Raw genomic sequence first — 46,736 nt, forward strand, 5'->3', positions numbered from 1 at the left:
ACAGTGGTTGCGGAGGCCTTAAACAAACATCAAAAGATTGACCACCCATCACTTGAACAAATCTTACAATTAGATCAAGAGGTTAGACGAGATATTCTAGCAAAATATGAATAATAGAGGGTGAATAAATGTTAGGAATTTTAAGTTTTATTATCGCACTAGGTGTTATTATTTTAGTTCATGAACTTGGGCATTTTATTGTAGCTAAGAAGGTCGGAATTTTATGTCATGAGTTTTCAATTGGTATGGGACCAGCCGTATGGAGCAAGAAAAAGGGAGAAACGACTTATTCAATTCGTGCTATTCCACTCGGTGGTTATGTGGCTATGGCTGGGGAAGAAGCCGAAAAAGAAATGGTCAAAGTGGGACAAAAAGTTGGATTATTACTTGGAAAAAATGCTTGTGTTGAAAAAATTTATCTAAATCCGGAATTAAGAACCGATTTAGTAGTTGGAACGATTACAGAGATTGATTTGTATAAAGCCTTAACGATTAGCATTGAAACAGAACAACAACACGTTTATCATTATCAAGTTGATCATGATGCTTTTTACGTATTTGATAAGGGATCCCAGCAAATTGCTCCATACGATCGTTGTTTAGAGTCAAAATCTAAATGGGCTCGTTTTGCGACAATGGCAGCGGGAGCAACAATGAACTTTATTTTAGCGATTGTTTTATTATTTATGGTAGGACTCGTCAATGGAGAAACGATTTATTCTAATAGGTTAGGAACGATAGTAGATGACTCCCCGGCACAAGTGGCAGGATTACAAGTAGGCGATCAAATTATTGAGTATAATGGACAAAAAGTTGAGTCATGGGACGACTTAATTAATGCCATTGATTCGACAACAGAGGAAACAACCGTTGTGATTGAACGAAATAATCAAACAAAACAATTAGTGATTACTCCTAATCTTGTAGATGGAACACCAAAAATTGGAATTGGGGTTGATTATGAACATCCACTTCGCAGTGAACATTCACTTGGTTATGCAATTAAATATTCTGCGCTACAAACGAAAAATGCTTTTATGCAAATCTTTGAAACGTTTAAAATGTTATTCGTGACAAAAGAAGCAGGGGTTAGTGATTTAGCAGGGCCCATTGGAATTTATACGATGACGTCTCAAGTGGTCACATATGGATTAACCTCATTTGTTATTTGGATTAGTTTCCTAAGTGTTAACATTGGGATTATGAATTTACTGCCATTACCTGCGCTTGATGGTGGACGTATTTTATTTGTTTTAATCGAAGCCGTTATTGGACGTCCGGTTGATCGTAAGGTAGAAGGATATATTCATGCAGCTGGATTAATTTTATTCTTAGGATTATTTGTTTTTGTTAGTTTTAATGATGTTCTTCGTTTATTTAAGTAAGAACTCGAAAAACTAACTTGAAATGAAGGGTAAAAGATGCGATAATGAAACATTGAAAGTATATGTATGTCGAATTTTACTATTAATTATGGTAAATGTCGCATTCTTTAGGAGGACAAACAATGAAACAATCGATGATGTTTATTCCAACATTACGTGAAGTTCCTAGTGATGCAGAAATTCGTTCTCATCAATTTTTACTTCGCGCTGGATTTATTAAACAAGTAGCAGCGGGAGTATATACTTATTTACCACTTGCAAAGCGTGTTTTAAATAATGTTGAAGGAATCGTTCGTGACGAATTAGATGCCATTGGCGGAAATGAATTATTAATGCCAGCGTTACAACCAAAAGAATTATGGGATGAATCAGGACGCTGGGATGTCTATGGTTCAGAGTTAATGCGATTAACAGATCGTAATAATCGTGAATTTGCATTAGGTCCAACACATGAAGAAGTTATTACTCATGTAGTTCGAGATTTCTTAAATTCATATAAAAAATTACCATTAACAGTTTATCAAATTCAAACGAAGTTTCGTGATGAACGTCGTCCTCGTTTTGGATTAATGCGTGGTCGCGAGTTTATTATGAAGGATGCCTACTCTTTCCATGCCACACAAGAATCTCTAGATGAAGCTTATAACAACTTTGTTAAAGCTTATACAAATATTTTTACTCGTTGTGGATTAAACTTCCGTATGGTAGAAGCTGATAGTGGACAAATTGGCGGATCTCAATCTGCTGAGTTCATGGCATTAGCTGAAGTTGGTGAAGATACTATTGTTTATTCAACAACAGGTTCGTTTGCAGCTAATATTGAAGTTGCTGATTTAGAGGTGGGAGCTCCATCTCCTGATGGTGTAGGCGTTGTGGCACATGCTAAAGGAATTGAAGTTGGACATGTGTTCAAATTAGGAACAAAATACTCAGAACCAATGAATGCGGTATTCTTAGATGAAAATCAAAAGAAACAACCAATTATCATGGGATGCTATGGAATTGGAGTTAGCCGTGTGATGATGGCGGTTATTGAACAAAACAATGATGAAAATGGAATGATCTGGCCAAAAGGAATTGCTCCATTTGATATTCATGTTGTTCCAGTTGATGTGAAAAAAGCGGATCAATTAGAAGCAGCAGAAAATATCTATGCTGAATTAAAAGCAGCTGGATTTGAGGTTTTATTAGACGATCGTAAAGAGCGTGCAGGGGTTAAATTCTCCGATGCTGATTTAATTGGGTTACCAATTCGTATTACGGTTGGCCGTGGAATCGCTGATGGAATTGTTGAAGTTAAAGTCCGTCAAACAGGTGAAGTTGCTGAAGTAGCAGTGGCTGACTTAATGACATTCGTTAAAGAAAAATATGAAACATTAGCTTAGTTAGAAACCCTCTCAAAAGAATTTGAGAGGGCTTTTTATATTCTTAGGTATAATAATGAAGTAATGGCAGAAATTATAGGAGTTAGTAAGCGGTTAAGGCCATTCGACATAACGATTTTTTTAGTGAAAATAGTTAGAAAAAATGATAAAATGAATAAGTTGCAATTTATAAGATAAATTGAAAGTAATGATTTAAAAGGGGGGAAACCCATGCAAAAACAAATGGAAATTTTGCTAGAACAAATTCAATATCCTGATCATCAGCTTTTTTTATTTGAGCAAAAGATGATTGAAAAGGTGGATGCCCTACGAAAAAACCAAGAACTGATTTTTCACTTAGTATTTGATACACCCTTAGTTCCAGCAGCTTTTTATGAATTTTATTCCCGTTTTGATCAAACGTTTAGTAAAATTCAAACGATAAATCAAGCTTCTTTTTTAATTAGATATTTAAGTCAGCCGACTGAAGAACAAATATTAGAATATTGGCCACTTATGATTGAATATTTAAGTCGTCAAGATTTATTAATTCGTTGTTTAGAAAGCTTTTCAGTTAAGGTTCAGACAAATGAGTTACACATTGAAGTGAAAGATGAGCATTATTATAACGAAATTGAACAAAAGTATGCCAATAACATTTTAAAGGCGTATGAGCGTTTTGGATTTGGATTACAGACAGTAAAACCTGTTTACTCTGCTAATGCCAAGTCAGACGCTGATATATTAGCAGAACGAGAAACGACGATGCCACAAATTGTTGAAGTACCTAAACCAGTGGAAGCCCCACCAGTGGAACAGCCTAAACCAAGCTATCGAAGTGAAAGCTATAGTGGAAGCCGTGGAGGTTATAGTCGTAAGGAACCTGAAGTGACAGATACTTCAATCGGTGGTCCAATTAATGGAAATCCGATGAGTTGTAAAGAAATTGACGATGAAATGAGTCGCTGTATTTTAGAAGGTTATATTTTTGATGCAGAATCACGCGACATTCGAAATGGTGAAATGTTACTCGTGACGGCGAAGTTTACGGATTATACCGATTCCATTTATATTAAAATGTTTGCCAAGTCAGCTGAAACAAAGAAAATGGTACCTAAACTTTTAGCAAAAGGTAACTGGGTTCGTGTCAGTGGGAAAATTCAATTTGATACGTTCTCAAAAGAGTTATCAATGATGGTAAATGCGGTGAATGTCATTGATGCCAAAACAGAGCCGAGAAAAGATTTGGCGCCGGAGGGTGAAAAGCGTGTTGAATTACACGTTCACTCTAAGATGAGTGCCATGGACGGCGTAACAGATATTGGTGATTATATTAAACAAGCTGCGAAATGGGGTCATAAAGCGATTGCCTTAACGGATCATGGAGTCGTTCAAGCCATTCCAGATGCCTATCATGCCGCGAAAAAAAATGATATTAAAATTATCTATGGAGTGGAAGGATATTTAGTTGAAGATGAACCCTTATTAGCTTGGAATGAGAAATCGATTCCGTTAAATGATGCCACGTATGTTGTTTATGATGTCGAAACGACTGGGTTCTCAACGAACTATGATGTGATTATCGAAATTGCAGCTGTCAAAATTAAAAACGGAACGATTATTGATGAGTTTTCTGACTTTGCTAATCCACATCGAAAATTATCTTTAAAAACGATCGAATTAACGCATATATTACAAAGTGATGTTGATAATGCTCCGGAGCTTGAGGATGTCATGAAACGCTTTAAAGAATGGTCGGAAGATTGTGTTTTAGTCGCTCATAATGCGGCATTCGACATGGGACATTTAGAGCAAACATATAAACGTTTTAATTTAGGAGTTTGTGACAATCCTGTTCTGGATACCTTAGCTTTAGCGCGTGTCCTTTATCACCATCAATATGGAGTGTATTGGAACTATGCAACAGATGCGACCATTGATGAAAAATTTAAACGTAAGATGAAGCGATTTAACTTAAAAGCTTTATCAAAATTCTTTAAAGTTGATTTAACCCAACATCACCGTGCCATTTACGATGCGCGTGCAACGGGTCAGGCATTTATTCTAATGCTTCGTGATATTTTAAAATTAGACATTAAAACGCATGATGAAGTCAATCAGTTAGTCGATAAAGAAACCTCGTTTAAACTTGATCGAACAACACATGTGACGATTTTGGCGCAAAACCAAGTTGGATTTAAAAATTTATTCAAAGTTGTGTCGCAATCGATGACGTGCGATTTATATGGACAGCCACGTATTCGAAGAAGTTATTTACAAGCTCATCGAGAAGGATTGTTAATTGGTAGTAGTTGTGTAAATGGTGAGGTCTGGGAAAGTGCATTAAATAAGCCATATGAAGACTTACAAGAAAAGGCGAAATTTTATGATTATTTAGAAGTACAGCCACCCGAAGTTTATTCACATCTCATTGATCAAAACTCAAAAGAGATGGCTCAGTCCATTATCGAGACGATTAAAACGATTATAAAAGTGGGTGAAGAGTTAAATATTCCAGTGTGCGCAACCGGAGATGTTCACCATTTAAATCGTGAAGATAAACTTTATCGTCAAATTTATACGCGCACACCAATGATTGGAGGAGGACGCCATCCTCTAAATCATCCAGATATTAAAGAAATTCCAAGTATGCATTTTAGAACAACAGATGAAATGTACCATGATTTTAGTTTTTTAGATGAGGCGAAACAAAAAGAAATCATTGTCACTAATCCAAATGCAATTGCTGATTCTTGTGAAATGATAAAAGCGATTAAAGATGAATTGTTCACGCCTGCTGATGATTTCTTAAAAGATAAAGGGATTCCAAGTATCAAGGACCGTTTAACTGAAATGTGTTATGAAAGAGCACATGAGTGGTATGGGGAAGAATTACCTCAATATGTGCTTGATCGTTTAATTAAAGAGTTAAATAGTATTATCGGAAATGGATTTGCCGTTATTTATTATATCTCGCACATGCTTGTAAAAAAATCATTGGATGATGGTTATCTAGTAGGATCACGTGGTTCGGTTGGATCGTCTTTTGTTGCAACTTTGACAGATATCACAGAGGTTAATCCGCTATCACCGCATTACCGTTGTCCAAACTGTTTATTTGCGGCTTTTAAAATGAACGAAGAGGAGAAACAACGCTATGGAATCCGACCAGAGGAAGAAGCATTCCAAGACATTTTAGCAAATGCTGAATCTGGTTTTGATTTACCAGATGCAACTTGTCCACATTGTGGCACTAAGATGCGAAAAGATGGACATGATATCCCGTTTGAAACCTTCCTTGGATTTAAAGGAGATAAAGTACCTGATATCGATTTAAATTTCTCTGGTGAATATCAGCCAGTTGCCCATTTATATTGTCGTGAAGTGTTTGGTGATGACTTTGCGTTCCGTGCTGGAACGATTGGTACCGTTGCTGAAAAAACAGCCTTTGGTTATGTTAAAGGGTTCCTTGAAGATACCAATCGTGAAATGCGAACGGCTGAAATTGAACGAATGGCTAAAGGATGTGAAGGGGTTCGTCGTACATCAGGACAGCATCCGGGTGGGATTATTGTTGTTCCTAACTATATGGATATCTATGATGTGACACCGATTCAATATCCAGCTGATGATCCAACAGCAGAATGGAGAACCACACATTTCGACTTCCACTCAATTCATGATAATTTATTAAAACTCGATATTCTAGGGCACGATGATCCGACGGTTATTCGTTATTTACAAGATATCTCAGGTATTGATCCAAAAGATATTCCAACGGATGATCCTGAAGTTTATAAATTATTCTATTCAACAGAATCATTAGGGGTAACGCCAGAACAAATTCGTTCGACAACGGGTTCTTATGGGGTTCCTGAATTTGGGACACCGTTTGTTCGTAATATGTTAGAAGATACCAAACCGAAGACATTTGCCGAATTAGTTAAAATTTCAGGGCTATCACATGGAACTGACGTTTGGTTAAATAATGCGGCAGATTTAGTTTCCGGAAAATATGATAAGTTTGGAAAAGTTGAATTCAAAAATGTTATCGGATGTCGTGATGATATCATGGTTTACTTAATGTATGGTGGACTTGAACCTGCCTTAGCGTTTAAAATCATGGAGTTTGTTCGTAAAGGATTAGCGAGTAAAAATCCAGATGGATGGAAAGAATTTGAAGAAGAGATGCGTAAGCATAAGATTCCAGAATGGTATATTTGGTCATGTGGTCAAATTAAGTACATGTTCCCAAAAGCCCACGCGACAGCTTACGTTTTAATGGCCATTCGTATCGCGTGGTTTAAAGTTCATCATCCTATTTATTATTACTGTGCTTATTTCTCAAAACGTGCAGATGTTTTTGAAATGGAAACCATGATTAAAGGACCTGATGCCATTCGTAAACGTTTAGATGAAATTGAAGAAAAAGGGTTTGACGCAACACCAAAAGAGAAAAACTTAGTGACCATTTCAGAGATTGCATTGGAGATGACAGAGCGTGGTTTCTACTTCCAAAACTTCAATATCGAAGAATCAAATGCCGTAGATTTTAAAATTTCTGAGGATGGAAAATCACTCATTCCGCCATTTACGGCATTAGATGGTTTAGGAGAAAACGTGGCAAGACAAATTGTGGCTGCAAGGGAAGAAGCGCCGTTTGTAACCATAAAAGAAGTCCAACAACGTGGAAAAGTTTCTAAAGCCTTAATTGAAAAATTACAATTAATGAATGTTTTTGGAGATATGGAGCTTGGAAATGATAAACCAGCTAAAGCAGCAACGCAACCGCCAAGCAATCAATTAACTTTATTTTAAATGCAAAAGAGACTAGATATTAAATCTAGTCTCTTTTTTAAAGAAAAATATATTGTAAATATATTCATCCTTGCTCATAAATTCCCGATTCTAACTCATACTAACCGTATAAATGATGAAAGGAGAAGATTTGGATGTTTATGGATACGATGACTCCTCCAGCTATTGAGGCGTATATAGAAGTACAGACCCCCTATATCTTCGATATGAAGCTTGGAGATGTAACAGGTGATCAAGTTGATGATTTTATTTATTTAGCAGGAAGTAAATCAAGTCCAGATGCGATTTATCAAGAGGATTTGACACTTTTTATTGTAGATGGGATTACGAATGAAACAATCACACAAGTTTTACCATTAAAAGGAGGATATGGGGGAATGCTTTTTGTCGGGGATTTTAATCAAGATTTTATTGAGGATGTCTATGTATCGGTTAGTTCTGGTGGAAGTGGCAATATTAACTATTATTATTTATATAGTTTTAGAGAAAAAACGCCTATTCAATTGTTTGATTATGAAAAATTTAATGAAGAAACTCAATGGCAAGTGACGTTCCAAGACGGATTTAAAATCGAATTAACCAATGGGTTTAATCAAACGTTTAGATTGGATGTATCTAAAAAAGATTTACAATTATTATCTAAGTACTACAATCCGGATGGAAGCGTTAAGGGAACGATTAAAGGCGAGGTATTACCGCTCGGGGGATTGGCACCGATCATTACTCCACTAGGGAATGGAACTTACGATTTAGTGGCTTCGCAACGCATAATTGGAATTGCAACAGTTGATGATTTTGGTGTGATTGAAACCTATTTAACGTTTAAAGGACAACGTTTTAATCCATATGAAATTGTGGTGGGAGATCATCAATTTTTTAAATAAAGTGTATGAAAAGGGTATAAAACAATTGATTCATCTATTATGAACGTCTTAAGTAGTTGGAATACGTCAAGAAATATGGTACAGTATAGATATGAAAGATGAAAGGGGCCACATTTCTTGAAAGTTCAAATGGTAGATGGTCAGGATATAGAACTCTATATTTATGAACCACATGCAGATATTCGAACACGTGGAGTGATTCAACTCGTACATGGCTCATGCGAACACGCCGGTCGTTATGAAGCATTTATTAATTATTTAACAGATAAAGGATACATCGTTTATGCGAATGATCATCGAGGTCATGGTAAATCTGTTTCATCACCAGAGGACTATGGTTACTTTGGAGAGGAAGATGGATGGCAGATGATGGTGGATGACTTAAAGAGTATTAACGATTTAATTCATGCTCACAATCCAGAATTGCCAATTGTCATGCTTGGACATAGTATGGGATCTTTTCTCGCAAGACATTATGCGATTGATTATGGTGAAACGATTAATGGATTGATTTTATCTGGGACGGCACATAATCCGAAATTTTTGCTTAAGATAGGCCAATTTGTATCACGCCTAGCAAAACGATACCAAGGATCTAAACATCGAAATAAATTAATTAATCAGTTATCTTATGGAACATTTAATCGTAATCTTCCCAATGCTAAAACGGCTAGTGACTGGATTTGTTATGATGAAGAAGTCGTACGTGAATTCGTCGCCGATTCGAGTTGCGGATTTATTTTTACCAATGCCGGATTTTATGATTTATTTACGGGATTATTGTATATAACAGATGATAAAAACATTGAAAAAATGCCACATGATTTACCTGTTTTATTTATCTCGGGTGAGGATGATCCTGTAGGTGAAGAAGGTAAAATGGTAAAAAAAGCATTTCATGCAATGCAAAAAGCACAGCTAATCAATGTTCAGATAAAATTATATCCACAGATGCTTCATGAAATCTTAAATGAAAAAAATAAGTTAGAAGTTTATGAAGATATCTATAACTGGTTAGAAACAAATATATAAAAAAAGTCGTCTAATTCTAGACGACTTTTTTATGTTTGAATTTTAAGAAGAGACTTAGTTTTCCCCCTTTTTTATAACCGATAAAACTCGTTAAGATCCCCATTAAGGAAATAATAAAAAAGATATTAAAACTTAATTTAAATTGTTCAGCGCTATAATGACGAATATTATTAACGATACTTCCATTAAAGTTAAAGTCTAGTGTGAACCCAATAAATTGTGTCACAAGGGAACTAGCAATAAATTCACCAGCATTGATGACGCTACTGGCTAAACCACTATGTTTTGAATCGCAATAAGAGGTAATATCGGTAAAGGATAAGATGTGAGAGGTCGCCAAAAATCCCATTGAAAAAAATAAAAAAGGAAGAATCCAAAGAGGCGGGTTACCATTTACCCAAAATAAAAAATAAAACCAAATGAGCGAGATTCCCAGACAACAGAAACGTTGACAAACTGGGATATTTCCTTTAAATAATATTAACAATTTAGAAATAAAAAGAGAGCCTATGATCAGACCTAGTAAAATAAAGGAAATATAAAAGGAAGCGTGAGTTGAATTAATGTGATAGACGGTTGTTAAATAATTAATTCCCCAAACACCACTTAAAGCAGTGGTACATCCAACCAGTGTAAATAATGAGAAAAAGTTACGCCAAATCGCTTTATTTTTAAAAGTTGATAAAATCGCCTCCTTAAGTTCCAGTTTGGTTTGTCCTGGCTGTGAACCTAGTGGTGCATATCCGTAATTGGTTGGGGAATTAGAAACAAAGAAGTAGATTAGAATGGAAATCATGAGGCATAAAATTCCTGTCCCAATCATAGAAAATCGCCATCCTATCAAACCAATTAATATCGAAAGCGGAAAGGTAGCGGATAATCCACCAGCATTGCCAATGAAAGAAAGGAATCCTGATACTTTGACAAAGTCGTTTTTTGAAAACCAAATGGATTGTGCTTTTAAAACAGAGATAAAAATAACAGAGGTTCCAAGTCCGATTAGTAGGCGACCTAAAAAGGCTAAGGATAAATAAGGCGTCAATCCTAATAAGATGGATCCTATTCCTGTTATGAAGATTCCGATGCCGCTTACTTTACGATAACCGTAGTAATCCAGTAACAGGCCAGCAGGAATTTGCATGAGGGCATAAGTGTAGAACGTAACCGATGCGATTTGGCTAATTTCCGATGCGGTTGCATTTAGATCATAGCTTAAATAAGGTGAGATAACCCCCATTGCACCTCGATGAAACAGAGATAGAACAAAAGAAAAGGCTAAAATAATCCAAATTCTCCACTTGTAAAACTCATAACTTCTCATTAGAATTCTCCTTTTAAAACTAAATCAAATAACCCATTCATTATCAGTCATTGAGGTTTAAAAATCAAGTAGTCTATTCCAAAAATTAACAAATTAAAAGGCCCTATAAAAAATAGGGCTTCGGCTTAATTATAATAGAGTGGGATATTTCTTTTTGGCAAGCTCTTTAAATGTTTGAATGTCATCTGTAATAAGTTTTAAAGAGGTTTGCCAAAATTCTTTTTTCGTTAAATCGATGTCTACGGTTCTGGCAATCTCTTCGGCTGAATTTTTACCAGTAATAGATAAAAGCTGTTCATAAGATTTTACAAACTCACTTCCAACTTCTTGATATTTAGCGTATAAACCTTTAGCAAATAGTAAACCAAACGCATAAGGGAAATTATAGAAATTCGCTGAAGCATCATAATAATGAGGTTTGCATGCCCACATATAAGGATGAAGAGATTCAAAATCGAGGCCATTTCCATAGGCTTCTTTTTGTGCTTTAATCATCATGTCTTGTAATTCTTTTGAACTAATAGAACCTTGTGCTCGTTCTTTAAATAATTCAGTTTCAAATAAATATCGACTATAGATATCGACAATAATTTGAGTTGAGTCCGTTAATTCAGTTTCTAAAATTCTAAAAATTTCATCATCTGTTCCATTTTTAATCGCAGCTTTTTTGATAATGGTTTCACAGAACGTTGAAGCTGTTTCAGCCACAGGCATAGGGTAACTTGAATTTAAGCTACTTTCTTTTGTTAAGCATTCGCCGTGAAATCCATGTCCAAGTTCGTGAGCAAGCGTCACAACGTCACTAAATTGATCTCCATAATTTAATAAGAAACGACTTTGCTTAATCCAATGAAGATTTGAACAAAAAGCACCGCCAACTTTTCCTTGTTTTGGATAAACATCAATCCAGGCTTCATCAATCGCTTTTTTGGCATAATTGGCTAATGTATCAGAGAACGTGCTAAATTGTTTTAATACAAATTCAGTTCCTCTTTCGTAGTCAAAGGTTTGAGGTTGGTCACAAACGGGAGCGAATAAATCGTAAAAAGGTAATCCACCTTTATGTCCAAGTAAAGAGGCCTTGAGGCGAAGAAATTCTCGGAATTTAGGTAAACTTTCCTCGATGGCTTCAAGCATGGCATCTAGTGTTTGGCGAGTCATTCTTGATTTTATTAACGTCTCATCAAGAGGGGATTCATATCCTCGTAAGGTAGCAGTTGTAATGACTTCTCCTTTAATGTTACTCAGACAAGCCGCTAATGAATCTTCTACTTTTTCATAGGCTTTTAACTCGCATTCATAAGCACTTTTTCGGACTTCGGCACTAGGGTCATGAGCCAGATTTCTTGCCATGGCTAATGGCATTGATTTGACTTCGCCATTTAATTCAACCTCAACTATGAGCTGCGAGGTAATGGTATCTTTTAGCTTAGCCCACGCAATTGATCCTGTATTTTGCATTTTCGCAATAATAGATTCTTCGTTATCACTTAATAAATAGTGACTGAAGCGTTGTAATTCTTTAAAGAAAAAGGTGTGGGCTTCAAGATTAGCATCGGTTTTAAGTAAAGTATCAAGATCTTTTAAATTGCCAATCCAATGATTAAGAACCGTATCACTTTTCGCAAGGGAGCTTGATTTTTCATTGAGCACATCAGAATATTTTAAAGCTGATTTATTCGTTGTATCAGTACTTAAAGTGAGCGAGCAATAAGAAAAAAGACGGCCAAATAAGTCGTTAAGCTCCTGTTGAAAATTTAAATATTGAAGTAGTAACGTTTTAGTCTCTTGTGTTGAATTTGAAATTTGATTGGCAAAATGATTATAGGATTGGGTTAATTCATCAACTTTTTTGAGGTCATTTAAAAAATTCTCACTTTCAAATGACTCGTATAGTGCGGTTAAATCCCATGTTGTTTTCAAAACTAGTCCTCCTTTTTTGATGAAGATGAATCCTCAATACTTTTAGTCTAGTCTGAATTTGATAAAATATAATTGAAAAGTTACGAATTTAGTGTAAAAGGCGATGAGTTTTTGACGGTTTTAGTGTAAAATAAGAGAAGTGAAAATGCAGAAGGAGGAATGAATCAATGGCTACATTAGTATTCGGACATAAAAACCCAGATACAGATTCAATTACATCTACTTTAGTCATGACAGACTTACAAACAAAATTAGGACATGACGTAATGGCTTGTCGTTTAGGTGACGTGAACAAGGAAACTCAATATATTTTAAATCACTTCCAAATTGAAGCACCAAAATTAATTGATGCTGTAACTGAAAATGACGAAGTCATTTTAGTGGACCATAATGAATTTAATCAAAGTGCAGATGGAATCGAAAAAGCTCGCATTAAAATGGTAGTGGATCATCACCGTTTAGCAAACTTCCAAACATCTGAACCTTTATTCTATCGTGCGGAACCTGTTGGATGTACGGGAACAATTCTTTATAAAATGTATAAAGAAAATGGAATTGAAATTGAACCAACAATGGCTGGATTAATGGCAAGTGCGATTATCTCAGATTCATTATTATTCAAATCACCAACATGTACTCCAGAAGATGAAAAAGCATGCCGTGAGTTAGCAGAAATTGCAGGACTTGATGTTGAAGTTTATGGACTTGAAATGTTAAAAGCTGGAACAGATTTATCTGATTACTCTGCTGAACAATTATTAGGAATCGACTCAAAAGTCTTCCCAATGGGAACATCTACTGTTGAGATTGCTCAAATTAACACAGTTAGTATCGAGGATATGATGACTCGTAAAGCAGAGTTAGAAGAACAAATGAAAGCAATTATTGCACAAAAAGGATTAAATCTATTTGTGGCAGTTATCACGGATATCTTAAATAGTAACTCACAAGTTATCACATTAGGAGATCGTACAGATATCGTTGAAAAAGCATTTAATGTTGAATTAGTCGATAACACAGCTTTATTAGCAGGTGTTGTTTCACGTAAAAAACAAATTGTTCCTTTCATGGATCGTAATGCTTAATTTTCAAATAAAAAAATCTCTATTCAAAGAATAGAGATTTTTTTATTTGAAAACAGTATTTTCTTTTAATATGGAAATTTTGAGATATAATAGTTAAGAATGACAAGATTTTGGAGGTTAAGACATGCACGATTATTTAGATTTGTTTTGGACTTTTTGTCGAATTGGAGGATTAACCTTTGGTGGTGGGTACGCGATGTTACCCATGTTACAAAAAGAGGTTGTCGAAACAAAAAAATGGGCAACCGAAGAGGAAGTCATGGATTACTATGCAGTAGGGCAATGTACTCCAGGCGTTATTGCGGTTAATACAGCCACTTTTATCGGTTATAAACATCATGGAGTTTTAGGTGCAATTGTTGCGACAGCAGGCGTTGTTTTTCCATCATTAGTGATTATTATGATTTTGGCCGCGTTTTTACAGTCTTTCGCTGAGTTTGAAATCGTACAGCATGCATTTAATGGAATACGTGTAACGGTTTGCGTTCTGGTATTAAATGCTGTAATCAAGTTATGGAAAGGTTCTGTGATTGATAAAGTTTGTTTAAGTATTGTGATAATCACGATTTTAATCGGAGTTTTAGGTTCTTTAGGTCTTATCATCAACATTTCTCCGGTATTTATTGTGATTTTAGCTGCTATTGTAGGATTAGTTGTTAAAGGTGGAAGAGGTGAAAAAGCATAATGACATATGTTATTTTATTTTTTGAATTTTTTAAGATTGGGTTATTTGCTGTTGGTGGAGGGTTAGCCACTTTACCCTTTTTATATGAATTAGCGGGAAAATACACATGGTTTGATGAAGCAATGCTTGGAAATATGATTGCGGTCTCTCAATCAACACCTGGACCTATTGGAATTAATATGGCAACTTATGCAGGGTTTAATGCCGCTGGAATATTAGGTGGTATCCTTGCAACAGTAGGGTTGGTTACACCATCGGTTATTATTATTATCATTGTGGCACATGTTTTAAATAAATTTAAAGAGAGTCAGGCTGTTCAGGCTGTCTTTTATGCCTTAAGACCGGCTGTTACAGGTTTAATTGCGGTTGCTGGATTTGCTGTTTTTAAAATTTCAGTTTTATCACTTGATACCTTTAATCAGACTAAATCTATTTTTAATTTGTTTAATCTAAAGGCACTTATTTTATTTATAGTCTTATATGTTGTGACGAATAAAATCAATAAACATCCAATTATTTTTATTGTAGCGGGAGCTTTAGTCGGAATTTTAATTGGATTATAACAAGAGGAGCTAACATTTAAAAGTTAGCTCTTTTATTTAATAATTCATTTTAAACTCATAAATTTTTTGAGATTTGATGCAAAAAAATGTGCAAAAATGTCGAATTTTATATAACATCATATAGGAAAATTTGATAAAATAAGGTATAGTTGTAAGGAATGGCCCGAAAGTTTGAGGTGTTAAAGTTGTTAAGCGAAGTAGATAAATGGAGTCAAAAATATATGCTATATCGAAAAGGAGCTGCATTATTTATTGGCTTATTAGTTCTTAGTGTTGTTATTTTCTTTTTTAATTTACCATCGGTTAAAATAAGTACCACATGTTTAGTTTTCTGTTTTATTGCTGTGATTGGAATTCGTTGGTGTCTAGCTAAAATGGATGAATTTAAATCTCTATATGTTAATACGGTTCCCATGATAGATCCTGAAAGAGATTTCTCAGAAGAAAAAGGTTTTCATGATCTAGATGACAGTATTCAAGAGAGTGTCTCTTCAGTTGAAGAGGTAATGGATAGTTTCGTTTCAGATGAAGAATCGATTGAAGCAATAGCTCCTGAAGATTTCTCAGAGTTAGCAAAAGATGAAGTTGAGGCAACAGAGGAAATCACTGACTTAACAGAAGTTGAGGCAACAGAGGAAATCACTGACTTAACAGAAGTTGAGGTAACAGAAGAAATCACTGACTTAACAGAAGTTGAGGTAAGCGAAGAAATCACTGACTTAACAGAAGTTGAGGTAAGCGAAGAAGGGTCACCGCTTGAACACGAAAATGAGGTTGTGTCGGGTTCTGTAGAGCCGATTTCTATTGAAGATGAAATTTTATTGACTGTCACTCAGATGATTAAAACGGAGTATGATTTAATGGACGAGTTAACAGTTAAAATGGTGGGAAATTATTTTACAATTTATACGAATAAAAAGGTGTTGCTTCGATGCAAATTAACGGGGCGTAAGCAGTATATTTTAACTCACTTATCACAAGAAGAGGTAGAAGGACTCGGACTTGATTTTGAAGCACCATCAAAAAGTGAGTCTTATACAAGCCGTGTGACCTTTAAGAGTTTAGCTGTCTTAAAGGAATTGGATTCATATATTTTAGAGACTTATAAACAAATTCATAAGTTATAATGAGAAAACACTCCAAAGCGGAGTGTTTTTTGATTCTTCAAAAATAAAACGTAAACATTTTAATGAGTGTATTTTTTTCGACAAAAGGTGTGTGACTGTGCGAAGGTAACGTGCTATATTACCTTGGTTAATCACTAAATTAGGGGAATATTAAAAATGGAGATGAGGTTATGTTGTCTTATAATTATTTGTTTGATATTGCGTTAATTCTATTAAGTACGAAAGGATTAGGATTAGTGACGAAGAAGTTTTCCATGCCTCAGGTTGTAGGAGCCTTGTTAGCGGGATTGGTTCTTGGACCAGCCATGTTAAATGTATTGCATGAGACAGACTTTATTAAACAAATTGCTGAACTTGGCGTGATTGTCTTAATGTTTACGGCAGGCCTTGAGACTGATTTACAAGAATTGAAAAAAACAGGGAAAGCTTCATTTGTGATTGCAGTTTTTGGGGTGTTAGTTCCATTGTTATTTGGATTTATCACCGCTTCATTTTTCAATCAGACATCAACAGCAGAGGGTGTTAGTCATACTTTACAAAATATTTTTATCGGTATTATTTTAACGGCTACATCCGTGAGTATTACAGTTGAAACGTTGAAGGAGTTAGGAAAGTTAAATACACGAGCTGGGAATGCGATACTAGGAGCCGCAATCATCGATGATATTTTAGGAATTGTAGCACTAACCCTTATTACAAGTTGCGCAGATTCTTCTGTTAATATTGTGTTAGTTCTTGGAAAAGTCATCTTATTTTTTGTATTTGCCATTTTAGCTGGAATGCTTTTCTATAAATTTTTCATTTATTGGGTTCAACGATACAACCGAGATATGAGACGATTTGTCGTCATTTCATTTGTTTTTTGTTTAATTCTTGCCTTTTTAGCGGAAGAGTGGTTTGGGGTCGCTGATATTACGGGAGCCTTTATTGCAGGCTTAATTTTATCAAATACGTCATGTGTTCATTATATTACGTCAAGATTTGAAACAATTTCTTATATGTTGCTTTCACCCATCTTCTTTGCAAGTATCGGAATCCAAGTAGATTTGAGTGGGATGAACCAGACTTTGCTTTTATTTACCGTTGTTTTGGTGGTGATTGCGATTATTTCAAAAATAATTGGCTGTGGGCTTGGAGCTAAACTGTGTCATTATTCAACGAAAGAATCTCTTCAAGTTGGCGTTGGAATGGTTTCCCGTGGAGAGGTTGCTTTAATTGTGGCTAGTAAGGGGGCAGCACTTGGATTAATGAGTGCCGTGAATTTTGGACCGATTGTCGTGGTAGTGGTTATCACAACGATTGTGACACCGATTTTGTTAAAAATAGTCTTTAGTTCTAAAAAAGATTCAAGGAATTTAACCAAAACCAATTCTAAATTAATCAAATCATAGTCAAAAGGATGCCTCAATAACGAGGCATCCTTTTTAATGTAATTTAAGGCTATAGTCTGTTTCATACAACACTAAAGCGTCATTTGATTTTAAATAGAATGACAAACGATAAGTTCCTTTTTCAAGATTAGAAAGATCCGTACGATCAATAAACTGAACTAGTGTCTGCTTCTTTACAGCTTTTTTAAGACGATTTTGAAGACCGGTTGGAAGTTCGTCAATAGTTTTGACAGCATAGCAATCCGCACTGTGAATTGAATAGGTAAAAGATTCATGAGATTCATTAGTTAAGACGAGCGCAAATGAATCGGTGATTTGAGCTTTTTCGATGTAGCCATCTAAATATAAAACATCATCGACTAACTCAATCGTCGATAAAAATGAAGAATCATAAGATTTTGTTTGAGTGGGATTATCTAGATTAAGAGGTTCTTTAAAGGACATTAAATTTTCTTTAGCAAGTGACGTTGCATTAGAATTCGTGAAAGAATAATTTAAATTTAATTCATCAAAGGTTAAGGTGTCAATGGCGTAAATGTGATTGATACCTTCTTTGTTGAAGGTCATCTCCATGAGAATATCATTCGAATCCGTGGCACTGACTTCAAATAACTTTCCACCCATTGATTGATTAAGTTGAATGAAGCCATATAACACAAGCATCGACTTCGTCTTTGGCAAGTAATCGACTTCACTAATGATGGTTGAGGTTAGGGCTGGAGATAAATTTTCTCCAAACGACCAAATTTGTTCGACAGTCATCTCGCGTTCATTAATTCGATAGTGAACTGCTCGACTGTATTGATTCAAATCTGGGTAAGATTCCCTTGGAAATACGCCAATATCGACATGATTATCAAACAAAATTAAATCTACTGTATCTGGATTTTGATCAAGATCTTCTAGAACTTTTGAAGAGTGTTGGGCGAAAAACCAGGTGAAGTTTTCACCAATTGGGGTTAATAAATACGGTTTAAGTTGTTCATTAACCTCATCAGGTGCACCTAATATCCATTTTAGTTGTTTAGTGGTTGGATCAAGTTTTACAACCATACTTTGAGAACGTCCAGAAGCGATGACTGTTTCGTCACTCTCATCTATCATCGCATAATTTAAATGAAACCAGTCATCTAAGTCACCTTTAACGGATTCAGGTAGTGTGTCTTTAAAGCGATTAATATCAAGATAGTCTCTTAAATTGATGGTTTGAAGGGGAATTCCAGTTTGAGCATCGAGGATATAAAGATGGTCTTCTGTATATCGTTCATCTGTTTTATCGCTTGAGTTAATAATGTAATTGCCATCTGGGGTCAAGGTTAGAGAATGATGTCCAGAACCGGGAATATATAGTTGTTTTTGAACTTGTCCTAAATAAGAAATTTCTTCTAGTTGTTGTTGATAGTAAAAATAATAAGGCCCGTGATAAGTTAATAAATTTCCATTTGGGAGCGAAGTAATAGAACCCGATGTAGAATTTTGAATGAAACGGATATCTCCATACTCGTCGATGAGATATTTATATGTATCATCGGTTGCTAAAAATAATCGAGTTGTATGCGTCAAGGGAGTTGACTGATTAAGTGTCACCTGTAGGCTATCACTTGGAAGTGGCGGAGTTTGAATTTGCATCTCATGTGAAATCGTTTGTCCCGCTTCATTGGTCGCACTCAATAAAATGGTGTTTGATTCATTTGGATATAATCCGATTAACGTTAACTGGTGTGTCGTTTCATAACTGTTGGTTTCATAACTTAAGGTTGCTTGTTCGGTATGTCCAAGGACTTGATATTTAATCATTGAGGGTTCTTCTGTTTCAAACATGACGAGATAAGAAAGGGGAGAATTTTGGTAGGGGTCATGGACGAGATAGGGAGAATCAATTGAATAGGTAGTTTCGTTAAATTCTTGTTTCATTGTTTCTTCTAAATTGGCTTGCGTTTTGAAAATGGATAGAGTTGAATCAATAGTAAGTGTTTGTTTAGCTTGGCATCCAGTGAGCCATAATAGTGCAAGTAATAATAATCTAATCATTTAAAAAGTGTGCCTCCTTGATGTATTCTAATATTTATTTTACTATACATTGTGAACTTGAGATAGATGATGTTGAAAAATGTCATTTTTTCAATTATAATGAAGACTAGTGTTTTTTGTAATGAAACTAAAATAGAAGAGGACGACGAAATCATGATCGAACAGTTACCGATTAAAGGTTATTTATATGTCATTAATTACGCTGAAGGTGAAGAAAGCCTTTGTCGACTTGAAATGAAGATTTTATTAAATCAATCGTTTGAAGACAAATGGATTTTATCTGATATTGAGATTGATCCATCACGTAGTGTTTTTATTAAGGAACGACTGACGATTTATTACCAAGCTGATTCCTTTGAATCATTACATGAAATGGTTTTAAAGCAACCGATGAGTTTTGAAACATTTAAATTATTATTTATGCGATTTAAAGATCAATCACTTGAATATAAAGAGCGATTAAAACGTCTTTATGCGATTGGTTCATTAATTGGTGGCGAAGCTGATATGTATGAACCGAAACAATTGCTAGGATTGACGGAGTTAAATGGCAAATGGTATTTTGGCACACTTGAACCCAATTGTAATGAGTGGGTGAAGCATGAGAATAAGCCTCATTCTTACTCCTTTTCATTAAGTGTTCGTGTTTCACGCTCTGTTGCTAACTTAGCGGTGGGTCATCAATTTGATAAAAAAATAATTGATCCATGTTGTGGTGCCGGAACTGTTGTCCTTGAGGTACTCACAGTAGGAGGAAATATCATTGGAAATGAGTTAAATCCTAAAGTAGCTTGGAAAGCAGAAGAAAATTTAAAACACTACGGATATGAGAATGTGATTCAAATTGGAGATATTCAAGAGATAAAAACTCATTATGATACGGCGATTATTGACCTTCCATATGGACATTTTAATCCGATTTCGCCAGAGATTCAGCAAATGATTATTGAGAATGCACGTCGTATTGCTGATGAACTTATTATTGTGACACAAGTTAAAATGGATGAGCAATTAAAAGCTGCTGGGTTTGAAGTCATTGAACAATGTGAAGCGGTTAAAGGGAAGTTTGTTCGGTATATTACCATGTGTCGTTAATGGAGAAAACAGCTAGAATTATAGACATCAAGGAGGATATTAATGAAGAGTAAACAATTTAAAGATGCATTAGTGATTGGGTTTGCCTTGTTTGCCATGTTCTTTGGCGCAGGGAATTTAATATTCCCACCCTTTTTAGGAAACACAGTTGGAGATCAAGTGATTCCAGCTTTACTAGGGTTTTTAATTACCGGAATTGGGTTACCTTTACTTGGAATTTTAGCGTGTTCACGCGCAGGAGGATCATTTGAAGTGATGGCTTCTCGCGTTTCTAAACCGTTCGCTACCGTTGCGACGATTATTTTAATTTTAGCGATTGGACCGATTATTGCAATTCCTCGTACTGCCTCAACGACGTTTGAATTAGGGATTGTGACGTTATTACCTAATGCAACACAGTGGTTAACAACGATTATTTATTTTGCTATTGCGTTATTCTTTGTCTTAAAACCCACACGAATTGTAGATGCGATTGGGAAAGTCTTAACTCCTATTCTATTATTTGTCTTAATTGCGATCATTACAAAGGGGATGTTATTTCCAATTGGTGAAGTAGCAACACTGGATGTTTCACAAGTTTTCACAACGTCTTTTAAAGAAGGTTATCAAACGATGGATGCTATTGCGGCTGTTATTTTTGCAACGATTATTATTTCATCTGTCCATGATAAAGGCTATAAAGACCATAAGAGTGTTTCTAAAATTATTTTAATGTCAGGTTTAATTGCAATTGGTGGATTGGCGATTATTTATGGTGGGTTAATGATGTTAGGAGCCCAAACTTCTTCGCTTGTTGATGTAAGTTTTACTCGTACACAACTTGTTATGTATATTGCCAAAGCGGTCTTTGGTTCGCTTGGGACGATTTTTTTAAGTATTTGTACAACAGTCGCTTGTTTAACAACGGCGATTGCCTTACTAACGGCAAGTGCAGAGTTTTTCACCAAATTATTTAAGGGAAAAATTCCATACGCAGTGAATGCCATTATTTTAACTGTGATTAGTCTTTTTATGGCAACCAATGATGTTGATCAAATTGTAGCTTTAGCAGGGCCAGCTTTAGATATTATTTATCCGATTGTCATTGTTTTAATTATTTTAACGTTACTAGGAAAAATGGTTAAACATGACTTTGCTGTAGCCATGACGGTTTATGTGACGTTAGCAATTAGTTTATTAACAACGATTGGTTCTTTCATGAATTTAACAGCCGTAACGTCTGCGTTGAATTATTTACCCCTTCAATCTTCAGGATTTGGATGGTTGCTACCAGCCGTTATAACATTTATTATCGTCAACTATTTTGTGAAACATAAAGCTTAAAATTAAACTCTCTGTCTCTAACTTGACAGAGGGTTTTTTTCTGCGTATGCTAATAGTAGTTTAAAGAGGTGGAGGAAATGGAATGACTCAACAGATACGATTTGGTATTATTGGAACGAATACGATTACAGAACAATTCTTAAAAGCAGCGATGAGCCTTGAATCTTTTAAGTTGAATGCCATTTATTCTAGAACAGAAGAGCGAGGTCTTGAATTTGCATCGAAGTATGGTGTCGAGCATATTTATACTAACCTTGAACAGCTTTTAAAAGATGATGTCGTCGATGCGATGTATATTGCCTCACCGAATGCCTATCATGCTAAGCAAGCTATCTTATGTTTAAATCATCAAAAACATGTGTTATGTGAAAAACCCTTGGCTTCTAACTTAAAAGAAGTTGAAGCCATGTGCGAAGCAGCGTTTAAAAATGGAGTTGTTTTAATGGAAGCAATGAAGACCACTGTGTTACCAACTTTTCAACTGCTTAAAGACCATCTTCATAAAATTGGGACCATTCGTCGATACAGTGCAAGCTTCTGTCAATATTCTTCAAGATATGATGCCTATCGAAGCGGGACAATCTTAAATGCGTTTAAAAATGAGTTATCAAATGGTGCTTTACTTGATATTGGAGTCTATACGATTGCTCCGATGATTCATTTATTTGGACTTCCAGGTGAGATAAAGGCAAGTGCCTATATGCTTGAATCAGGTGTAGATGGAGAAGGGAGTATCATCTTTAAATATCCTACAATGGAGGCTTGTGTCATGTATTCTAAAATCTCTAACTCTTATTTACCGTCGGAGATTCAAGGAGAAGATGGAACGGTTATGATTGATCGAATTAATCGATTCCATCAAGTTCAAATTAAATATCGAAATGGTGAGATTGAGGAGTTAGCGATTCCTCATGATGAAGCAGATATGAAGTATGAGCTTGAAGAATTTATTCAAACGATTTTAAAGCAAAAGAAAGAATCCAATGTCAATACATTGGAACGCTCAAAGCAGGTGATGAGTGTTTTAGATGAGGTTCGTCGTCAAATCGGACTTCAATATCCTGCAGATTTAAAATAGGAAGTGATTCTATGTATCAACATCCGTTATTGATCTCTTTTAATCAAGAGTCAATTGAAAGGCTAAAACAACAAAGTTATGAAATTCAACTAGAGAAAGGACAACCCTTATTTTTTCAAGGAGATGCGGCAACGGTTGTTTATTATATTAAATCAGGAATTTTAAAAATTCTAAAAACATCTATTCAAGGTCAGGAAAAGATTTTTTCAATTTATTCAAGAGGAAATCTAGTGGCTTTAAGTGTTTTATTTAATGACCCTCACCAATATCCTGCTTCTGGTGTTGCACTAGAGGAAACGGTGGTGGTCGCTATTCCGATTCCTGAACTAGAAAAAGCTATCTTATCGAATCATCAGGCAACACGTGCATGGTTTTGTCATTTGAATCGCCGATTAGAAGGTGTCCAACAATTACTGACTGATCAAGTTTTTATTGATGCAAGAGATCGCTTTAAAAAAGTGATTCAATTATTTATGAAACATAAATCTTTTCAAAAAGACGGGATGATTGTATTTGAGATGCCGTTAACAAAGCAGGAAATGGCAGAGTTATTAAGTATTCGTCGTGAAACGTTTAGTCGATTATTGTCCTCTTTAAAAGAAGAAGGATTATGTGAGTATTCCAAAAAACAAATGCGTGTTAATCGAGAGTGGCTTGAAAGCTAAAGATGACCTTTGGTCATCTTTTTTTTAAAAAAATCTTTAAAAATGTGACCTACCTCACATCTTGTTCTTGAAGAGGTTTATATAATAGCTTTGTTGAGAAGAAGGAGTGATAGAGATGGAAATGTTTTGTAATCAATGTCAAGAAGCTTCGAAAGGGATAGGCTGCACTGTCTTTGGTGTATGTGGAAAATCCCCTGAATTAACAGCTTTAATGGATACGTTTATCTATTCATTAATTGGTGTATCGACGCTTGCTTTAGAAGTTGAAACTGTATCTGATGAGATTCATGAGTTTGTCATGGAAGGATTATTTGCAACGATTACGAATGCTAATTTTGAGGAAGAAGAATTTGTAACACGCACGCTGCAAAGCTTAACCTACCGTGAGGAATTAAAAGAACAATTAGTTGGTCGTGAGTTACCCATCCTTAAGCATGATATCATGAACTTCATTGCTAAAACTAAAGAAGAGATGATTAAAAAAGCTTTAAAAGTGGCCATTCATCAAACAGAAAATGAAGATATTCGTTCAATTCGTGAATTGATGTTATTTGGAGTTAAAGGGTTAGCAGCTTATTTATCACATGCGCAAAAATTAGGCTATGTTCAACCATCACTATACATGGGAATGCACAAAATGATGGCCGCCTTAATTAATGAATCACTAACACTAGAAGATTATGTTTCGCTAACACTTGAACTTGGAAGTATTGGGGTAGAGGGAATGGCTTTACTTGATACGGCTAATACCACAACATTTGGCCATCCAGAAATCTCAAAAGTTAATATTGGAGTTGGAGAACGTCCAGGAATTTTAATCACCGGACATGATTTACACGATTTAGTTCAATTACTTGAGCAAACTAAAGATCAAGGAATTGATATTTATACGCACAGTGAAATGTTGCCTGCACACTATTATCCTGAATTAAAAAAATATGATCATTTAAAAGCAAATTATGGAAATGCATGGCATTTACAAACGAAAGAGTTTGAAACGTTTAATGGACCGATTATTTTTACAACGAACTGTTTAGTCCCACCTCGTCAAAGTGCCACTTATCAAGATCGTGTGTTTACAACGGGAAATACGGGATATCCTGGATTTAAAGTGATTCCGGTTTTAGTGGATGGTCGCAAAGATTTTAGTGAAGTCATTGAACTGGCTAAAACATGTGAAGCACCTAAAGCGATTGAACAAGGAGAAATTGTAGGAGGATTTGCTCATCATCAAGTGATGACGTTAGCATCTGAGATTATTTCAGCGGTTGAAAAAGGAGAGATTAAGCATTTCGTTGTCATGGCTGGGTGTGATGGACGTCATAAAGAGCGTCAGTATTATACAGATTTTGCTAGCGCCCTTCCAGACGATTCTGTTATTTTAACAGCGGGATGTGCGAAATATCGCTATAATAAGCTAAATCTTGGAACAATCAATGGAATTCCTCGTGTGCTTGACGCAGGCCAATGTAATGATTCTTATTCATTAGCCGTCATTGCCCTAAAATTAAAAGAAGCATTTGGACTTGAAGATATTAATGACTTACCGATTGTTTATAATATTGCATGGTATGAACAAAAAGCCGTCATTGTCTTATTAGCTCTTTTATCATTAGGTGTGAAAAAGATTCATTTAGGTCCTACGTTACCTGCTTTCTTATCACCCAATATTGTGGACTTTTTAGTTCAAACGTTTGAAATTGGTGGTATTTCATCTGTTGAGGAAGACTTAGTTAAATTTTTTGAATAAAAAATAAAGGAACTCAAGTTAAAATCTGAGTTCCTTTTATGATTGTTAGGCAAACTGAGCACCTAGACGATCTGCAATTAAAATAGCACTATAGACATCGATTGGAGTGACTTCAAATGGCATATGATGAATCGTATCTTGTGGGTCACAGCTTGCTGTTGCAACTGCCATCAGTTGATCTTCTGTTGGATTTGTAATTCCAAGGTCTTTTAAGCAGGTTGGGAGGCCTAGTTGACGACAGAAAGTTAACACTTCATCGATTTCTTCTTTTGGCGCATTTTCTAGCACGAGTTGAACGAGTGTCCCAAAGGCTACTTTTTCACCATGATACATGTGATGACTTTCTTTTAAGACTGTTAAACCATTATGGATCGCGTGAGCACCGGCGAGTCCTCCACTTTCAAAACCAACACCGCTTAAATAAGTGTTTGCTTCAATGATATTTTCGAGTGCTTTAGAATTAACATGATGATCTGCAGATAACTTTGCTTGATAACCATCAACTAATAACGTTTCATAACAAAGTTTTGCTAACGTTAAGGCTGCAAGTGAACAAGTGCCACCTGCAATCGTTAAGGCATTGGAACGATGACAAGCACGAGCTTCAAAATAAGTGGCCAAGGCATCTCCCATACCTGAAACTAGTAAACGAGATGGAGCCTGTGCAATAACAAGTGAGTCAACAATCACAACATTCGGATTTGTTTTTAAGAATAAATAGCGGTCAAATTGACCTGCATCTGTATAAAGAACAGATAGGGCACTACAAGGTGCATCAGTAGAAGCAATGGTTGGAACAATTATAACAGGTAAATTTGAGAAATAAGCAACGGCTTTTGCCGTATCGAGTGTTTTTCCCCCTCCAATTCCGATGATCACATTTAGGTTTCCTTTTTTGACATTTTCAATGATTCGATTAATTTCTGTTTTACTACATTCCCCATTAAAAGCATCTAGGTGAATAGCTATTTGTTGTCGTTTGAAACTGGTTTGAATCGTCTCTTCATAATGAGATAAAATAAATGGGTCAACAATGGCATACGCGCCAGAAATGCCTAAATCCATTGCATAATCACATATATGTGCTAACTCATTTGGCCCTTGAATGTATTTAGTTGGTGAATAAATCACTTTTTTCATCACACAATTCCCCTCTTCTTAAAAATCATCGTAGATTAGCAGAGATTAATCTCTCAAATTTATCATAACGCTAACGAAATAAAGGGACAAGTTGCGTGATAAAAAGAGTTTTAAAAAGTTAAAATTCGACAAGATTGAAGAGATGGAAAGGGTGTAAGAGGGTAGCAAAATTTTCAAAAAAATTTTAATTTGAAGCGAGCATATGCGCCGAAAATCAGTTCATAATAAGAATGAAAGAAAGGTGATAAATATGGCAAAAGCAGGTATGAAACGTCCAGATCCAAGTGAACCACATGGAACTGAAAGTAACAAAAAACAAAAACATCCTAAAAATGATATGCCACCTGTACCGGAAATCCAAGGAAAAGCAAAACATGGGAATAAAAAAGCAGGGCCTATTCATTAATCAAAAAAACGTTAACTCTAGACTAGAGTTAACGTTTTTTTGATTAACTTGAAACCAATTCGACATTTCCATTTAAAACAGTTATTCTGAGACTGATTCGTTTGGTTTCATTTTCGAATTGAATCGTCGCAATTTCTCCTTCTTTTTCAATAATGGTTCCTGTTCCAAATCGTTTATGATTAATCACGGAACCTTCTTTAAAAGGCGTTAAGTCAGCGGATTCTGAGGTTATTAGGCCTCTTTTTAACTCTTCAATTTTTTTTCCATGACTGAGGCGACTTGAGACGGGTTTGGGTTCTTCGTCAATTGGATTAAGAATCTTGGAAACTTCTTTATAAAAGTTTGAGCGACTAAATAATAGATTATGTTTTTTAGCAACACTTAGTAGCGTCAATTGCTCTTTTGCCCGTGTCATGGCGACATAAAAAAGACGACGCTCTTCTTCATAATGGTCAAAAATTTGACTTTTGGCTTCGATGATTGCTGTTTGGGGTGGCGTGATGCCATTCATACAATCAATTAAAAAGACGGTTTTAAATTCTAAGCCTTTTGAGGCATGAAAAGTTAAAAGGTTAACTCCTTTTGCTTGTGTGGTGCTTTGTTCACTAATTAGCCTGAGGTGTTCAAGGCGCTCAAGAAAGGCTTCGTGAGAATCTACGTCTTTGGCAATCATTTTTAAGGTTTCTAAAACTGCCATCCCTTGGGTATAAAGGCGTTCCCCTTTTTCATCTTTTAAGAATCCTTTTTTGATTAGATAACTTTCATAATCTAAAGTATTTAAAATAAAAGCCATCATCCGATTGCAAGGTAGACTTGGAAGTTTCATGAGGTTTTGTTTAAAGAGACGGACTTTTTCACGTTGATAAGTGGAATTAAAAGTAACCAGTCGTGTTAAATAATCGAGATAGCCACTTTCTGTTTGAGAGGTCACTTGATGTTGAGTTGTGGCTGAGAGATAGAGAATTTTCGCCACGCGTTGAAAGGATTCTAAGTGGTTAGGTGATCTTGATAAGGTGATTATGGCCTTGATATCTCTGACAATGGGATGGTAGAAAAATGAAAGTTTTCCTTCTTGGAGTTTGAAAGGGATTTGGTGACGTTCGAATTGTTCAATCAGGGGAAGAGCAGAAACATTTTGACGATACAAAATCGCCACATCGTTTAAATCTTCTGCTTGTTTTAGCGTGGTGATTAAAAAAGATAATTGTTCTTGTTCGGTTTGAAAATGATGAAGAGTGGGGGACATTCCGGTTTCATTTTGAGTTTGAATCGTTTTTTTATATCTACTTTTATTATGTTGGATGAATTGAGAGCTCGTTGATACAATAGAGGCTGTTGAACGGAAATTTTGATTCATATAGAGGATGCGAGCTTCTTTAAAGGTTTCTTTAAAAGTTAATAGCTGTTTTGGATAAGCTCCTCGAAATGCATAGATACTTTGATCATCATCTCCTACTAAAAAAATGTTATGATGGCGACTGGCAATGAGTTTGATGAGTTCGTATTGGATTTTTGAGGTATCTTGCGCCTCATCGATTTGAATGTGGGTATAACGGGTTTGATAAAAATTTAAAAGGTAATCGTGATGTTTAAGGATAGAGAAGGCTGTAGTGAGTAGATCATCGTAGTCGAGTAAATATCTCGATTCTTTGAAGGCTTCATATTTTTTATAAAGTTGAATGAATTCCTCAACTTCTGTTTCGACGTATTGTTTGATTTCTTTCGTATGATGCGGTTCTATCATCAAGTTTTTAAGTAAACTGATTTGGCCAGTGAGCGTTTCTAAATCATCGTCGCTTGGATAACGTTCAGTTGTTTCGATGTAAAATTGTGTTAAGAGTTGCTTTTTATGAAGAGTCGTCTGATTTCCTTCAATAAATTGATACATTACCCCACTCAGTTGTTGGTAGTGTTTAATCAGTTGAAAAGCGAAACTATGAATCGTTGAAAATTGAACTTGTTTTGAGAGTTTGGGGAATAATGCTTGGAATCGCTCATTCATATCACGTGCCGATGCTTTTGAGAAGGTTAAGGCTAGAATTTGTTGAGGATGAACCTTTCCACTTAAAATCAAATTAGCTAACCGAATTACGGTTACTGTCGTTTTCCCGCTTCCTGGACAGCTAATCACACAAATGGGACCATCAAGGGCTTGAGTCGCTGCTAATTGATCATCAGTTAATACAATTTGATGATATTGATTGAGGTAGGTATATAAGTCCATGATGAAAATTCCTCCTAATGACACATTTTGTTTATCTTTATTATACAAGATGAGTCCCAATTTGACTAAAAATTTCATTGCTTGTTTGGTTTCATTTAGAGAATGAGGACCATTCACTCGTCTTCTTAATATGATACAGTAGAAAGGAAGGTGAGCGCGATGGCATTTTGGGATGACTTTCAAAAAAATATGAATAAAACAGCCAATGCTTCGATTAAAACGACGAGTAAATGGATTGAAATTGGAAAATTAAATGTGGCGTTGAATGCGGCTAAACTAGATTTGAATGATCTTTATGAGCGAATCGGTGAATATGTTTACCAAAATAAAATAGTTGATGTGAAGCAAAGTGATGAATTACAAGAATTATTTCATGAAGTGTCTCAACAAAAAATGAAGATAAGAGAAATTCAAGCACAACTTAATCAAATGAGGAGCAAGTATCATTGTGAGCAATGTGGGGCTGAGATTGATGCTAACACGAAATATTGTCCATATTGTTCAGCTCCTCAATCCAATCAAATTGATTGGAGAATTTAAGAGAAAGTTCTTATGAAGAAATTGACTTCATAAGAACTTTTTTTTGTAAATGCTGTCGAATGGTGGCGAAAAAATTAAAAATAAAGTATAATGACACAGGATTTTATCACGTGAAGCAAAATGTTAACAACATGTAAAGGAAAGGGTGAGAAAATGAGTGAGTTAATCATTGCATTGATTGTGATTATATTGGCAGCTTATTTAATTAAGAAAAAGTATGACATTAAATTAGTCATGTTCGGTAGTGGAATCCTGTTGATGTTGAGTGCTTTATTGATGAATAAAGTTATTCTACCGAGTGAAAGTAGTAGTGGAGTTCCTTTTTTTGATATTTTCAAGGTGATGGGGAATCTCTTTACCAAACAATTAAGTGGGGCTAGCTTTACACTGTTATTATTATTTGGTTATACGGCGTATATGAAGGCCATTAGGGCAGATGAAAAAACTGTTAGCGTGTTATCAGCCCCCTTAAAGCACATTAAAATCAAAGCGTTATTAATTCCTATATTTTATTTGATTGGAAATTTTTTGTGTATCATTATTCCAAGTTCTTCGAGTTTGTCAGTGATGTTGATGGCAACAGCCTTTCCTATCTTAACGAGTGCAGGTGTTTCCCCTTTAGCTGTGGGAGCTGTGATTGCTACATCAGCAACGATTGCCCCAACACCATTAGGTGCTGATAATTTACTAGCATCTGAAGCACTTGGTCTTCCTGTTACAGACTATGTGTTTAATTATCATGCTAAAATTTCCATTCCTATTATCTTAATGATGGCAATCGTTCATTTTATTTGGCAAAAACGTCAAGATCATTTAGAAAGAAGTGAAATCACTTCAACATTGCCAAAACTTAAGGAAGTAACGGATCAGCTACCGATGTTTTATGCAATCCTTCCTATGTTACCGTTACTCTTAATGCTGATTTTTTATTTTGTATCGGATGTGAATTTAGGTATTTCTGAAGTCATCTTTTTCTCATTGATGGTGAGTATATTGTGTGAAGTGATTCGAATGCGTTCATTTCAAAAGGGAACCGCTGAGATTCAAGCCTTCTTTAATGGGATGGGCGTTGGACTAACGACTGTTGTGGCTCAGGTTGTAGCGGCTTTAACCTTTGTAGAGGGATTAAAGATTTTAGGCGTGATCGATTTAATGGGGGAGGTTATAAATCATTTAAATGCAGCTGGTCTAATGTTGACTCTCGCTTTTTGTTTACTGGCTTTATTTGTTGGGTTATTAAGTGGAAGTGGATTAGCAATCTTTTACGCATTTGTTGAGCTAATGCCATCCTTTGCCGAGTCTGTGGGAATTTCAGCCATAAGTTTAGCAATTCCAATGCAATTTGTTTCTCATTTAGTCAAAAGTATTTCTCCAGTTTCCCCAACGGTTATTATTATCTCGTCGATGATGAATGTTTCTCCCGTGCGACTCATTAAGAGAACCATCGTTCCAGTCCTTGTTGGAATGGTGTTATCGATTGTTTTAACGTATGTGATTCTTTAGGATTCTCTTTCTCCTTAGTAGCATATCAAGCCTCTTTTCATATAATGAAGTAAAGGGTGAGTAAGAAGCTAAATGCTAGAGGAGGGAAAGAGATGCTTAGAATCAATCGAACATTTTTATTAGTTTATGATAGTTTAATAGCCTTTGCATTTATGTTACGATATATCTTAATAGGACCTGTTTTATTTAATTCAACTTGGTGTTTTTGGCTAACTTTAGTGGTGGTAACCGTTGTTTTGATTGGGTTAAGTTATTTGACGTTTTGTCATCCAACTCCACTTGAAATTGTTGCCTATCATGTCAATCTCATTATGAGACATCGAGTTGATGAAAATAATGATGAAGATTATAATGAAAAAAATAAAACTTATTTATCCAATCGTTTTATTCAAAGTGCTAATTACCAATTTTTTTATTATGGTAATTGTTGTGCAAAAACCGATCAGTATCGACAGATGAAAATTAAATTAGCTTTAGGCCAACAGACATTTAATCAAATTTCAATTATTATTAAAACGGTTGATGAACAATATATTCGATTCAATTTGATTAAACAAACAGAAAGTCCGCTTATTGCGTTTTTATATCACTGGGAAGTCGATCAAATCGAATATAGCGATAAAGAAACATTTGACCAGATGGTTAAAGGCCTTATTTAAAAAGACATGTTAATGTCTTTTTTTTTATGGTTCATAAAAAAGAATCAAACAGCATGTAAAATTTTAGAAAAATAGGAATTATTTTTTGGAAATAAGCTATAATAGAAATAATTATTATTAGGAGGAATCCTCATGGTGGTAGATAGTCATCCATGTTTGACCTATTTAAAAAACAAAAGGAAGATGGAAATTCAAATCTTGTGTTTTATTTTTTTTATTAGTTTAATAATCTTACTGTTTGAAATAAAAACGGCTCTAAGTTATTGTTTTATTTTTGGATTGTCGATTAGTTTAATTGTTTTAATCTGTATGTATCCAAGATTTTTAAACGGTGCTGAAAGAAAAATGAGATCCTTGAGGTACACCAGTCCTAAGTATTTATTTGATTTGGTGATACCTAATTTTTTATATAATGTGACTCAATTAGATTTTGGTTGTTTTAAAATTGAAAATGTTTTATTTAATGATGCTGGAATTTGTTTGGTTGATTCACTTCAATCCATTGGGGTATTACATGGTGAAAGAATGCAGTACTTACTGGAGATTCAATCATCAAAAGAACAACAATGTTGTCGAAAAGTAAAAAATCCATTTAGAACGTTGCTTTATAAAAGAGAGTGTTTAAAGTTAATCATAGAGTTGTATGATTTAAATTCTGAAATCTATTCAGGATTATACTTACCACATGCGAATTGGGTCGAAGGTCGTAAAGACTCATCAACGGATTTTTTGATTGAGGGAGGCAAGTCATTAAAGAAATTTATTAAAAACTTTGAAAGGTCTACCTTGAAAGTCATCATTAAAAATCAGTATCCTCTGACATCGTCAGAGGATGTTATTTATGCTTTAATGTCAATTCGTTATTTTGGTTATTTGAGACAATTTTATCATTCATTAATGCCACTTCAAAAAATCAGATTAAAAAAGGAGTTAAGTCCGAGTTCCATTATTTTGTTTGAATTCGTCATCTTAAAAGATGCTTTTACACTCGAAAAATTAGAGCGATTCATCAATAAAAATAAAAAACAACTAAAGGTCGGAATGAAAACTTGGCAAGAGCAGTTGTTTCTAGAATTAAATCAATTCTTTGAAAAAAATAATAACGATTCATTTACTCCTTTTAATTTAATGGGGTTAATGATGAGTGAAGGTTTTTTTATTCAAGCTAATCATGATTTATTTAATTAACATTTAAAGATCTAGAAGGGGGAAGTTCATGATGCAAATTACTATTCATAACATGCAACCAAAGCACTATGAAAGAGTAGGAACTATTTATAAGCAGGGGATTGATTCTCATCATTGTACGTTTGAATCGGATGTCCCAACTTGGGAAGGGTTTGACGCGAACCATCTTCCCTTTTGTCGGTTTGTGGTCTTAAATGAAAGAGAAGAGGTCATAGGATGGACTGCCTTGAGTCAAACGAGTTCGCGATCTTGTTTTGAAGGCGTCGCTGAAGTCAGTATTTATTTGGATCAACACGTAATCGGACAAGGGATTGGAGAGCAATTATTAAATTATTTAATTACAGAATCTGAACAAAATGGGATTTGGAGTTTGATTTCAGGTATATTTCCAGAAAATGTAGCAAGTCTTAGGTTACATCAAAAATGTGGATTTAGATATGTGGGATATCGCGAAAAGATGGGGAAAACAAGAGAAGGCGTCTTTAGAGATGTTTTGTTTATGGAAAGAAGAAGTTTAAAGGTTGGGGTTTAGTTTGAAATTTTTGAACTGTTACCTGTCTCACTCCTAATGGATTGGCATATACTAAAAAGGTAAGCAGGCAAAGTGAGGGGATAGTATGGAATATGGAATTAGCGGTTACCGCTCTAGCCAGAATCATTATCGAACCAAAACTGTTGTCCAGTTAGATAAACATCAAAGTGATTTATCCGGAGATGGAGTTGCTGAAACGATTTATTTATTGGGAATTAAAAATAATGATGACTTAATTATTAATGAAATAACGTTAGTGATTGAAAATGGAAAGGATAAAGAACGTCGTTATTACGCCATTCCAACTTCAAGTGGAATGGGTGGCGGGATACATGTGGAAGATTTCAATCATGATGGACAATTAGATATTGGTGTGTATATTTTAAGTGGTGGAACCGGAAATGAATTGAAGTATTACTTGTTACTCAATCATAATCATGAATTTTGTTTAGCTTTTAGTAGTGACATGTATGAGGAAAAAATGAAGTATCAAGTTCAATATTTAGATCGATACCAAGTTGAGGTCAAAAATTTAAATTCAGAACAAACAAGGTTAATTAATTTAAAAGATAAATCACCTGAATATTTAAAGGTGATTTATGATGAACAGGGAATGTTAAAAGAACCGATTCAGGGCATCGTAGCACATGTTAGCGATGCGGATTCAATTGAGAGTAAAATGTTTGATCAAGGTAGCGATTTGATTTTAACTCACCGTATATTAGGGCGTTCTCACAATGACACGCTAGGATATGTTTCAGCTTATCTAGTTTTTGATAATGAAAAATATCATGTTTACAAGATTTTAGTTTCTCAGTAAAAAAAATAGAGATTCTAACAATTTATAGAGTAAAGAGAAAAAAAAGACAAATAATAAAAGTAAAATTGCAAAGGAAATCTTGGAGTGAATAATATGACAATTGAAGCTTTTATTTTTGGTGCTATTTTTGAAATGTGTATTACGTATCTACTTTTATGTGAACTATTCTTTTAAAAAGGTGAAGTCTATAGCTAGACTTCACCTTTTTAAGATAGATTTAGTTTATTAACGACTTGGGTTTTCGACAGGAATAAATAGTAAGTAAGACTGAATAAGTTAGAAGCGATAGATTTAATGGAAGAAAGGATGAGTGTAAATAATAAGTTGGAGTCGTTAATGAATGACGATATTCATCTTTGATTAAAAACAAATATTGATCCGGATTTTCCTCAATTGTTTCACCGTTTGAGATTTGATCTAAAATATTCAGGTAAAAAGAGGTAGATTCTTCGTTATAACCAAGAAGTAAGTAAGTTCCATTAACGATGGTAGCGGGAACGGCCCCTTTTAGATTTTCAGGAAGATTGAATTTTTCTAGCCACTCATTAAAATAACTTTTAATTTTTTTATTTTTTATATTATAGTATCTTGCTGAAATGCCTAAGAGGTCAGAATTAGGATGAAACAGTTCCCGATATAGATTTTCTTTTAAAATCGTACAATAAGGACATCCTGTTCTTCCAAAGCTTTCAATAATAATTGTAGATTTTTTAACTTCATGATTGCTGAATAAAGGAAGATTAGGCGCTGAAAGGGTTTCGGGCTGGTTTTGATAGATTAATGAGGTGTAAAAAAAATAAATTAAGACGATTAAACTTGCTAATAAAGAATAGTTTTTCAAGTAGTTCATATTTCCCCCCACGAATATAAAACATGATTGATAATTTTACCACTTTTTGGAATAAAATTCAATCATTTAAAGTGAAACAAAAAAAAGACAACCTACATGTAGTAGGTTGTCTAATCTATTTAAATGAATGAATGGCTTGTTGGTACCAGTGGCCGGATTCGAACCGGCAAGGAGTAAACTCCGGTGGATTTTGAGTCCACTGCGTCTGCCAATTCCGCCACACTGGCTTTACAAAATTAATTATAGCATGAATTTTATAAATTTCAATATTTTTCCTAAATATATTTTTAAAAATAAGATTTTTTGATTTACAAAGTTTAAAGGAGAAGGAAATTGAAAAATCGTAGCAATGATTATTTTTATTTGAAATTTGTACAAGAAAAAAGATAAAATGATGAATTTTTTAATTTTTTAAACGTATATTATGAATATAAAGCGTTTTCTTAGAGCACTTGAAACATTCGAAAATAAAATAAAGCTGAATTTTGTCGGACGACGGTGTGTTGGGATGTAGAGTGTCATAAGAAAAAAGCACAAAAAATAATTTGGAGGGATTTTATATGATTATGTACTGGCAGTCAGCATCAAATAAAATAGTAAGTGAAGAAGAATTTTTAGCGTCACAAGCTGGGGTTAAACAAAAAATTTCAGATTGGGCTGAAAATGAGTTGCATTTACAAAATCAGTTACTCGAAGATTTTGTTACTGATAAAGTAGAAGAATACACACGCTCCTACCTTAAAGTAAGTTTACCATTTGAATCGGAAGCGTTTTGTCGAGAGTACCTTGAAAAGTTTTATGAAGAACATTCGGAAATTATTTCCTTATTCCCTTATGATCGATGGGCTTGGGTTCAAAAACTTGAAAATATTCATTATGGTGAATACGACATTCAAAGTGTCAGAGTCGAAAGTAAATTACTTGATCATAAAGAATTACCTTTAGTCTAATTTAATTCATTCAAGAGTAAAAGGATTGCGATTCATAGCGCAATCCTTTTTAGCGAGTCGCTTGATTAAGTAGGAAAAGGCTCTGATTTAAAAATGATAAATCTTTTTATCTTTAAGCCTCTTTCTTAACCTTGAAATGAGATAAGAGGAAATGAAGTGTTTGTTAACCTTCAATAAGGTTTAAAATCTCGATGAGAGTCTGTAGATGATCTAACAATCGTAATTGTTTATAAAGAGGAAGATAAACTAGACCTTAGACGTTAGTTAGGAAAAAATTAAGATACTCATTCATAGATTGAAAGCTAAACTCTATGTTGAGGAATAAAGAATCCGTATCAGTAGGAAGATCATACTCTAACTTTAGTATTCCTTATTATCTTTTGAGTCGTTGCGATTAAATGGAAAAAATTTCTTAATAAAAATATTCAAAAAGTTATTTACAAAAGTGTTGAAATGGTTTAATATAGTCAATGTGGAAAACAACAACATGTCTCGGTAGCTCAGCAGGATAGAGCAACGGCCTTCTAAGCCGTCGGTCGGGGGTTCGAATCCCTCCCGGGATGCCATTAAAAAGTAAATTTTGAGAACTGCATTAGTAGTTCTTTTTTTTATTATAATTAATAAAAATGCTAGATCCAGAGGTGAAACATGTCTCGAGTTATTGATTTTCCTACAAACTATGAACAAAAAATAAACAAGGCGGATGAATTGATTGATAAAGGATATATTGATCAAGCGATTTGTCTGATTGAGGATTTTATTGAACAATCGAATCCAAGTCAAGGGAAGGAATTGCTTCAAAAAAAGTTATTAACCTGTTATTTTATAAAAAAAGAGTTTGATAGTGTTGAGGACGTTTTGAGTCAAATGCCTGTTGGTTTAGGAGACTTATCGATACTTGCTCATCGTTTTTTACTTTATCATTTTGATCAGAATGATGTTTTATTAACTGAGCTAGAAGCGGACTGTAAAAAAAACTTATCAGTTTTTGCCTATAAAAATTTGCAGGAGTTAATCGCTCAGCTTAAAACATTTTACGAAGAATATTGGGTTCAATCCATTGAAAAACAAGTTGTTCGCTTAAATGAAGGGTGTTCATTTGAACAGTCTTTGTTAATTCTTTCGGATTTGTCCCAATATTCAAATGAGGAATTAGGCTATTTTAAACAACCCTTAATCACATTTTATGAACAAGCACCCTCTCCTATTTTGAAAACGATTCTGTTTGAGTTGTTAGCCAAAAAAGAATTGAATTGGAGTTTGCCACGGGCTAATGATTCAGGAGAATCTGAAGGAATGATTTTGACTAATTTACAGACGTTAATGCCATTTAATAAAAAATTAGAGCAAGTGAATGAAATAATCGAACAAATGGACTTATTTGATGAGGTTAAGGTTCTTTTGTCTTTACAAGTGAATCTCTTTTATCAGTTTTGTTTTCCTAACTATGAAACCCTAGATTTATCGCTTGTCATCGAGCGGTTATTAGCGTTAATTATGGGAGAAAATGACGATTTTTTAGCAAGAGATGATTTAAGTTCGACGAATAGCTCTATAATAAATTACACAACTTGTAAATTGAGTCAGTATATACTAAGTTTATCATCATTAATGTAGAAATTAGGAAAAGCCTATGTTATAATTTAAAAGTTGTTACAAAGATGTAAACGCAAGGTTAATAGATGGAGGTATACATTATGGCAGTTAAAGTTGAAACAGTAGAAACAAATAAAGTAAAATTAACGATGACTATTTCTGCAGAATCATTTGATAAAGCATTAGATACAGCATTCAAAAAAGTATCTAAAAATTTAGCAGTACCAGGATTCCGTAAAGGGAAAATGCCACGTCAAATGTTCGAACAAAAATTTGGTGTAGAAGCATTATATGAAGATGCATTAGAGGTTGTATTACCAGGAGCATATATGCAAGCAATTCAAGAAACAAATATTGCACCTGTTGCTGCGCCATCTTGGGATATCGAACAAATCGGTAAAGGGCAAGAGTTAATTGCATCAGCAACTGTTGTAGTTAAACCAGAAGTTGAATTAGGACAATATGCAGGAATCGAAGTTGAAAAATTATCAACTGACGTAACTGAAGAAGATGTTCAATCAGAATTAAACGGGTTATTAGAACGTCAAGCTGAAATCGTTGTAAAAGATGGAGCAGTAGAAAATGGAGATACAGCTGTTATCGATTATGAAGGATTTAAAGATGGTGTAGCATTCGAAGGTGGAAAAGGGGAAAACCATCCATTAGTTATCGGATCTAACTCTTTCATCCCAGGATTTGAAGAACAATTAATCGGAATGACTGCTGGTGAAGAAAAAGAAATCAACGTTACATTCCCTGAAGCTTATCATTCAGCAGATTTAGCTGGAGCTGAAGCAACATTTAAAGTAAAAGTTCATGAAGTGAAAACTCGTGAATTACCACAATTAGATGATGAATTCGTTAAAGATTTAGATCGTGACGGAATCGAAACAGTTGAAGAGTTAAAAGCTGATTTAGAAAAAGTAATCAAAGAACGTAAAGAAACAGCAGCACGTAATCACGTGATTGATACAGTTGTAGAAAAAGCAACTGAAAATGCTAAATTTGACATTCCAGTTGAAATGATCGATGCTGAAGTGGCGCAAATGGTTAAAGAAGCAGAACAACGTTTCCAAATGCAAGGATTCAACTTAGATTTATACTTCCAATTCACTGGAACTGATTTAGAAGGATTCAAAGCACAATTACGTCCAGAAGCTGAAAAACGTTTAAGCTATAACCTAACATTAGAAGCAATCGTTAAAGCTGAAAACATCGATGTAACAGAAGAAGAAGTAGATGCTAAATTAGTTGAAATTGCAGGAGCTTATGGACGTGACGTTCAAGAGTTAAAAGCTGCGTTACCAAGCTTAGCCATGTTAAAAGAAGATTTAAAAGTACAAAAAGCTGTTGATTTCATCGTTGAAAAAGCAATTTGCAAATAATAACAGTCTATAGTAATAGATAGTACTTAATGAGGCGCGTATCCTTCGTGCCTCATTTTGTGCAATTTAAGCATTTGCAAAAAATGTCTAAAAACGACGTTAATAAAATGCAATGCTACTGAATATATATACTAATACATGGATGATATCAGTTATCTGTATATGGAGGTGTAAAGAATGAATAACATCGATATTACGTGTTCGTTCTGTGGTAAAAGCCATGACGAAGTAAACAAAATTATTGCGGGGCCTGGTGTGTATATCTGTGATGAATGTATCCAGATGTGTTCAGAGATTATTGAAAATGAGCAGTCAGATGAATTATGTGAAGAGTTTAAAACATTACCGAAACCAAAAGAAATTTTTGATTTATTAAACGAGTATGTGATTGGTCAAGAAGATGTTAAGAAAGTTCTTGCGGTTGCAGTTTACAATCATTATAAGCGTTTAACATCTAATCAAGATGATAGTGATGGTGTTGAAATTTCAAAAAGTAATATTTTATTACTTGGATCAACTGGAAGTGGAAAGACATTATTAGCTCAAACGTTAGCTAAGGTATTAGATGTTCCATTTGCTATTGCAGATGCAACCTCATTAACTGAGGCAGGATACGTAGGAGAAGATGTTGAAAATATCTTACTTCGACTGTTACAAGCAGCTGATTTCAATGTTGAAAAGGCCCAAAGAGGGATTATCTACATTGATGAGATTGATAAAATTGCACGTCGTTCAGATAATCCATCCATTACACGTGATGTATCTGGAGAAGGCGTACAGCAAGCTTTATTAAAAATTTTAGAAGGATCTGTTGCTAATGTACCGCCACAAGGTGGGCGTAAACATCCAAATCAAGAATTTATTCAAATTGATACAACGAACATTTTATTCATGGCAGGTGGGGCTTTCGCTGGTATTGAAGAAGTGGTTAAACGTCGTATTGGTAAAAAAGTTATTGGATTTGGTGCTGATTCTAAAGCTAATAATTTAACTAAAAAAGAAATTTATGCTCATATTCAGCCAGATGACCTATTGAAATTTGGTTTGATTCCAGAATTTATCGGTCGTTTCCCAATTATTGGTGCCTTAAATCCGTTAGAAGTAGAGGATTTAATTCGTATTTTAACAGAACCTAAAAATGCATTAACGAAGCAATATGAAAAAATCTTTAAAATGGATAATGTGGAACTGGTGTTTGACGAAGGAGCTATTACAGCCATTGCTGAAAAAGCCGTTGAACGTAAAACAGGTGCACGTGGACTTCGTTCTATAATCGAATCTATCATGACAGATGTAATGTTTGAGATTCCTTCAACTGAGAATATTGAAAAATGTATCATCACACGTGATGTTATTGTTGATAATACAAAACCAACACTTATCTTTAAAGATGGCGTTGCTTAATGAAGGAAGAAGTAATTATTTTATTTCGTATAAAATATCAAAAGTTTTTTATGTTATAATAGTAGTAGAGAATGGGAAGCGAATCGCTTCCTTTTCTATATCAATGAAACTGTCCGTCCATGATAAACATGAAAAGCAAACAAAGACAGACACAATCCGATATTGTGATATGTAGCATGATACGTCGTATGCAAAGTACTAGTGAGGTGAGTGGAAATGAGAATAGATGTAAACAGTGTGGAGACACATACACTTCCAGTGTTACCTGTGAGAGGTGTGATTTCTTTACCTAATACAGAAATTCGTTTAGAAATTGGACGTCCACAATCAATCGAAGCGTTAGAGGTTTGTGAAGAATACTCAAACTATGTTATTTTAGTTTCACAAGTTGATCCAAATGTGGAAGTTCCGCAAAGTGAAGATTTACTCCAATACGGAACAATTGCCAAGGTAACGATGAAAATTAAGTTACCAAATGGACATTATAAAGTAAAGTTTAATACTTTAACACGAGTTGAAATACAAGAATATACTCAGTTAGAGCCTTATTTCATGGCGACAGTTCAGACGATGCCATCAACTCCTTTACAAGAAGAACAAGAAATCGCGATTATGCGTCTATTAAAAGAAGCGGTTGTTGAACATGGAAGTTCTTTATTTGTTCATCCAAATGATGTAAAAGAATTGGTTGAGAGTGCAACGAATGCAGATCAAGCAACGGATATTGTTGCCTTCTATTTACGTATATCAGAAGAAGAAAAGGTAAAATATCTTCAAGAAACAAATGTTGAGGAGCGTTTAACCTTATTATTAAAAGATATCGAGAAAGAAAAATACATCGCTGATCTTGAAATGAAAATTAATCAAGAAGTTAAACGTTCGGTAGATGCTCATCAAAAAGAATTTTATTTACGAGAAAAAGCAAAAGCAATCCAAAAAGAATTAGGTGATGATTACTCAAAAGAGGCGGTCAGTCAAGAATTCAGAGAAAAGTTAGAAGCATTAGGAGTTCCTGAAGCAGTTAAAGCTAAGGCTTTAGAGGAGATTCGACGCTTTGAAATGTTACCCTCTAATTCAAGTGAATCAGGTGTGGTTAGAACGTATATTGAGTGGATTCTAGCTCTACCATGGTCGATTCAAACAACCGATAATACAGATATTTTATTTGCAGAAGAAACTTTAAATAATCAACATTTTGGATTAGAAAAAGTTAAAGATCGCATTTTAGAATATTTAGCGGTTAAAACGATGACAGGTAAAAATCCTTCGACTATTTTATGTTTAGTTGGACCTCCTGGGGTTGGGAAAACATCACTTGCAAAATCGATTGCAGATGCTTTAGGACGAAAATTTGTCAAGATATCACTTGGTGGTGTTAAGGATGAATCTGAAATTAGAGGACATCGCCGTACTTATTTAGGAGCATTACCAGGGCGAATGATTCAAGCGATGAAGAAAGCGGGAACGACAAATCCAGTCTTCTTGTTAGATGAAATTGATAAGATGGCGAGTGATTATAAAGGAGATCCGGCTTCTGCGATGCTTGAGGTTTTAGATCCTGAACAAAACAGTCATTTTAGTGATCATTACTTAGAAGAAGAATATGATTTATCAAATGTCTCGTTTATTGCAACAGCTAACTATTTAGAAAATATTCCGGCACCACTTCGTGACCGTATGGATATGATTCATGTAGATAGTTATACAGAACAGGAAAAAACGGAAATTGCGAAACGTTATTTGCTACAGAGACAGTTAGAGGCTCATGGCTTAACGAAGGAACAGCTTTCGATTGATGAAGCGGTGATTTTAGAGTTAATTCAATATTATACTCGAGAAGCTGGTGTGCGTCAGTTAGAACGCCAAATTGGCTCTATTTGTCGAAAAGTTGCTAGAAAATTATTAGCCGAAAAAGTAGAATCATTACATGTGGATTCTTCTATGCTTGTTGAGTTATTAGGAAAACATAAATATACACATGGATTGATTGAAACAGAAGATCAAATTGGTGTCGTGACAGGACTTGCGTATACTCAATTTGGAGGAGATATTTTACCTGTTGAAGTCACATATTATAAAGGGACGGGCAAAATGGTTTTAACAGGTAAACTAGGTGATGTTATGAAAGAATCAGGGCAGGCTGCGATTAGTTTTGTTCGTGCAAATGCTAAAAAGTATGGCATTGACCCAGATTTATTTAAAGATCATGACATTCATATTCATGTGCCAGAAGGAGCAACTCCGAAAGATGGCCCATCTGCAGGGGTGACCATGGTTACAGCGTTAGTCTCTGCTTTAAGTCAAAAATTTGTAAAACGCGAAGTGGGAATGACAGGAGAAGTGACACTCAGAGGTCGTGTTTTACCAATAGGTGGATTAAAAGAAAAATCAATTTCAGCTCATCGAGCAGGATTAACAACTATCATTATGCCAAAAGATAATGAAAAAGATTTAGATGAAATACCGCAAAGCGTAAAAAGTCAAATGACGTTTATTCCTGTTTCAACGATAGATGAAGTTTTACAGCATGCGTTACGATAAGGTGTTGAGAATATGCATATAACAAAAGCAGAATATATAAAAAGTTGTGTCAAAGCGGAACATTATCCAACAGATGGATTACCAGAAATGATTTTTGCAGGACGTTCGAATGTTGGAAAATCCTCATTTATCAATTCACTGACAAATCGTAAACACTTAGCACGTGTTTCAAGCCGTCCAGGGAAAACTCAAACATTAAATTTCTATAACATTAATGATATGATGTATTTAGTTGATGTTCCGGGATACGGTTACGCCAAAGTGAATCGCTCGTTAAAAGAGTCATTTGGACGTATGATTGAAGAATATTTAGTTGAACGTGATGAATTAATCTTAGGTGTTTTATTGGTGGATTATCGTCATAAACCAACAGCGGAAGATATTGCAATGTATCAGTTATACAAATACTATGAAATCCCAAGTGTTGTGATTGGAACGAAAAAGGATAAAGTGAACCGTAGTCAGTATAAAAAACAAGAAAAACTCATTAAGGAGACGCTTGGATTTGATCAAGATGATGTTTTTGTGGCTTACTCTTCAGAAACTCATGAAGGTCGTGATGAGGTTTGGGAAATTTTCTTAGACTTAATCCAACAATACAATGATATTATTCAAGAAATGGAACATGAGGAAGAATAAAATAAAGAAGCTATCTCGAAACAAGAGATAGCTTTTTAATGTGAGAAAATAAAACAAAAAATGACAGATTAAACGATAAAGTAGCGTTATTTTTTGGAAATATCAAAAGAAAAACTTTATTATATGAAAAAAGGAAATATTATAGAACTTTTTCCTTAAAAAATTTTTAATTTTGTTTTAAATCAACCTTAGATAATGTATAATTAATGGTGAAATGTGGATAGTTAGATAGAGATTGTGGAGATAAGTGGTGAATATAAATGTTTATTGGTGAGTTTCATCATAGTATAGATGCTAAGGGTCGTTTGATTATGCCTGCTAAGTTTAGAGAGCAGTTAAACGAATGTTGTGTTATTACTAGAGGGATTGACCAATGTCTATTTATTTATCCGATAGAGGAATGGAAGATATTGCTTGAAAAAGTGAATGGGTTACCTGTTAATCGTAAAGATGCCCGCCAATTTTCACGCTTTTTTCTTTCTGGTGCGTGTGAATGTGAATTTGATAAACAGGGAAGAATTAATCTATCAACACCCTTAATGAATTATGCAGGGCTTAGTAAAGATTGTGTTATCATTGGCGTCTCAAATCGAATTGAAATTTGGGAGAAAGAAAAATGGACGCAATATTTTGATTTCTCTGTAGATTCTATTTTAGATATTGCCGAAAATATAGGATTTGATTTATAGGAGGTTACAACCATGTTTAATCACTACTCAGTTTTACTTCGTGAATCAATTGAGAATTTAGAGATAAAAGAAGATGGTATTTATGTTGATTGCACCTTAGGTGGTGGCGGACATAGTAGTGAAATCTTAAAAAGATTAACTACAGGACATCTGTATTCATTTGATCAAGATTCATTTGCAATTGAGAATGCAACGAAACGTTTAAAAGAAATTGGAGACAATTTTACAATTATTAAAAGTAATTTTGTTCATTTGAAAGAAGAATTAAATGCACGTGGGGTAATGAAAATAGATGGTATTATTTTTGATTTAGGCGTATCATCGCCACAGTTTGATACACCTGAACGTGGATTTAGTTATAATCATGATGCGAAGTTAGATATGCGTATGGATCAAGAGGCTGAATTATCAGCATATGAGATTGTCAATGAGTGGGAATATAAAAATTTAGAATATATTTTCCGTGTTTATAGCGATGAAAAATTTTCAAAACAAATTGCACGTGCCATTGAACGTTATCGCGAAAAACAACCGATTGAAACGACTTTTGAGTTAGTAGAAATTATCAAATCTGCGATTCCAGCGCCGGCAAGACGAAAAGGTGGTCATCCTGCTAAACGTACCTTCCAAGCATTACGTATTGCGGTAAATGATGAATTGAAAGTATTTGAAAAGGCATTAAAAGATGCCATGGATATGTTAAATGTTGAAGGGCGAGTGGCTGTTATTACCTTCCATTCTTTAGAAGATCGTATTTGTAAACATATGTTTAAAGAACGAAGTGAAGCAAAAGATCTTCCAAGAGGATTGCCAGTTATTCCACAAGAATTCCAGCCAGAATTTAAATTAATTACTCGCAAACCAATTGTGGCAGATGAAACAGAGTTAACGGAAAATAATCGTTCTCATTCAGCAAAATTAAGGGTAGCTATGAAAATGAAGTAGAATAAGGGGGAAGAGAAATCATGAATACTGCGGTTAAGCAATTAGAACAAATTGAGGTTTCGCATTCATCGCAACACGTCAAAAGAACAGTCGTTAAACGTAAGAAAAAAAGTTTATACAATTTTACTAATTTAGCAATTTTAACAGGAGTTGGAGCTTTTTGTTTGATTGCTGGGAGACTCTATTTAGACGCTCAAATGACTCAAATTCATTATGAAACAGAGGCGTTAAAATTAAAAATTTCGAACCAGATTGTTGTGAATGAAGAATTGTATTCAAAAATTGCGGAACTTTCAACTTATTCACGTGCTATGGAAATTGCCAAACAAAATGGACTTTCGACTTATAATAACATTGTAAACATTGGAGAGTAAAATCCTCATAGAAATAAATCAAGAAGCAAATGTATGGTGAGGATGATTAGTATGAAAAAAGAAAGACGACTCAATCACACAGGAAGAAAGATGCTAGTCATTATAACAGCTTTCTTCTTGGTCTTTTTTTTATCCATTGCCTATCATTTTATCGAGATGGCACTCACGGGTGAGAAAAAAGGTCATGATTTATATCAGTATGCGCTTAATGTCTATTTAGCTGAAGAACAAGTGCAGGGTAAACGTGGAACCATTTATGATCGTAGTGGTGTTGCTTTAGCAGAACAGTTAACGTCATATACCTTATATGCTAACCTATATGAAGGTTATGGAGATGTGGTAGAAGATATTGATGATACGGCTAATAAGTTAAGTACGGTCATCGATTTATCAGCAGCTGAAATAAAAGAAATTTTATCTAAAGATCGAAAACAGGTTGAATTTGGAAATGCCGGTCGTGAATTAACCTATTTAGAAAAAGAAAAAATAGAACAGATGAATTTAAAAGGGATTAAGTTTACGGAAAACATCAAACGGTTTTATCCTAATGGGATGTTTGCCTCTCATACGCTTGGATATACGAAGTGGGATGAAGTCAATCGTGTCCTTGAAGGCGAGATGGGAATTGAATCGTACTTTGATGAGTATTTGCAAGGAAAAAATGGACGTATTCAATATTTAAGAGATAAAAAGGGATATGTTCAACCAAATAAAGAAGAATTTGTATTAGAAGAGGCAAGTGATGGCTTAGATATCTATTTAACACTTGATTCGACGATTCAAACCTTATTAGAAGAAGCCATGGATAATGTTTGGGAAAGTGCGAATCCA

37 protein-coding genes, 2 tRNA genes and 1 pseudogene are annotated in these 46,736 nt (G+C 34.7%); 33 read left to right on the forward strand and 7 right to left on the reverse strand.

The window, feature by feature from the left end; translation table 11 throughout:
* Positions 1-128: 128 nt before the first annotated feature.
* The 5 genes from rseP to QWC74_RS09000 all read left to right on the forward strand — a co-directional run bounded on the left by rseP (position 129) and on the right by QWC74_RS09000 (position 9,483).
* Positions 129-1,385 (forward strand): RIP metalloprotease RseP, encoded by a 1,257-nt coding sequence (gene rseP / locus QWC74_RS08980; RefSeq protein WP_006783764.1) that lies wholly within the window; start codon positions 129-131, stop codon positions 1,383-1,385.
* Between the two features lie 122 nt (positions 1,386-1,507).
* Complete coding sequence (gene proS / locus QWC74_RS08985) at positions 1,508-2,770, forward strand: proline--tRNA ligase (protein ID WP_288993984.1); 1,263 nt, start codon at positions 1,508-1,510, stop codon at positions 2,768-2,770.
* A 210-nt stretch (positions 2,771-2,980) separates the two neighbouring features.
* Positions 2,981-7,567, forward strand: a complete 4,587-nt coding sequence (locus tag QWC74_RS08990; protein WP_288993985.1) for a PolC-type DNA polymerase III — start codon at positions 2,981-2,983, stop codon at positions 7,565-7,567.
* 134 nt (positions 7,568-7,701) lie between these two features.
* Positions 7,702-8,451, forward strand: coding sequence for a hypothetical protein (locus tag QWC74_RS08995; protein WP_006783761.1), 750 nt, complete (start codon positions 7,702-7,704; stop codon positions 8,449-8,451).
* 117 nt (positions 8,452-8,568) lie between these two features.
* Positions 8,569-9,483, forward strand: a complete 915-nt coding sequence (locus tag QWC74_RS09000; protein ID WP_055163665.1) for an alpha/beta hydrolase — start codon at positions 8,569-8,571, stop codon at positions 9,481-9,483.
* A 16-nt stretch (positions 9,484-9,499) separates the two neighbouring features.
* Here QWC74_RS09000 and QWC74_RS09005 read toward each other — a convergent pair whose 3' ends face one another.
* Both QWC74_RS09005 and QWC74_RS09010 read right to left on the reverse strand, forming a co-directional pair.
* Positions 9,500-10,804 carry an MFS transporter gene (locus QWC74_RS09005; RefSeq protein ID WP_147633521.1) on the reverse strand — a complete coding sequence of 435 codons (1,305 nt, stop codon included), beginning with the start codon at positions 10,802-10,804 and terminating at the stop codon, positions 9,500-9,502.
* Between the two features lie 129 nt (positions 10,805-10,933).
* Positions 10,934-12,727 (reverse strand): M3 family oligoendopeptidase, encoded by a 1,794-nt coding sequence (locus QWC74_RS09010; protein WP_006783758.1) that lies wholly within the window; start codon positions 12,725-12,727, stop codon positions 10,934-10,936.
* A gap of 167 nt (positions 12,728-12,894) precedes the next feature.
* Here QWC74_RS09010 and QWC74_RS09015 point away from each other — a divergent pair, with 167 nt between their 5' ends.
* The 5 genes from QWC74_RS09015 (at position 12,895) to QWC74_RS09035 (ending at position 17,578) form a co-directional block, all read left to right on the forward strand.
* The gene (locus tag QWC74_RS09015) at positions 12,895-13,812 is read left to right on the forward strand and encodes a manganese-dependent inorganic pyrophosphatase (protein ID WP_006783757.1); all 918 of its coding nucleotides are present in this window, start codon (positions 12,895-12,897) and stop codon (positions 13,810-13,812) included.
* A 124-nt stretch (positions 13,813-13,936) separates the two neighbouring features.
* Positions 13,937-14,497 carry a chromate transporter gene (locus QWC74_RS09020; RefSeq protein ID WP_006784917.1) on the forward strand — a complete coding sequence of 187 codons (561 nt, stop codon included), beginning with the start codon at positions 13,937-13,939 and terminating at the stop codon, positions 14,495-14,497.
* Entirely contained in the window at positions 14,497-15,060 is a 564-nt protein-coding gene (locus tag QWC74_RS09025) for a chromate transporter (RefSeq protein WP_006784918.1), read from the forward strand. Before QWC74_RS09020 ends, QWC74_RS09025 begins: the two co-directional genes overlap by 1 nt.
* Positions 15,061-15,218: 158 nt before the next feature.
* Complete coding sequence (locus QWC74_RS09030) at positions 15,219-16,187, forward strand: hypothetical protein (RefSeq protein WP_272131510.1); 969 nt, start codon at positions 15,219-15,221, stop codon at positions 16,185-16,187.
* A 170-nt stretch (positions 16,188-16,357) separates the two neighbouring features.
* Complete coding sequence (locus QWC74_RS09035) at positions 16,358-17,578, forward strand: cation:proton antiporter (RefSeq protein WP_039930851.1); 1,221 nt, start codon at positions 16,358-16,360, stop codon at positions 17,576-17,578.
* Positions 17,579-17,611: 33 nt separating this feature from the next.
* On the opposite strand, the gene QWC74_RS09040 is transcribed toward QWC74_RS09035, so the two are convergent.
* Complete coding sequence (locus QWC74_RS09040; RefSeq protein WP_006784921.1) at positions 17,612-19,609, reverse strand: aryl-sulfate sulfotransferase; 1,998 nt, start codon at positions 19,607-19,609, stop codon at positions 17,612-17,614.
* A gap of 153 nt (positions 19,610-19,762) precedes the next feature.
* On the opposite strand from QWC74_RS09040, the gene QWC74_RS09045 reads away from it, so the two are divergent.
* The 5 genes from QWC74_RS09045 to hcp all read left to right on the forward strand — a co-directional run bounded on the left by QWC74_RS09045 (position 19,763) and on the right by hcp (position 25,520).
* Positions 19,763-20,704: a TRM11 family methyltransferase gene (locus tag QWC74_RS09045; RefSeq protein ID WP_006784922.1), complete on the forward strand. Its 942-nt coding sequence runs from the start codon at positions 19,763-19,765 to the stop codon at positions 20,702-20,704.
* 42 nt (positions 20,705-20,746) lie between these two features.
* A complete protein-coding gene (gene brnQ / locus QWC74_RS09050) occupies positions 20,747-22,027 on the forward strand; it encodes a branched-chain amino acid transport system II carrier protein (protein ID WP_006784923.1) in 1,281 nt (426 codons plus the stop codon).
* An 82-nt stretch (positions 22,028-22,109) separates the two neighbouring features.
* Positions 22,110-23,105: a Gfo/Idh/MocA family protein gene (locus QWC74_RS09055; RefSeq protein WP_006784924.1), complete on the forward strand. Its 996-nt coding sequence runs from the start codon at positions 22,110-22,112 to the stop codon at positions 23,103-23,105.
* A gap of 11 nt (positions 23,106-23,116) precedes the next feature.
* Positions 23,117-23,770, forward strand: a complete 654-nt coding sequence (locus QWC74_RS09060) for a Crp/Fnr family transcriptional regulator (RefSeq protein WP_006784925.1) — start codon at positions 23,117-23,119, stop codon at positions 23,768-23,770.
* A 115-nt stretch (positions 23,771-23,885) separates the two neighbouring features.
* Entirely contained in the window at positions 23,886-25,520 is a 1,635-nt protein-coding gene (hcp, locus tag QWC74_RS09065; RefSeq protein ID WP_006784926.1) for a hydroxylamine reductase, read from the forward strand.
* 45 nt (positions 25,521-25,565) lie between these two features.
* On the opposite strand, the gene QWC74_RS09070 is transcribed toward hcp, so the two are convergent.
* Positions 25,566-26,660, reverse strand: a complete 1,095-nt coding sequence (locus tag QWC74_RS09070) for a glycerol dehydrogenase (protein ID WP_006784927.1) — start codon at positions 26,658-26,660, stop codon at positions 25,566-25,568.
* A 250-nt stretch (positions 26,661-26,910) separates the two neighbouring features.
* Here QWC74_RS09070 and QWC74_RS09075 point away from each other — a divergent pair, with 250 nt between their 5' ends.
* Entirely contained in the window at positions 26,911-27,066 is a 156-nt protein-coding gene (locus QWC74_RS09075) for a hypothetical protein (protein ID WP_006784928.1), read from the forward strand.
* A gap of 43 nt (positions 27,067-27,109) precedes the next feature.
* Here the strand turns inward: QWC74_RS09075 and QWC74_RS09080 are convergent, their stop codons facing one another.
* Positions 27,110-29,290: an ATP-dependent helicase gene (locus QWC74_RS09080; RefSeq protein ID WP_006785038.1), complete on the reverse strand. Its 2,181-nt coding sequence runs from the start codon at positions 29,288-29,290 to the stop codon at positions 27,110-27,112.
* Positions 29,291-29,449: 159 nt separating this feature from the next.
* Here QWC74_RS09080 and QWC74_RS09085 point away from each other — a divergent pair, with 159 nt between their 5' ends.
* The 6 genes from QWC74_RS09085 to QWC74_RS09110 all read left to right on the forward strand — a co-directional run bounded on the left by QWC74_RS09085 (position 29,450) and on the right by QWC74_RS09110 (position 34,532).
* Positions 29,450-29,830: a zinc-ribbon domain-containing protein gene (locus QWC74_RS09085; RefSeq protein ID WP_006785039.1), complete on the forward strand. Its 381-nt coding sequence runs from the start codon at positions 29,450-29,452 to the stop codon at positions 29,828-29,830.
* A gap of 153 nt (positions 29,831-29,983) precedes the next feature.
* Positions 29,984-31,333, forward strand: a complete 1,350-nt coding sequence (gene dcuC, locus QWC74_RS09090) for a C4-dicarboxylate transporter DcuC (protein ID WP_229059691.1) — start codon at positions 29,984-29,986, stop codon at positions 31,331-31,333.
* A 92-nt stretch (positions 31,334-31,425) separates the two neighbouring features.
* Positions 31,426-31,992, forward strand: coding sequence for a hypothetical protein (locus QWC74_RS09095; protein WP_006785041.1), 567 nt, complete (start codon positions 31,426-31,428; stop codon positions 31,990-31,992).
* A 132-nt stretch (positions 31,993-32,124) separates the two neighbouring features.
* Complete coding sequence (locus QWC74_RS09100; protein WP_006785042.1) at positions 32,125-33,180, forward strand: hypothetical protein; 1,056 nt, start codon at positions 32,125-32,127, stop codon at positions 33,178-33,180.
* 28 nt (positions 33,181-33,208) lie between these two features.
* Positions 33,209-33,712, forward strand: coding sequence for a GNAT family N-acetyltransferase (locus QWC74_RS09105; RefSeq protein ID WP_006785043.1), 504 nt, complete (start codon positions 33,209-33,211; stop codon positions 33,710-33,712).
* An 85-nt stretch (positions 33,713-33,797) separates the two neighbouring features.
* Positions 33,798-34,532: a hypothetical protein gene (locus QWC74_RS09110; protein ID WP_006785044.1), complete on the forward strand. Its 735-nt coding sequence runs from the start codon at positions 33,798-33,800 to the stop codon at positions 34,530-34,532.
* Positions 34,533-34,749: 217 nt separating this feature from the next.
* On the opposite strand, the gene QWC74_RS09115 is transcribed toward QWC74_RS09110, so the two are convergent.
* Positions 34,750-35,382 (reverse strand): hypothetical protein, encoded by a 633-nt coding sequence (locus QWC74_RS09115; RefSeq protein ID WP_006785045.1) that lies wholly within the window; start codon positions 35,380-35,382, stop codon positions 34,750-34,752.
* 140 nt (positions 35,383-35,522) lie between these two features.
* Positions 35,523-35,609: transfer RNA gene (locus QWC74_RS09120), tRNA-Leu, on the reverse strand.
* A 333-nt stretch (positions 35,610-35,942) separates the two neighbouring features.
* Between QWC74_RS09120 and QWC74_RS09125 the strand changes: the two genes are divergently transcribed.
* The 11 genes and pseudogenes from QWC74_RS09125 to QWC74_RS09175 all read left to right on the forward strand — a co-directional run.
* Positions 35,943-36,332, forward strand: coding sequence for a hypothetical protein (locus QWC74_RS09125; protein WP_006785046.1), 390 nt, complete (start codon positions 35,943-35,945; stop codon positions 36,330-36,332).
* 489 nt (positions 36,333-36,821) lie between these two features.
* Positions 36,822-36,898, forward strand: a tRNA-Arg gene (locus tag QWC74_RS09130).
* 82 nt (positions 36,899-36,980) lie between these two features.
* Entirely contained in the window at positions 36,981-37,949 is a 969-nt protein-coding gene (locus QWC74_RS09135; protein ID WP_006785047.1) for a hypothetical protein, read from the forward strand.
* Positions 37,950-38,029: 80 nt separating this feature from the next.
* Positions 38,030-39,313: a trigger factor gene (gene tig, locus QWC74_RS09140; protein ID WP_006785048.1), complete on the forward strand. Its 1,284-nt coding sequence runs from the start codon at positions 38,030-38,032 to the stop codon at positions 39,311-39,313.
* A gap of 177 nt (positions 39,314-39,490) precedes the next feature.
* Entirely contained in the window at positions 39,491-40,717 is a 1,227-nt protein-coding gene (clpX, locus tag QWC74_RS09145) for an ATP-dependent protease ATP-binding subunit ClpX (protein ID WP_006785049.1), read from the forward strand.
* A 216-nt stretch (positions 40,718-40,933) separates the two neighbouring features.
* Positions 40,934-43,258: an endopeptidase La gene (lon, locus tag QWC74_RS09150; protein ID WP_288993986.1), complete on the forward strand. Its 2,325-nt coding sequence runs from the start codon at positions 40,934-40,936 to the stop codon at positions 43,256-43,258.
* Positions 43,259-43,270: 12 nt separating this feature from the next.
* Complete coding sequence (gene yihA, locus QWC74_RS09155; RefSeq protein WP_006785051.1) at positions 43,271-43,897, forward strand: ribosome biogenesis GTP-binding protein YihA/YsxC; 627 nt, start codon at positions 43,271-43,273, stop codon at positions 43,895-43,897.
* Positions 43,898-44,157: 260 nt separating this feature from the next.
* The gene (gene mraZ, locus QWC74_RS09160) at positions 44,158-44,586 is read left to right on the forward strand and encodes a division/cell wall cluster transcriptional repressor MraZ (protein WP_006785052.1); all 429 of its coding nucleotides are present in this window, start codon (positions 44,158-44,160) and stop codon (positions 44,584-44,586) included.
* Positions 44,587-44,598: 12 nt separating this feature from the next.
* Positions 44,599-45,531 (forward strand): 16S rRNA (cytosine(1402)-N(4))-methyltransferase RsmH, encoded by a 933-nt coding sequence (gene rsmH / locus QWC74_RS09165; RefSeq protein WP_006785053.1) that lies wholly within the window; start codon positions 44,599-44,601, stop codon positions 45,529-45,531.
* Between the two features lie 20 nt (positions 45,532-45,551).
* Positions 45,552-45,905: a hypothetical protein gene (locus tag QWC74_RS09170; RefSeq protein WP_006785054.1), complete on the forward strand. Its 354-nt coding sequence runs from the start codon at positions 45,552-45,554 to the stop codon at positions 45,903-45,905.
* Positions 45,906-45,956: 51 nt separating this feature from the next.
* Positions 45,957-46,736 (forward strand): annotated as a pseudogene (locus QWC74_RS09175) (penicillin-binding protein); the annotation flags it as partial.

The organism is uncultured Turicibacter sp. (genome assembly GCF_938044715.1).
Taxonomy (GTDB): domain Bacteria; phylum Bacillota_I; class Bacilli_A; order MOL361; family Turicibacteraceae; genus Turicibacter; species Turicibacter sanguinis.

Excerpts from the sequence above, each read along its gene's own strand:
- rseP (WP_006783764.1), top strand. The coding sequence starts at position 129 with ATGTTAGGAATTTTAAGTTTTATTATCGCACTAGGTGTTATTATTTTA.
- proS (WP_288993984.1), top strand. The coding sequence starts at position 1,508 with ATGAAACAATCGATGATGTTTATTCCAACATTACGTGAAGTTCCTAGT.
- QWC74_RS08990 (WP_288993985.1), top strand. The coding sequence starts at position 2,981 with ATGCAAAAACAAATGGAAATTTTGCTAGAACAAATTCAATATCCTGAT.
- QWC74_RS08995 (WP_006783761.1), top strand. The coding sequence starts at position 7,702 with ATGTTTATGGATACGATGACTCCTCCAGCTATTGAGGCGTATATAGAA.
- QWC74_RS09005 (WP_147633521.1), bottom strand. The coding sequence starts at position 10,804 with ATGAGAAGTTATGAGTTTTACAAGTGGAGAATTTGGATTATTTTAGCC.
- QWC74_RS09015 (WP_006783757.1), top strand. The coding sequence starts at position 12,895 with ATGGCTACATTAGTATTCGGACATAAAAACCCAGATACAGATTCAATT.
- QWC74_RS09020 (WP_006784917.1), top strand. The coding sequence starts at position 13,937 with ATGCACGATTATTTAGATTTGTTTTGGACTTTTTGTCGAATTGGAGGA.
- QWC74_RS09025 (WP_006784918.1), top strand. The coding sequence starts at position 14,497 with ATGACATATGTTATTTTATTTTTTGAATTTTTTAAGATTGGGTTATTT.
- QWC74_RS09030 (WP_272131510.1), top strand. The coding sequence starts at position 15,219 with ATGGCCCGAAAGTTTGAGGTGTTAAAGTTGTTAAGCGAAGTAGATAAA.
- QWC74_RS09035 (WP_039930851.1), top strand. The coding sequence starts at position 16,358 with ATGTTGTCTTATAATTATTTGTTTGATATTGCGTTAATTCTATTAAGT.
- QWC74_RS09040 (WP_006784921.1), bottom strand. The coding sequence starts at position 19,609 with ATGATTAGATTATTATTACTTGCACTATTATGGCTCACTGGATGCCAA.
- QWC74_RS09045 (WP_006784922.1), top strand. The coding sequence starts at position 19,763 with ATGATCGAACAGTTACCGATTAAAGGTTATTTATATGTCATTAATTAC.
- brnQ (WP_006784923.1), top strand. The coding sequence starts at position 20,747 with ATGAAGAGTAAACAATTTAAAGATGCATTAGTGATTGGGTTTGCCTTG.
- QWC74_RS09055 (WP_006784924.1), top strand. The coding sequence starts at position 22,110 with ATGACTCAACAGATACGATTTGGTATTATTGGAACGAATACGATTACA.
- QWC74_RS09060 (WP_006784925.1), top strand. The coding sequence starts at position 23,117 with ATGTATCAACATCCGTTATTGATCTCTTTTAATCAAGAGTCAATTGAA.
- hcp (WP_006784926.1), top strand. The coding sequence starts at position 23,886 with ATGGAAATGTTTTGTAATCAATGTCAAGAAGCTTCGAAAGGGATAGGC.
- QWC74_RS09070 (WP_006784927.1), bottom strand. The coding sequence starts at position 26,660 with ATGAAAAAAGTGATTTATTCACCAACTAAATACATTCAAGGGCCAAAT.
- QWC74_RS09075 (WP_006784928.1), top strand. The coding sequence starts at position 26,911 with ATGGCAAAAGCAGGTATGAAACGTCCAGATCCAAGTGAACCACATGGA.
- QWC74_RS09080 (WP_006785038.1), bottom strand. The coding sequence starts at position 29,290 with ATGGACTTATATACCTACCTCAATCAATATCATCAAATTGTATTAACT.
- QWC74_RS09085 (WP_006785039.1), top strand. The coding sequence starts at position 29,450 with ATGGCATTTTGGGATGACTTTCAAAAAAATATGAATAAAACAGCCAAT.
- dcuC (WP_229059691.1), top strand. The coding sequence starts at position 29,984 with ATGAGTGAGTTAATCATTGCATTGATTGTGATTATATTGGCAGCTTAT.
- QWC74_RS09095 (WP_006785041.1), top strand. The coding sequence starts at position 31,426 with ATGCTTAGAATCAATCGAACATTTTTATTAGTTTATGATAGTTTAATA.
- QWC74_RS09100 (WP_006785042.1), top strand. The coding sequence starts at position 32,125 with ATGGTGGTAGATAGTCATCCATGTTTGACCTATTTAAAAAACAAAAGG.
- QWC74_RS09105 (WP_006785043.1), top strand. The coding sequence starts at position 33,209 with ATGATGCAAATTACTATTCATAACATGCAACCAAAGCACTATGAAAGA.
- QWC74_RS09110 (WP_006785044.1), top strand. The coding sequence starts at position 33,798 with ATGGAATATGGAATTAGCGGTTACCGCTCTAGCCAGAATCATTATCGA.
- QWC74_RS09115 (WP_006785045.1), bottom strand. The coding sequence starts at position 35,382 with ATGAACTACTTGAAAAACTATTCTTTATTAGCAAGTTTAATCGTCTTA.
- QWC74_RS09125 (WP_006785046.1), top strand. The coding sequence starts at position 35,943 with ATGATTATGTACTGGCAGTCAGCATCAAATAAAATAGTAAGTGAAGAA.
- QWC74_RS09135 (WP_006785047.1), top strand. The coding sequence starts at position 36,981 with ATGTCTCGAGTTATTGATTTTCCTACAAACTATGAACAAAAAATAAAC.
- tig (WP_006785048.1), top strand. The coding sequence starts at position 38,030 with ATGGCAGTTAAAGTTGAAACAGTAGAAACAAATAAAGTAAAATTAACG.
- clpX (WP_006785049.1), top strand. The coding sequence starts at position 39,491 with ATGAATAACATCGATATTACGTGTTCGTTCTGTGGTAAAAGCCATGAC.
- lon (WP_288993986.1), top strand. The coding sequence starts at position 40,934 with ATGAGAATAGATGTAAACAGTGTGGAGACACATACACTTCCAGTGTTA.
- yihA (WP_006785051.1), top strand. The coding sequence starts at position 43,271 with ATGCATATAACAAAAGCAGAATATATAAAAAGTTGTGTCAAAGCGGAA.
- mraZ (WP_006785052.1), top strand. The coding sequence starts at position 44,158 with ATGTTTATTGGTGAGTTTCATCATAGTATAGATGCTAAGGGTCGTTTG.
- rsmH (WP_006785053.1), top strand. The coding sequence starts at position 44,599 with ATGTTTAATCACTACTCAGTTTTACTTCGTGAATCAATTGAGAATTTA.
- QWC74_RS09170 (WP_006785054.1), top strand. The coding sequence starts at position 45,552 with ATGAATACTGCGGTTAAGCAATTAGAACAAATTGAGGTTTCGCATTCA.